Origin of the sequence: Marinobacter sp. S0848L, assembly GCF_023016065.1 — a bacterium.
GTDB lineage: Bacteria > Pseudomonadota > Gammaproteobacteria > Pseudomonadales > Oleiphilaceae > Marinobacter.
The window spans coordinates 56,061-113,731 of the sequence record NZ_JALKAQ010000004.1 but is presented as its reverse complement, the minus strand read 5'-3'; the positions used below and the strand labels follow the sequence as shown (position 1 = coordinate 113,731).

Genomic DNA, 57,671 nt, shown 5'->3' with positions numbered 1-57,671 from the left:
ATGAGCAATCTTTGTTGGCGGCCTCCTTGGCGGTCTACGGGGTGCCACTGCTGCTCATGGTTCTGACAAGCATCGGCGCGTTCCGGTTACTCGGCGAGACGGATCTGGTGGCAGTTGTCGGGGCGCTGGCGGGATTAGCTGCGGGGTTCGGGTTGGTGCGCCGCTGGCAATCAAAGGCGGGGGATCGGTTTCAGCCTCATATGGTTCGCGTAAACCGGATAGCGTCGGTGACCTGTCTATAAAACCTACCGATTTTTAAGTTGAAAAGTGGCCGCGCAGCCATAAATTGTTACGGCAGACCAACGGCTAAAATAAGGGGGTTCTCATGCACAAAATAACTACGCCGGTTGCTCGTTATCCTGATGTGTTTCAATCGGGTTTTATTCCGGGCGTATGGCTGGTGTTCGCTGTATTGGTATCGGCTCTGTGGAGCCAGCAAGTGGCGGCGCGGAGTTTGCCGGATTTCACCGAACTGGTTGAAGAAAACTCCAGTGCCGTCGTCAACATCAGTACCACCAGTGAACCCACGGGTCGCAGATCACGGTTTCAGGGGCTGCCCTTCGATGAGGAGCAACTGGATCAGTTGCCGCCATTCTTGCAGGATTTCTTTCGCGGCCCGAATTCCCCGTTTGGTGGTGCGCCGGGTGGTAAACCGCAAACTCGCTCAATGGGCTCCGGGTTCATCGTTTCCAAAGACGGTTATGTCCTGACCAATAACCATGTCGTTGAAGGTGCCGATGAAGTGATGGTTCGGCTGAACGATCGCCGGGAGTTTGTTGCGACCATTGTGGGTACCGATCCCCGTTCCGATATGGCCGTTCTGAAAATTGAGAATGCCGACGATCTGCCCGTGGTTCAGGTGGGCAGTTCCGAAGAGCTCAAAGTGGGCGAGTGGGTGTTTGCCATCGGCTCACCGTTCGGGTTCGATTACACGGTAACCGCAGGTATCGTCAGTGCGCTCGGACGTTCTTTGCCCTCAGAAAACTACGTGCCGTTCATTCAAACCGATGTTGCGATCAACCCCGGTAATTCCGGTGGCCCGCTGTTCAATCTGGACGGTGAAGTGATTGGCATCAACTCTCAGATTTATACCCGTTCCGGCGGATTCATGGGCGTATCGTTTGCGATTCCGATTGATGATGCGATGAGCGTGTTCCGTCAGCTTCGTGATGAAGGTTCTGTCGCCCGTGGCTGGTTGGGCGTGTTGATTCAGGAAGTTAACCGGGATCTTGCCGAAACATTCGGGCTGAAAAGACCGCGCGGTGCCTTGATTGCTGAAGTGATGGTGAATTCGCCAGCGCAGGCGGGAGGCTTGCAGCCCGGTGATATCGTGCTGGAATACAACGGCGAAGAAATCGAACTGTCGTCGGATTTGCCGCCGAAAGTGGGCCGCACGCCTGTGGGTGAATCAGCCCGGTTGACCGTGCTCCGGGGCGGAGACGAGATCGAGCTTGATGTGGAAATCGGAGAGTTGCCGGAAGACGGTCGCACCAGCCGTTCCAAGCCGCGGGGCCAGATGGACGGAAATGCTGGTGCACTTGGTTTGACCGTAGAGCCGCTTACTCCGGAAAATGCCCGTGCTGCGGGTGTTGAAAGTGGTGTGCTGGTGACCAGCGTCGAGCGTGGCCCGGCCCTGAAAGCGGGCATCCGAACCCGTGACATCATCACCGAAATCAACCGCAAACCGGTGGGATCACTGAAGGCATTTCGGGCGGTCGTGGAAAGTCTGTCCGACGGTCAGGCGGTGTCCGTTCGTGTGGTGCGTCAGGGGCGGCCGATCTATCTGGTGATGAGGCCGTAAGCTAACGCTGTTTTTGGAAGTTGTGCGCTGGCTCCCGGGCGTGTCACGACATGCCCGGGAGCTTTTGCTATACTCGCCGGATCTCTTCGAACCCAAGGTCATGGGATGGACCCGGTGACAATATGAAAAACAAGGAATTATCCCTCCGCCAACTGCTCAAACTGCGCAATTCCTGGTTGGCTTTGCTCGTTTTTATCGTCTCTGTTTGCGTCACTATCTTGCTTTGGCAGGTTTCCATCCGTTTGGTGGAAGATCGGGCCGAGGCTAAATTTCGCGCTCAGTCCCTGCAATTGAAAACGGCCATTGAAGAGCGCCTGCTGAACTACGAACAGGTATTGGCCGGCAGTGCAGGCCTGTTTGCGGTGAAAGGCGAGGTCAGCCGTGATGAATGGCGTGAGTACGTTGAGAAAGTGGATATCAACCGTTATTACCCTGGAATAGAAGGGATCGGTTACGTACAGAGGATTGGCGTGCGCCAAATGGCGGACCACATTGCCTTTGTGCGGTCAGAAGGTGTGTATAAGTATTTGGTGAAGCCGCTTGGTAAGGGGCCTTATTACTACCCCATGGTGTATCTTGAGCCTGGCACCGAGCGAAATCTGAGCGCTCTTGGTTATAACGCCTTTAGTGATCCTATTCACCGGATAACCATGGAGAGGGCTCGCGATGACGCCAAGCCGATGGTAACCGGCAAGGTTGTCTTGGTTCAGGAGGCCCTGGCCGAGGATCAGGCAGGCTTTCTTATGTATTACCCCGTGTATCAGGGCGGCGCCATTCCGGATGTCAGAGCTGAGCGCCGAATGATGCTGGCGGGCTTTGTCTTCAGTGCCTTCCGTATGAATAACCTGCTCGATGGCATCGTGGGTCTCATTTCCCCGTTCCTTGATGTCCGTATCTACGATGCCGCCGTTGTTTCCCGGAATACGCTGATGTATGGCTCCAACCTGGGGTCGCTGGATAATGACTTCAGTTTCGAGCTCAGCCAAACGATTTCTCATGGGGGGCGTGAATGGCTCCTGGAAACGCGGTCTACCCCCGCGTTTGACTATCTGGCTTCGGACCCTCGCCCCCCGATTGTGCTGGGAGCGGGGTTGGCCATCAGTGTTCTGATGTATCTGTTCGTGCTTTCGCTGATTCGGTCCCGGCTTGGGGTTCAGATCAGTGCAGGGCGATATCGCGCAATTACGGAAGGTGCTGCAAACGTAACAATGGTCATGAATCGGGCGGGCAACCCGATGTATGCGAGTCCGTCCGCCCGGGATATTCTGGGTTTTGATCCGGACCGGATAGCCGATCTGAACTTTAAGTCTTTGGTCAATCCCGACGACTGGCCGGGGTTGCGGCAGGCCTTCAAGGACGCGGTGTCCTCTCCGGGTAAGCAGATGCCGGTAGTGCGGGCTCGCATCAATGATGCCGACGGACATTGTCGTGATATGGAAGGTACCTTCACGTCTATGTTGAGCGTGCCGGGAGTCGGTGGGGTCGTGTTGAGCTTGCGTGACCTGACACAGTTAAAAGCGGCGCAATCGGAATTGCATCGACTGGCTTTCTTTGACCCCTTGACCGGGCTGGCCAACCGGCAGCTGTTTCGTGACCGCCTGAACAGTGTGGTGCAACGATCCCGCCGCAGCGGTGAACCGGCTGCGCTGATGTATCTGGATTTAGACGGCTTCAAACGTATCAACGATACCCTTGGGCATGATGCCGGCGATGAGTTGCTGCGGCAGGTAGCTGTGTGGCTCCGAGGCTGTGTGCGCGAAGAGGATTCTGTGGCCCGTCTGGGGGGCGACGAATTCGTGGTTCTGCTTTCCAGGGTTAGCAGTACCGACGCGGCAGGTAAGGTCGCGGAAACCATTTTGCGGAGATTGTGCCAAAGAATCCGGCTGAGCGATCACGAAGTGGGAGTGACGGTCAGTATTGGTATCACCATGGTTCCTCACGACAGTGAAGACGTGGGTACGCTCATGAAATTTGCAGACCTGGCCATGTATCGGGCCAAGGAAATGGGCCGCAATAACTACCAGTTCTTCACTCCGGCGATGAACATTAAAGCCGCACGTCGCATGTTGCAGCAGGAAGAGCTGGCGACCGCGCTGCAAGAGGATCGTTTCGTTCTTCATTATCAGCCAAAGGTGGATTTAAACACCCAGAAAGTGATTGGTGTCGAAGCCTTCTTGCGTTGGCATCATCCTGAAAAGGGGGTGGTGCCGGCTCAGCAGTTTATTAACCTGGCGGATGAAACCGGTTTGATCATCCGCTTGGGTGAGCAGGCGTTCCGGCAGGCCTGTATTCAGGTTCAGGCGTTGGAACGTGCGGGCTTTGAATCTCTGAAAATGGCGATTAATTTCTCGGTTCGCCAAATCACCGATACCGGCTTTTTGGATTTGATCCGGCGCGTTATTACGGAAACCGGTGTCGCTGCGGACCGCATTGAGCTGGAGCTTCCGGCGGAATTGCTCAACGAAGATCCGCGAATGCTTCGTGAATTGCTGGTTGCCCTGAACGATCTCGGAGTGTGCCTGATTCTGGATGATTTCGGCAAAGGCTCCTGCTCTTTAGTTGCGCTGCAGCAGTTACCTCTGGATGTCATCAAAATCGATCATGGCTTCATTCGTGATATCCCCTACAACGTCAGTGCCACCGATGTTGCTTCGGCGGTCATTGCGTTGGCGCATAAATTACACCTGACGGTCGTGGCCGAAGGCGTTGAAACCGTACAACAACTCGCCTTTTTGAAGTCTGCCGGTTGCGCCCAGAGCCAAGGCAATTTGTTCAGCTATCCGCTGGATGAAGATGCCCTCATCGGGTTCCTTATTCGCCAATATGAGAAGCCGCTTATTTCCTGAACATGGCAATAGCGGCCGGATACCGGTAAAATCACGCCGTTCCCGGACCCGTAGCGGCTATACCGGGCTCAATCCCATGTCTTATATGAGTAATCATTGTCTGTGACTGAACTGAGCCGAATCCGTAACTTTTCCATCATTGCCCACATCGACCACGGTAAATCCACGCTGGCGGATCGTTTCATTCAAAGCTGTGGCGGTTTGACCGAGCGTGAAATGGCCGCTCAGGTGCTTGACTCCATGGATCTCGAGCGAGAGCGGGGCATTACCATCAAAGCCCAGAGTGTAACGCTCAACTACACCGCTCGAGATGGCGAAACTTATAAATTGAACTTCATCGACACACCGGGGCACGTCGACTTCTCGTACGAAGTTTCTCGCTCTCTGTATGCCTGTGAAGGTGCGCTACTGGTTGTGGATGCTGGCCAAGGCGTAGAGGCGCAGTCGGTGGCTAACTGCTATACCGCGCTGGAGCAAGGGCTGGAGGTTGTACCGGTACTGAACAAAATGGATCTTCCGCAGGCCGAGCCAGAACGCGTGGCAGCCGAGATTGAAGATATCATTGGCATTGAGGCGCAGGATGCGGTGCGCTGCAGTGCCAAGAGCGGCCTGGGTGTCGAGGATGTTCTTGAGGACCTGATTCAGAAGATCCCGCCTCCGAAAGGGGATCGCAGTGCGCCGTTGCAGGCCCTGATTATCGACTCCTGGTTCGATAATTATCTGGGCGTAGTGTCGCTGGTGCGCGTTATCGAAGGGGTTCTGCGCAAAGGCGACAAGATTGTTATCAAATCCACGAATAAAGCCTGGAGTGCTGACAAAGTCGGGATTTTTAACCCCAAACCGACCGATACCAACATTCTCGAAGCGGGCGACGTAGGTTTTGTGGTTGCTGGCATCAAGGATATTCACGGCGCGCCAGTGGGCGACACCATTGTGCATCAGAAACATGCGGAAGAAACCCCGATGTTGCCGGGGTTCCAGAAGGTTAAGCCGCAGGTGTATGCGGGCTTGTTCCCGGTCAGCGCCGATGACTATGACGATTTCCGGGACGCGTTGGAAAAGCTGACCCTGAACGATGCCTCGTTGTTTTTCGAGCCTGAAAATTCGGATGCCCTGGGTTTTGGTTTCCGTTGTGGTTTCCTGGGCATGCTGCACATGGAAATCATTCAGGAGCGTCTGGAACGCGAATACGACATCGATCTGATTACCACAGCACCGACGGTTATCTATGAAGTGGTGACCAAACAGGGTGAGACGGTGTCGGTAGATAACCCGTCCCGGCTGCCGGATATCGGCTCTATCGAAGAAATGCGCGAGCCGATTGTCGAAGCCAATATTCTTGTGCCCCAAGAGCACTTGGGCAACGTGATTGCCCTGTGTGAAGAAAAGCGGGGCGTTCAGAAGAACATGCACTTCATGTCGTCTCAGGTGCAGCTCAGCTACGAGTTGCCAATGGCCGAAGTGGTGATGGACTTCTTTGACCGCATTAAATCGGCAAGTCGGGGGTTTGCCTCGCTGGATTATCATTTCGTGCGCTTCCAGGACGCGAACCTAGTGCGTTTGGATGTGTTGATTAACGGTGAGCGTGTGGATGCACTCGCCATCATCGTGCACCGTGATCTGGCGCACCGTAAGGGGCGTCAGCTGATCGAAAAGATGAAAGAGCTGATCCCGCGGCAGATGTTCGATATTGCGATTCAGGCCGCTATTGGTACTCAGGTGGTCTCGCGGGTGACCGTCAAAGCGTTACGCAAAAACGTAACGGCTAAGTGTTACGGTGGTGATGTCAGCCGTAAGAAGAAACTGCTTCAGAAGCAGAAGGAAGGCAAAAAGCGCATGAAGCAGCTGGGTAATGTCGAGGTGCCTCAAGAAGCGTTTCTTGCTGTATTAAAAGTTGATAATTAATAACACTAAGGCACCCGATGGATATTGATTTCCCACTGGTATTGGTTGTTCTTACCTTTGTGACCGGTGTGGTTTGGCTGGCGGACAAATTGTTTTTGCGCAAGCGCCGGCTCGCCAACACGACCGAGCAAACCGAAACGGACCGTTCGGAAGAGCCCAAAGAGCCTTGGCTGATCGACATCAGCCGCTCTTTTTTTCCGGTATTGGCCGTTGTGCTGGTATTGCGTTCGTTCCTGATTGAGCCGTTCCAGATTCCGTCGGGGTCTATGCTGCCAACATTGGAAGTGGGCGATTTCATTCTGGTCAACAAATACGCTTATGGCCTGAGGCTGCCAGTGGCCGGCACAAAGGTCGTTGAGATTGGCGACCCTGAGCGTGGCGATGTCATGGTGTTCCGCTTTCCGGAAGACGGCGTAACCAATTACATCAAGCGAGTAATCGGTTTGCCGGGCGATACCGTGCGCTACCGTAACAAGCAGCTTTTCATCAATGATGAACCTGTGTCCCGGGATTTTGTCGCACGTTTGCCGCCGATGGAGCGCTGGCGCGAAACCATGGGCAGCGTTGAACATGATATCTACCTCACCATGGGGCGCGTATCCGGCTCTGGAGAAGGTGAATGGACGGTTCCCGACGGGCATTACTTTGTAATGGGCGACAACCGGGACAACAGTAACGACAGTCGTTTCTGGGGCACGGTTCCGGATGAACTGGTGGTTGGTAAGGCCTTCGGTATCTGGATGCACTGGAAATCTTTCACAAGTCTGCCATCTTTTGACCGAGTGGGTGGCATCGAATGATTTTAAAGATTTCGGAGCGAACACGCATGAACAATGGATTTCCCAAGGGTATGAAGCATCAGCAGGGCAGCGGTTTGACGATGATGATCGTGGCCTTGTTTTTTGCCGGTTTGCTGACCTTTGCGCTTAAAGTTGGCCCAGCTTACCTTGATGACTTTACCATCCAGGAAGCCCTTGAAAACCTTGAAAACATCGAAGGTTTGTCCGATATGGGGCCGGCTCAGGTGCGAGGTGTGATAAACAAGCAGTTAAGTGTGAACAACGTGCGCGGTTTTGATGCCAAGAACATCACTGTTGATAAAGACGGAGATCGGGTGCTCATTAGCGTTGACTATGAGGTTCGCAACAACCTATTTGGCAGTGTCGATACCGTCGTTCACTTTCAACACGAGTATGAGTTTACAGGCAAGTGAGTTCAAAACCAGATCTTGATCAACTCCAGCGCCGCATCGGCTATCAGTTCAAAGACCCTGAACGGCTGTTGCTGGCGCTTACCCACCGAAGCTTCGGTAACCAGAACAATGAGCGTCTGGAATTCCTTGGCGATTCTATTGTCAATATGGTGATCGCTGAACACCTGTTCTTGAAGTTTGAAACCGCCCGGGAAGGACAGTTGAGCCGCCTCCGAGCCCGTATGGTCAAGGGCGTTACCCTTGCTGAAATCGGTCGCGAGTTCCAGTTGGGGCACTACTTGCGGTTGGGGTCGGGAGAACTGAAGAGTGGTGGTTTCCGCCGAGAGTCGATTCTGGCAGATGCCGTGGAATCCATCATTGGCGCTATCTACCTGGATAGTGACTTTTATACCTGCCGGGAGCAGGTGTTGCGCTGGTTTACCGAAAGGTTGGCCGGGCTGGACGTGCAGGATACCCAGAAAGATCCTAAAACCCGGCTGCAGGAGTACCTGCAATCGCGCCAGTTCCCGTTACCGCGATACGAAGTGATCTCGGTGGAAGGCGAGGCCCATAATCAGACGTTCCATGTTACGTGTGCGTTGTCGTCGCTGGACCGTAAAACCACTGGCACCGGCAGCAGTCGCCGAATTGCTGAGCAACAAGCCGCCCGCAGTGCCCTCAAGAAGCTGGGCGTGGAGAATTCCTGATGAACGATATAACCACCCCGGATAACCCGGACAGCCGCTGCGGATTTGTTGCAATCGTCGGGCGCCCCAACGTGGGCAAGTCGACACTTCTGAACCACATCCTGGGGCAAAAGCTCAGTATTACTTCTCGCAAACCCCAAACCACTCGCCATCAGGTGCTAGGGATCAAAACCGAGGGGGATGTGCAGGCGATTTACGTTGATACGCCGGGCATGCATGAAGAAGAGCCAAGGGCGATTAACCGTTACATGAACAAGGCCGCGACCTCTGCGTTGGTGGATGTCGATGTGGTGGTTTTTGTGGTGGACCAGATGAATTGGACCACTGCTGACGAGATGGTTTTAGAGAAGCTTGAGCGCTTGAAGTGCCCGGTCATTCTGGCCATCAACAAGGTTGATAAGCTGGAGAAGCGAGAGTTGATGCTGCCCCATCTCGAAACCTTGGCGGCAAAACGGGATTTCGCCGAGATTATTCCGCTGTCAGCGCTGCGCGAAACCAACCTGGAGCCGTTGGAAGAGGCCGTTGGTCGTTTCCTGCCACAGAGTGTGCATTTTTATCCGGATGATCAGATTACCGATCGCAGCCAACGCTTCATGGCATCAGAAATGGTGCGGGAGAAAATTACACGCCAGCTGGGTGCGGAGCTGCCCTATTCGGTTGCGGTGGAAATTGAAGAGTTCAAGCAGCAAGGTAAGACCCTTCACATTTCTGCGCTGATTCTGGTTGAGCGTGACGGCCAGCGAAAGATCATCATCGGCGACAAGGGCGCTCGGTTGCGTCAGATCGGGCAGGAAGCCCGTATTGATATGGAGCGAATGTTCGATACCAAAGTCATGCTCAAACTTTGGGTCAAGGTGAAGCGTGGCTGGGCCGACAGCGACCGGGCCCTGAAAAGTCTGGGCATGAACGACCTCTGAGGTTGCTATGAGAGGAGCGGTGCACCAAGAGCCCGCTTACGTCATCCATCGGCGGCCATGGCGGGAAACCGCATTACAGGTGGATATCTTCACCTTGAACCATGGCCGTATGAGCGTGATTGCCCGTGGCGGCAACAGTGCCAAAAGCCCCCTGAAGGCACAGCTTCAGCCGTTCCAGCCTCTGTTGGTGGACTGGGCCGGCAAAAGCGATCTCAAAACTCTGGTGCAACTGGAGTTGCGAGATGCGTCCCGCCTTAGCCAAACCCGTGCGTTGTACAGCGGGTTGTACATCAATGAACTTTTGCAGCGTGTTTTGCCGGCGGCAGACCCCCACCCGGAATTGTTTGCCAGCTACATCGAGAGTCTGCGGGCTTTAGCTGCCGTAAAAGTGAACGGCGATATCGAGCCGATATTACGGCGTTTCGAAAGAGCCTTCGCCGCTGCATTGGGCTACGATTTTTCATGGGATCAAACCACCGATACCGGAAGGCCGGTAGAGGTTGGCCAGTATTATGGTTATGATCCTACTCAAGGCATTGTTTTCGCCAGTGGTGCGAACGTTCGCCTTGGGCGATTGCCAGGCGAAGCCTTGATTGCGCTGGCTGGTGATAACTACAGCGATGAGTCGGCGCGCCGAACAGCTAAGCGCGTGATGCGTGTGCTTGTCGATTTCCTGCTGCAGGGCAAGCCGCTCCATAGCCGAAGTTTATTCAGCCATTCCGTTTCTTCATCAGAGAGAACCTTATGAACCCCAGAGTATTGCTTGGTGTAAACATTGATCATGTGGCCACTTTGCGAGAGGCGCGGGGTACCCGCTATCCCGATCCGGTACAAGCCGCGTTGGTTGCCGAGGAGTCCGGGGCGGATGGCATCACCGTACATCCACGGGAAGACCGCCGGCACATTCAGGATCGTGACGTATTGCTGCTGAAGGAAGTACTGCAGACCAAAATGAATCTTGAAATGGCGGTAACCGACGCCATGCTCACGTTTGCCGAACAGGTAAAACCCGAGTGTGTTTGCCTGGTGCCGGAAAAGCGCGAAGAGCTGACAACAGAAGGCGGGCTTGATGTTGTCGGGCAGGAAGAGCGAGTCGCAAACGCCTGTAAACGCTTGGCAGACATCGGGGCAGAAGTGTCCTTGTTTATTGATCCGGACCGGGCCCAGATCGATGCTGCGGTTCGCTGCGGTGCGCCAGTGATCGAACTGCATACCGGCGAGTATGCCGAAGCAACAACGCCGGCGCAGGCCGAAGCGACGGTGAAAGTGCTGGAAGATGCAGTGGCCTACGCCCGTGAACAGGGTTTGATTGTTAACGCCGGTCACGGATTGCATTATCACAACACGGAAAGAGTGGCCTCCATTCCGGGGATTAATGAGCTGAATATCGGGCACGCTATTGTTGCCAGAGCGGTGTTCACAGGATTGAGAGACGCGGTGAAAGAGATGCGCGCGATTTTGGATCGCGCGCGGGCCTGAACGGCTTAGCTGGTTTCCGGCTGATGTTGCTGTTCACGAAACAGCGATTGCCAGTCGGTTTGTTCGCTCCAGTTCTGCAAGCGTTCGATGGCAGAGTTAAGCTGGTCTTTAAGGATCTCGCGGTCGGCCGCTTTGCATTTAAGCGCGGTTTCAAATCGATTGGCGGCGGCCCTCAGTTCGGGTACGCCGCAGTATCGGGTTGCTCCGTGCAGCTTGTGGATGCACTCCAATAATTCCTCATGATGATTGTCATCCCACAACGTCTGAATTCTGGGCGCGTCCGAATGCAGCTGCTCCAGCAACATACTGAACAACTCTTCGGCCAGATCTGCCTTACCCGCGGCCAGCTGGATGCTTTCGTTAATGCTCATGCAGTCTTGTTGTATGCGCCGGTTTGATGGACGAAGGGTGCGCCCGGTGTCCCGAATTTCGGAAATCTTGAACGAGCTGCCAGAGGCCTTGCAGTCATAGCCGGTGTACTCAAGGATCAGTTCATTGAGTTGGCGGCTGCTGATCGGTTTCGGCATATAGCCATCGAACCCTTGCTGTGACAACCGTTCCTGCTCATCAGCCAAAGCGTGGGCGGTAAGCGCGATGATCGGGGTGTAATGGGTGTCGGAATCCAGATCCCGAATACGTGCGGTGGCTTCAACGCCATCCATGCCCGGCATTTGTAAGTCCATGAAGACCAGGTCGAACGGCTTTTTACGAGCTTTTGTCAGGGCCTCAAAGCCACTGGAGGCTCCTTCCGCATTGATCTTGCAGTCTTGAAGCAAGGTCATGACCAGTTTCAGGTTCGCGTCGTTATCATCGACCGCCAGAATGCGGGGCGCTTTCACCTGATTGCGTTCCGGTATCGCCACCGGAGCATCTTCGCGATGGCCCGAACGGATGCCGTGTATCAGCGCCAGTAGCTCGTCGTAGAGCGAGTCCCGGCAAATCGGTTTGGTCAGATGGCCGCTGGACAACCCGGCAAGCGGCGTATCGAGAGTTTCCAGAGTGGGGGTTAGCAGCAGAGTACGGCAGTCCCTTTCCACTTCCAGCGTGCGAAGCAAATTGCCGTATTGGTTCGAGTTCAGCAAGTGGCGCGTGATGCCAACGATCGCGGCGGCGTAACCTTCCTGGTGCAGCTGCGCTTCCTCAACGTGCTCCTGCAGGGCGGCTGGTGATGACACCCGATCTACGACCATGCCCCAGTCCCGCAGCAGGTGCTCAACCGCAAGGCCGGTGGTTTTCTGCTGCTCAAGGTAAATCACACGTTCACCGCGCAAGGCTTCCTTGGGCGGTCTGTTGTTCGCCGGCGATGAAAGCTCCGGCGTGAGAGTGAACCAGAAGGTCGAGCCTTTGCCCAGCTCGCTCTTGAGTCCGATTTCGCCGCCCATTTCTTCCACCAGACGCTTGGAAATCGCCAGCCCCAGACCGGTGCCGCCGTACTGTCGTGCGGTTGACGCATCTGCCTGGCTGAAAGCATTGAACAGCGACTGCTGCTGAGCTCGTGATAACCCCACTCCGGAGTCAGTGATGCTCAAGCGCAAAGTAACACGGTTGTTCTCGGCATCTTCTTCTTCGAGGCTGGCACGCAACACCACTTCACCGGTCTGGGTGAACTTGATGGCGTTGTTGACCAGATTGGTAATAACCTGCTTCACCCGCAAGGGATCACCGACAATGTGGTCGGGGACATCGTTGTAAACCAGTGGCACTAAATCGAGGTTCTTGGCGTGTGCAGCCGGTGCCAGCATGGTCATGACTTCTTCAACAATATCTCTCAGCGGGAAGGGTACTCTGTCGAGTAGCAACTTGCCGGCCTCGATTTTCGAGAAATCCAGAATATCGTTGATGATGGTAAGCAGAATTTCGGAGGATTTCCGAATGGTGTTGAGGTGGTCGCGCTGCTGGCGAGGCAGAGGGGTTTTCAGCAGCAGCTCGGTGAAGCCGATGATACCGTTTAGCGGTGTGCGAATTTCGTGGGACATATTGGCCAGAAACTCGGATTTGATCCGGCTGGCTTCCAGTGCTTCCTTGCGGGCAAAGTCCAATTCGATGTTCTGGATTTCAATGGTCTCCAGTGTTTCCCGCAGGTCTTCGGTAGCCTGATCAATGTTCTGCTGCATTTCGGCCTGGGCTTTGCCAAGTTCCGATGCCATGTCATTCAAGCCGGATTCCAGTTGTTCAAACTCCGGCCCTGCACCGGTATACACCCGGGTTTCCAGTTTGCCCTCTTTCAGCAAGGCCACCGCCTCGTTTAACTGGAACACCGGGTCGGTGAAGGCGCGGCTGAGGCGCATGGCGATGCCCATGCTCAGAAAAACACCGCCAATGATCATCAGTAACGAAATCAGCAGAGCTTTGTAGGTTTCTTTTTCAGTGCGGGTATGGGACATCTCGACCATCACCCAGCCCAGCGGATTTTGGGCTTGCGACGCGGTTAAACGAGCCTCCGGGGCGATCATGGTGTCGATGCTCAGATCCTGCAAATGCACAGGGTTGATGAATCGAGTGGTGTGGTTAAGGGTGAGTTTCACCTCTTGATCGGGCTTAAAGGCGCTTGTAGGTATCGCCTCGGAACTGCCGGGGCCAGTGTGTAGAAGCCGCTTGCCTTCGGGCGTGAAGAAAGAAATTGAGCGAACGTCTTGTTCTTCCAGTAACGCGTTGGAGAGACTGCTGAGCAGGCTGCGGTTGGCGGTAAACAGGCCGTATTCTGAGCCCGCGGCCAGCTGGCGGGAGAGCGACTCGCCCCGGTCATGAAGCAGGCTTTCAATATTGTTTATCCAACTGTGGGTAAAGAACAAACCCAGCAGCAGAGTTGTGACGAGGGTGGGAACAAGCGTTACCACCAAGACTTTTTTGCGAATGCCCCACCGCCGCATATCTTGTTCCTGTTATTCTGATGAGTCCCCGGCGATGCCGGAGAAGGCACGTTACTCATTTATAGCCAGTGGTCATGGATATAGCGACAAGCTGTATTGGGACATGGCGGCTATAGCGAGTATGATTCGAACCCGAAAGTGTATCACAGGGTTTCAATATGACTTTCCCCACTATTGAAGATTATGTCGGCCATACCCCATTAGTGCGTTTGCAGCGCTTGCCGGGTGATACCAGTAACGTTGTTCTGGCGAAACTGGAAGGCAACAATCCTGCGGGCTCGGTGAAAGACCGGCCGGCCATTAGCATGATTCAGGAAGCGGAACGCCGTGGCGACATCAGCCCCGGTGATACCTTGATCGAAGCAACCTCGGGCAACACCGGGATCGCCCTTGCGATGGCCGCCGCCATCAAAGGGTATCGCATGATTTTAATTATGCCGGATAACCTGAGTGAAGAGCGTCGGGCGTCTATGCGCGCTTACGGAGCCGAAGTGGTCAATGTTACCCGGGAAGAAGGCATGGAAGGTGCCCGGGATCTGGCGATCCGAATGGAAGCGGAAGGCAAAGGCAAGGTACTGGATCAATTCAGTAATCAGGACAACCCGTTGGCCCATTACCGCACCACCGGGCCGGAGATTTGGGAGCAGACCCAGGGCCGCGTCACGCACTTTGTCAGCTCTATGGGCACCACCGGCACCATTATGGGTGTGTCCCGTTACCTGAAAGAGCGTAATCCGGATGTGCAGATTGTTGGGTTGCAGCCGGAAGACGGCGCCTCAATTCCGGGCATTCGGCGCTGGCCCGAAGCCTATCTGCCAAAAATTTACGATGCTGCGAGAGTGGATTCCGTGCTGGACATTGGCCAGCAAGAGGCGGAAGACACCATGCGGGCTCTGGCTAAAGAAGAAGGGATTTTTTGCGGTGTTTCATCTGGTGGTGCCATTGCGGCTGCGCTCAAACTCTCCCGAGAGGTTGAAAACGCGGTAATCGTAGCCATTATTTGTGATCGCGGAGACCGATATTTATCCACCGGTGTGTTCCCGAGCGCCTAAGCCGGAAACTGACAAGAGACTGACTAATATGAGTAGACGCCGCCGTAAGGTTCTGCCGCAAGAACCCGTGCGTTGTGAGATTGAAAGCCTTGGCCACGATGGCCGGGGTATTGCCCGTGCCGACGGAAAGGTCCAGTTCGTTGACGGCGGCCTGCCGGGCGAAACGGTCATGGCAAAAGTGGTGGGAAGCCGTAGCAAATTTGATGAGCTGCGCACTTTGGAAGTGCTGGAGGCCGCTCCGGAGCGCCAGCAACCGCCGTGCAACTTTGCCGACTTGTGCGGCGGCTGTAGCTTGCAGCACATGAGTGCCGACGCCCAGATACGCTTCAAGGAAAACACCCTGCGCGAGCATTTCGCACATTTTGGTGGTATCGAGCCGGAAGAATGGGTTGAGCCAATGCGCTCACCGGAGTCGCTGGGTTACCGCCGTAAAGCGCGCCTGGGTGTGCGTTTCGTAAAAGCCCGCGAATCTGTGCTGGTTGGTTTCCGCGAGAAGCGAAACAGCTTCCTGACCGATATCGATGAGTGCGTCGTGCTGGACCCCCGTATTGGCGAGCGGATCATGCCGTTGCGTGAATTGTTGCACGGCATGGCAGCGTTTGATCGTATTGCACAAGTTGAGGTGGCGTGTGGCGATGATCATGCCGCCATGGTGTTCCGTAATATGGATGCGCTCGTGCCGGAAGATCAGGAGAAACTGATTGCCTTCGGTCAGGCCTATGACTTGCACATTTACCTACAGCCTAAAGGCCCGGAGACCGTTCACCGAATCTGGCCTGAGTCGTCCGGCCGTGATGATGAGCGTTTGAGTTACCGCATGGAAGAGTTCGACCTGACCATGCAGTTCCATCCGATGGACTTCACGCAAGTGAATGCCGGCATTAATGGCAAGATGGTGCACCGCGCCGTTGAGTGGTTGGATATTCAGCCCGGTGAGCGGGTGCTGGATCTGTTCTGCGGTCTGGGCAACTTCACCTTGCCGCTGGCTCGTAAGGGTGGCCAGGTGGTAGGCGTGGAAGGCGACGATGCCATGGTGGTTCGTGGCCGTGAAAACGCCAAGCTGAACGGTTTGGATAACGTGGAGTTTTTCGGGGCCGATTTGCACGGCGATTTCACCGATCAAAGCTGGGCCAAAGAGGGGTTTGATAAAATCCTGATTGATCCGCCCCGCTCCGGTGCCGAAGACATCTGCAAGTACCTGACGGCGTTCGGTGCCGATCAGATCGTGTATGTGTCGTGCAACCCGGCAACCTTGGCCAGAGATGCCGGTGTCATGGTGAACAATGGCTACCGCCTCGTGCGTGCGGGTGTGATGGACATGTTCCCGCACACGACTCACGTTGAGTCGATCGCCTTGTTCGAGCGCGACAAGCGTAAATAAGTTTGAAGTGTCCGGTTTTCCGAGATCAGGGTAGTTCCGGAAACACCGGGCCAGCATCAGGTAAGTCCTTGCTATGGTTAAAGTTAGGGAAGATTACGGAGTAACCGGCGACGGCCAGGTAGATATTGGCCGTTGGGTTCATCGCATTGCGGAACAGACCCATTTGGAGAATCCGGATCAGTTACGCTTGGCCTGTGAAAAGGCCGACCGGATCGCACTGGAAGCGTTCCGTGAAGACCGTTTGTGGGCGCCTGGTGCCAACAGTTTTCATACCGGCCTCGAGATGGCTCAGGTTCTGGCCGAGTTGCATCTTGATCAGGCCAGTCTGGTGGCTGCCGTTTTGTACCGCGCCGTTCGGGAAGAGCGGGTAGAGCTGGAAGAAATCCGCAAAGAATTCGGTGATGAAGTGGCCGGACTGATTAACGGTGTCCAGCAGATGGCCGCGATTTCCTCGATACACCATCCCCTCAAGGGGAACGTATTGGGGCAGAGCGAAGGGCAGCTGGATAACGTCCGCAAGATGCTGGTTACCATGATCGACGACGTTCGGGTCGCTCTGATCAAGCTGGCGGAGCGTACCTGTGCGATTCGGGCGATCAAGGACACCACCTCTGAAAAGCGCATGAAAGTGGCCCGGGAAGTGTTCGATATCTATGCGCCTCTGGCGCATCGGTTAGGCATCGGGCACATCAAATGGGAGCTGGAAGACCTGTCCTTCCGCTACCTGCATGCCACCGCTTACAAAAAGATAGCCCGGCTGCTGGACGAGAAGCGTCTGGATCGTGAGAGCTACATTCGCCGAGTACTCGAAACCCTGCAGACCGAACTGACAGCTTCTGGCATCAACGCCGAACTCAGTGGGCGTGCCAAACATATCTACAGTATTTGGCGAAAAATGCGCCGCAAGGGCATCGATTTCTCGCAGGTGTACGATGTTCGTGCGGTACGTATTCTGGTGCCGGAAGTGCGGGACTGCTACGCGGTGCTGGGTATTGTGCATTCGCTGTGGCGCCATATTCCGAACGAGTTTGACGACTACATCGCTAATCCCAAAGAGAACGGCTACCAATCTCTGCACACCGCGGTGGTGGGTGAAGAAGGGCGGGTGATGGAAGTTCAGATTCGCACCCATGCAATGCACGAAGAAGCCGAGCTGGGCGTTTGTGCCCATTGGTTGTACAAGGGTACGGATACCAACAACAAATCCAGCGGTTATGACGCCAAGATAAACTGGCTGCGTCAGGTTCTGGAATGGCAGGAAGAGCTGGGCGATTTGTCAGGTCTGGCTGACCATCTCAAGTCCGATTTCGTGCCCGACCGCATCTACGTGTTCACGCCGGAAGGCCATGTGGTGGACTTGCCGCAGGGCGCAACGGCGGTCGATTTCGCGTACCGCGTTCATACTGAAATCGGCCACTCCTGTCGTGGCGCGCGGGTTAACAGCCGGATAGTGCCACTGACCTATCCGCTGAAAACGGGTGATCAAGTCTTCATTCTGACCTCGAACAACCCCGCGCCCAGCCGCGACTGGTTGAACCCGAGTCTAGGATACATCCAAACCTCCCGTGCACGGGCGAAAGTCACGAGTTGGTTCAAGCAGCAAGACCGTGGCCGAAACATTGTCGATGGCCGAGCCATCCTTGAAGACGAATTCAAGCGATTATCGCTTTATGATCTGAATCTTACCGAGCTGGCCAAACGGGTTAATTATCATTCTTCGGATGATATGTTTGCTGCCATCGGTGCTGGTGATCTACGGCCGTCGCACGTTGCCAATGTCGCTCAGCAGATGTTGGAGCCGAAAACCGAACAGCTGGATCTGAAACTGAGCCCGGCCCGCAAAAGCGGTTACAGCGCAGACTCCGACATCCAGATCCGGGGCGTGGGCAATCTCAAAACACAAGTGGCCAATTGCTGCAAACCCTTGCCCGGCGATCCCATTGGCGGCTACATCACCGTTGGCCGCGGCGTAACCGTGCATCGGCAAGATTGCCTCACCTTCCTGAACCTTCAGGAAGTTGAGCCCAATCGCATCATCGAGGTTAACTGGGGCGGCGAGCCTGCGGCGGTGTATCCGGTTGAGATCGAGATCGAAGCCTACGACCGGTCGGGCTTGTTGCGCGACATCACTCAGGTGTTTTCGAACTCCAAGTGTGACGTGTTGTCGCTGCAAACGCAGACCAACCGCGACGAAAATACCGCCACCATGCGGGTGACCGTGGAGATTTCCAGCCTTGAACAGTTGGCTCGCTTGCTGGCGCAGGTTCGTAATTTGCCGAACATTATCGACGTAAGGCGCAAACGCTCATGAGCTATTCGATCGACGATTTGAAAACTCTCATGGCGCGCCTGCGGGAGCCGGAAACCGGATGCCCGTGGGATACCAAACAAACCTACAGCACGATCGTGCCCCATACCATCGAGGAAGCCTACGAGGTGGCCGATGCCATCGCGCGGGAGGATTTTCCGCATTTAAAAGATGAACTGGGTGATTTGCTGTTTCAGGTCATTTTCTACGGTCAGATTGGCAAAGAAGACGGCCATTTTGACTTCGATGCTATCGTCGATCACTTGGTCCGCAAGCTGATTCGACGCCACCCGCACGTGTTTCCGGAAGGTACTCTGGACAGCCGGATTGACCCGGACAATCGCCCGGACGAGGCCTGGATCAAAGCCAGTTGGGAGCGCATTAAAGCAGAAGAACGGGCGAGTATGCCGGCGACCGAAGAGCCGGTTAGCCGGCTTGATGGAATCGCCAGCACCTTGCCGGCCATTGCACGGGCCGAAAAACTGCAAAAGCGTGCGTCCAATCATGGCTTTGACTGGCCCGAGATAACGCCGGTGTTCGATAAACTGCACGAAGAAATTGACGAGTTGAAAGAAGCCTGGCGGGCGGCAGAAGCGGGCACGGGGGATCGCGATGCTGTCGAAGACGAACTCGGTGATCTGATGTTTGTGTGCGTAAATCTGGCCAGATTCATGAAAGTGAACCCCGAACAGGCGCTGGAGCGCACCAACCGGAAGTTTGATGCCCGGTTCCGGGCCATAGAGCGCATTCTGCACGAACAAGGGCGAGATCTGGACAGCGAAAGCCTGGAGGCGCTTGATGCCATTTGGCAACAGGTAAAAGGCGTTGAAAAAGGCTAACCCTAAGGCTTGATAGCGTTTTTGGCGAATCCTTAGTATCGTAAGTTCAGATTGTTTCTGCTTATTTAAAAGGAACTCCACGTGACTGAACTGCATCCTGACTTGCGAGAAAACGTACGTTTACTGGGTGAATTGTTGGGCCAAAGCATTCAACGATTTCCCGGGCAAGACTGTTACGATCGAATAGAGGAACTTCGGGCTGCAGCGAAAGCCGACCGGCTTCAAGAAAGCGGTTCTGGCCAGCGCCTGGTGACCTTGCTCGGTCAGTTGAGTGATGATGAGCTCCTTCCTGTTACCCGCGCTTTCAATCAGTTTCTGAACCTCGCCAACCTGGCAGAGCAGTACCACGGGATTCGTCGTAAACAGGGGCATGCATCGGATCTGACGGTGGAATCGCTGACCGAAGTGTTCGAGCGCCTGAAGGCCGGTGGTGTCGCACCCGAAGAGTTACACCAGAAGGTGGCGGATTTGCACATAGAATTTGTGCTGACCGCGCACCCAACCGAAGTGGCTCGCCGAACCTTGATCATGAAGTATGACGAGATGTCGGACTGTCTCGAGAAGCTGGATCACAGCGATCTGCGCCCCGATGAACGCGACGATATCGTTAGTCGTCTGTCGCAGTTGATCACCGAGGCGTGGCATACCGACGAAATTCGTTACGAACGGCCGACCGCCGTTGATGAGGCCAAGTGGGGCTTTGCGGTCATCGAGAACAGCCTGTGGGATGCGCTGCCGCGTTTCTTGCGAAACCTGGACACCTCACTGCTGGATGCGTCCGGCAAAGGCCTGCCGATTGCCGCTACGCCTGTTCAGATTGCCTCGTGGATGGGCGGGGACCGGGACGGTAACCCGAATGTCACCCATGAAGTGACGCAGGAAGTCTTTCTGCTCGGTCGTTGGATGGCAGCGGACCTTTATCTAAGAGACATCAAGGCGTTACGTGCAGAACTGTCTATGTGGCAGGCCAGTGACGAATTGAAAGCTCAGGCCGGAGACTCGCGGGAGCCGTACCGGGTCGTCCTCGGCCAGTTACGGGACCGTTTGGTCAAAACCCGCGATTGGGCCGCCGCGCGAGCCAAAGGCGAAGCCGCCGACGACACCCAAATTTTGTTTGAAAATGAAGATCTGACGGCACCGCTGGAGCTGTGCTATCGGTCTCTGGTGGACTGCGGTTTGGAGCACATTGCCAATGGCCCGCTGCTGGATACCATTCGCCGGGCCCATACGTTCGGGTTACCGCTTATTCGCCTAGATATCCGACAAGAAGCGGCGCGCCACGCGGAAGCGGTGGCCGAGATTGTCGACTATTTGAGAATGGGGGATTACGCCTCCTGGTCCGAGCCGGAGCGGCAGAAATTCCTATTGCGGGAGCTTCAGGGTCGCCGTCCTTTGGTGCCCCGTGGCTGGCAGCCGTCTGAATCGGTCAGAGAAGTGCTGGCTACCTGCGAGGTGGTTGCCCGGCAGACGCCAGAAGCCTTGGGCTCTTATGTGATTTCGATGGCTAGTCAGCCCTCGGATGTTCTGAGCGTCATTCTGTTGTTGCGCGAAGCGGGCATGACATTCCCCATGCGGGTAGTGCCCTTGTTCGAAACCCTGAGCGACCTGCAAGGCGCGCCGGATGCCATGGCGGCGTTGTATCAGGTGGATTGGTACCGGGAGTATTGCCGCGGCCGGCAGGAAGTGATGATCGGTTATTCAGATTCGTCTAAAGACGCGGGCCAAATGATGGCGGCTTGGGCTCAGTACCAAGCGCAGGAAAAGCTCACAGAGGTGGCCAGCCAGTACGGCGTGCATCTGACTTTGTTCCATGGCCGTGGTGGTACGGTTGGGCGGGGTGGTGGCCCCGCCAATCGGGCGATTCTGTCGCAACCTCCAGGTTCCGTGAACGGTAGTTTCAGGATTACCGAGCAAGGCGAGATGATTCGATTCAAGTTCGGCTTGCCCAAGCTGGCGGTGCAAAGTCTGACTCTCTATACCACCGCTGTGGTCGAGGCGACGTTGGCACCACCTCCGGTGCCGAAGGATAGCTGGCGAGAGGTAATGGACTGGCTGACCGACATCTCGCTCGAATCCTATCGCGATGTGGTGCGGGAGAATCCGAACTTTGTGCCTTATTTCCGTCAGGTAACCCCGGAAACAGCTCTAGGTAAGTTGGCCCTTGGCAGTCGGCCAGCCCGGCGCAAGCCTACCGGCGGTGTCGAGAGCTTGCGGGCAATTCCCTGGATTTTCGCCTGGACTCAGATGCGTTTGATGCTGCCGAGTTGGTTGGGCAGTGATGTCGCGCTCGAAGAAGCTGCTCGCCAAAATCGTTTGCCGGAGTTACGGGAGATGATGAAAGGCTGGCCGTTTTTTAAAACCTACGTGGATATGCTCGAAATGGTATTGGCCAAAGCGGACCTGCGAATTGCCACCTATTACGAGCAGACTCTTGTGCAGGACGACACTCTGAAAGCGCTTGGATCCGATTTGCGGGAGCGTTTGCAGGGGTGTGTTGAACGCTTGCTTGAGTTGAAAGAACAAGAAAGTCTGCTGGCAGATGAGCCGGTTTTTGCTCATTCAATGCGGGTGCGAAATCCCTATACCGATCCGTTGCATTACCTTCAGGCGGAATTGTTGCGCCGGGACCGGGAGAGTGAGGGCAAAACGAAGGTGCCCGAGCTTGTTGAGCGCGCTCTCAAAGTGACGATGGCTGGTATATCGGCCGGCATGCGTAATACGGGTTAACATGTAACGGGGTTTATGGTTATAGCCCTACATCAGTTGTAAGCAGTAAAGGAGTAAACACTGTTGGCAGTGGTAGAAAAGCTGGCGCATTTTTTGAGCCGTAAAGGGATTGTCTATCGGCTCGTTGAAACCGAACCCGCCAACAGCCTGGATGCCTTGGTGCTTGCATCAGGGCGTTCCCAGCACGACTTTGTTCAGGGCACCGTGCTGATCGACATGACCGGTGTAGTGATGGCCGTGCATCGGTATGACAGTACCCTCGACCTGGACGCCGTGCAGCAGCTAACCGGACGACGTCTGAAGCCCTTGACTGCCCGCCAGGTAAGCCGTTTGTTCAGTGACTGCGCGCCGGGGTTTGTGCCGCCTTTGGGGGCGGCATGGGGGCTTTCGGTGCTGGTGGACGAAGATGTGATCTCTGCCGAAACGGTTGTTTTTACCGGCGGGGCGAACCATTCATTGGTAGAAATGGATGGCCGCTCATTGAGGCTTGCGCTGGCAGGTGCTAGAGAGGGGCGGCTGGTGATTCACGGTCAGGGTGTGGGCGGGCGTGAAGCCTTAACGCTCGAACAAGTCGCTGACAAGCTGCAGAAGCTTTACCGGTTGCCGCCGATGCCCGCCCTGGCATTGCGCATTCTCCGGCTGACGGGCAATCCGGAGGCCTCGGCCAAGGAGTTGTCGGAGCTGATCGAGTTTGATCCCAGTATGACCGCGCAAATTATGCGGTATGCCCGTTCCGCTTTGTTTGCTTATCCCGGTCAGATTAATACGGTGCAAGAGGCGGTTACCCGAGTATTGGGGTTTGATCGTGTGGCCCACATTGCGCTCGGGATTGCCTCGGTTCAGGCTTTCGATGTACCGCGCAAGGGGCCCTTAGGAATGGACAATTTCTGGCGACATTCGCTGTATTGTGCCTTCTTGTGCCAAGGGTTTGCTGCCCGAGCCGGGCTTGATAAAGGTTTGGCTTATCTCTGTGGGTTGTTGCACAACTTCGGTTTATTGCTGATCGGGCATCTGTTTCCGACCGAGTTCGAGGAACTGAACGCGCTCAGAGAGATTAACCCCGAAGCCAGTTTGCAAACACTGGAACAGGAAGTTCTGGGGCACAGTGAGCAGGAAGACATTCTTTCCGTGGGTCACGGCGCTATCGGTGGTATCCTGCATCGGCTTTGGCAACTGCCAGAGCCTGTGATCAAAGCGGCCGGTATGCACCAATATATTGGGTACACCGGCGATCACGAGGAGTACGTTGTGATGGTCCAGCTCGCCAATGCGGTACTGAAAGAGCAGGGCATCGGGGATGAGTTCAACGCCGATGATGTGCAGGCTCTGGCTGAGGTGTTAGGGCTGGATTTAGCCGATTTGGAACGAGTGAGACAAGACGTAGAGCAAGTCTCTTCCGACTTGGACGTGCTCGCATCCTCCCTGTCGTCTTGAGCCAATCGATCTCGCTCAAAGCCGCTACATACACTTTGCACCCATTTAAAATACGCGATGATACAGAGGTCGACTTTCTCTGCGGGGGCTGAGTTCGTATAATGCTGCCTCGATTTTCGTCTGGGCCTGATTAAACCGCCTTTCGATTCCGGAGAAGTTGTCGCAAAAACGCGGGTTTTTGCAACAGCTTTTCGCACGACAATTTAAGACAACGGGAGTACAACGTTATGAAAATTATCATGCTAGGCGCGCCAGGTGCGGGCAAGGGCACTCAGGCCCAATTTATCACCAGCCAGTTCGATATCCCTCAAATCTCGACCGGTGACATGCTGCGCGCTGCCGTTAAAGTGGAGTCAGAGCTGGGCAAGCAAGTGAAAGAGGTGATGGCTTCCGGTGGACTGGTGTCAGATGACATCATTATCGCGCTTATTGAAGAGCGCATTCAGCAGCCGGATTGCAAAAACGGCTACCTGCTGGACGGCTTCCCACGCACGATTCCCCAAGCTGAAGCGCTGAAAGATCAGGGTATTGATATCGATTATGTTGTCGAGATTGCGGTAGAGGACGAAGAAATCGTCAGCCGTCTGTCCGGCCGCCGTGTTCACGAAGGCAGTGGTCGTATTTATCACGTCAAATACGATCCCCCCAAGGTTGCTGGTAAAGACGACGAAACCGGTGAAGATCTGGTTCAGCGTGAAGACGATAAAGAAGAAACCGTGCGTAAGCGTTTGGGCATCTATCACGACCAGACTGCACCGCTGATCGGTTTCTATCAGGGCTGGGCCAAGGAAGCTCCTGAAGACGCGCCCAAGTATGTTCGCGTTGAAGGCGTTGGCAGCTTGGATAGCATTCGTGATCAGATTCTGTCACAACTTAAGTAACTGAAACCGGGGTGGCCGCGGAGGCTTGATCTGTGAAGTTGTTAGCACTGGACACGTCTTCCGAAGGCTGCTCCGCCGCTCTGTGGCTGGATGGCCGGATTACCGAGCGGTTTGAATTGGCTCCCAGGGGCCATACCCGCCTGTTAATGCCCATGGTTCGCGAACTGCTCGCAGAACAGGGGCTGAAACCTTCCGATCTGGATGCTTTGGCTTTTGCTCGTGGGCCGGGTTCGTTTACCGGTTTGCGCATCGCCACCGGCGTTATTCAAGGTTTGGCGTGGGGCCTGGATTTGCCAGTTGTGCCGGTATCCTCGTTGGCCGCTGTTGCGCTCAACGCTATTGATGAGCACAAGTTGCCCGGCGGAAGCGGTGTCGCGGTCGCGTTCGATGCGCGTATGAGTGAACTGTATTGGGCGACCTTTGCCTGCCGTGATGGGTTGCCTGTTTTACTGGGTGACGAGCGCGTGTGTCATCCGGATAAAGTCAGCCTGCCGGATTCAGGCGAGATCAGCGATGGCTGGTTTGGTGCCGGGCAAGGGTGGAAGTTTCGGAGCGACATGCCCGAGGCTGTTGAAACCGGTATAAGTTCTGCAGACTCTTCTCTCGTGCCAAGAGCAGCTTATGTTGCTCGTCTGGCGATCCCCGGATTTCATGCGGGCCATACGGTTCCCGCCGAGCAGGCCCAGCCAGTGTATGTTCGTGATGAAGTCACCTGGAAGAAACTTCCCGGGCGGGAATAACCGCGGGAGTCCACTGCCATGGCTGATAGCTCACCCGCACTGCCCATTCCTCTCGAAGATACGGTTGCCGTTGGTTGCACCCCGTTAGGAGACAGCCACGGCGCCAAAGATCTTGCTGATCAACTAGGGCTGACCTGGCTGGGTGTGGTGAAGCCCAAACTGGTCAGAGACTTCCCTGCCTTGCTGATTATGGATGACCAGGGGTTGGCCCTTCAGTTAACCGGAAAGGCTGCTCCCGGGCCCGTCAGGGCCGAGTTTGTGACCGGCAAAATGGGTTATCGGCGCGAACATGGTGGAGGCACCGGTCAGTTGGTGGCCCGCGCGGTGGGTTTGCAAAAAACCAAAGCGGAGCTGCATGTGCTCGATGCCACCGCAGGTTTGGGGCAAGACGCGTTTGTATTGGCGGGGCTGGGCTGCACGGTAACGTTGTTTGAGCGCAATCCGGTTATTCATGCGTTGTTGGCAGATGGCCTCGCACGTGCTGCACTGAATACAGACTGTGCTGCTGTGGTTCAGCGTATGAATTTGCAGACCGGGAACTCCGTGGACTGGCTGCGAGAGGCCGGCAGCGACGTGGCGGACGTGGTGTATCTGGACCCTATGTTTCCGCACCGGGATAAATCGGCTCTGGTAAAGAAAGAAATGCAGGTGTTCCGGCAGGTGGTTGGCGATGACGACGATTCGGAACACTTGTTGGAAGCAGCGCTGGCGGCGGCTCGCTACCGGGTAGTCGTCAAACGGCCCCGTAAGGCACCGTCTGTAACCGGGCCGAAACCGGCAACGCAGGTGGAAGGGAAGAGCAGTCGTTACGATATTTATCCGCTAAAAGCCCTGCCGAGCTGATACGTGTTCAGCCCGGCCCGGGTTGACGGCTCAGGCATCCATCATGGTGATTTGCTGAATCGCCTGGCGTTTCTCAACACTCAGCACCAGACGCGCATCTTCTGCGACCTCATCCAGCCCCTCTCCGTAACACAGCCGGCCGTCTTCATCCGCAATGAGAACTTCGTTTTTCTGCATGTTGGCGATGAAGCTGCGGAACAGGGTTTTATCAAAAAATTCTGGCGCATTGAGGCCAAACAAGATCGACATTCGCTCAGCCAGCAGTGTGCTCTGTTCTTCCAGTTCGGCCGCAGTCAGTTTGCCTGAACCGTACTTGCGAAGGATGCCCAGAGCGATGTGGTAGCGCTCGAGGGTTTGTATGACAAAGCGCGACAGAATTCGCGCACGCAACATCGCCTCGGTGCCTTCTTCCGGACGGCTGAGCTTGTCGTCTTCAAGAGCCACAAGCAGCCCTTGCTGGATCAGCACATCTATCCACTCATGGATAATGTTTTCGATTTCGTCTTGTGAATACCGCAGGAAAAGCTCCGACTGCAGGTAAGGGTAGGCAACGCTTGCCAGGAAGACGATCTTCTCGCGACGCAGGCATGCCTTGTTCTCGAACAGGCTGACAATCAGCGCGGGAAGGGCAAACAGGTGCTGAATGTTGTTGCGGTAGTAGGTCATCAGGATGGCGTTGGAGCCTTCCAGCGAAATGATGTCACCGAGTTTCTGCGGTAAGCGGTTAATCAACCCCATACCCTCGCAGTAGGTCAGCCAGTCTCTGGCATCGCCTTCAGGTAAAGTTACGGTGTCGGCGTAAGGGAAAGCTTTGAGCATGCTGGCAAACTGATCCATCAGGCGCACCAGCTGACCTTCATCCATGGCCATGCGCTCGGTGCCCAGCAGAACAGTAGCAGTGATGCCTATCGGATTGACCGCCACCGCCGCATTGATGTTGCCCGCTACCCGCTGAGACAGCTCGGATACCGCGTCAGGGAGCCAGTCTGGCCGATACTCGGCATCGTAAGCTTCTTCGCGCCAGGTGCTGCGCACATCGTCCAGCACGTTAGCCAGCGGAATCGGGTCGCCGAAGTTCAAGGAAACCCGGCCAAACGAGTTGCTGAGCTTGCGGACGGTTTTGGCAAGGCCGAACACGCTTTCTTTTTGCTTCTTCTTGCCGCGCAACTCTCCGAGATAGGAGCGGCCTTCCATCACTTTCTCGTAGCCGATGTAGACGGGTACAAAAACAATGGGTTTGCGGTTGTCGCGCAGGAAACTGCGTACTGTCATCGACAGCATGCCGGGCCTTGGTGGCAACATGCGCCCGGTTCGGGAGCGCCCACCCTCCACAAAGTATTCAACCGAATACCCCCGGGTAAACATCACGTGCATGTACTCGTTGAACACCGTGGCGTACAACGGGTTGTCCTTGAAGCTTCGGCGCATGAAGAAGGCACCACCGCGGCGAAGGATCGGGCCGACGATGGGCATGTTTAAATTGATACCAGCGGCAATGTGGGGTGGCATCAATCCGTTTTTGTAGAGCGCATAGGACAACAGAAGATAATCGATGTGAGAGCGATGACAAGGCACATAAACAACCGAGCTGTCCTGTGCCACTTCTTTGGCTACCTGAATGTTGTTAACGGCAATGCCGTTGTAAATGCGGTTCCACAGCCATGCGAGCACCCGTTCCAGAAAGCGGATGGTCACAACGGACATGCTGGCGGCAATCTCATCGGCGTATTTGTAGGCTCGCGCACGAACTTTTTCAGGAGCCATGTCTTCTTTCGCGGCGGTTTCGCGTATGGCCTCTTTTACTGCGGGGGTGCGCAACAGGCCTTCCACAAGGGTACGGCGATGCGACAAATCAGGCCCCAGAACGGCTTGGCGTACCCGCCGGAAATGCGTGCGCAGAATGCGGCCCAGTTTGCGTCGGGCCTTTTCTTCGTTGTCGCGGTACTCATCGATTACTTTGTTGAGCGATAACGGCTGGTTGAATTGCACGTAAGTGTTGCGGCCATGAACCAGGATCAACAGCAGCTTTTGTAGGCGGCCGGCAACGGACCAGGTGTCAGAAAGCAGCAGCTTGACCAATGATTTCTCTTTGTCGGGAGATCGGCCCCAGAACAGGGATACAGGAACAATCTGTACGTCGTGTTCCGGATGTTTAACACCGAATTTGACCAGCTCACGGAATTCCTTGGTGGGTACAGGCTTTTGTCGGCCGCCCCGAAACAGGCCGCCCACGCGCTGATAAAGAAAAAAGAACGAATGGCTGGAGCTGTTTTTAACCGGCAGTTCAGGCGCAGGACCGGACAGTTTGGCCCGAATCACTTCTTGCTCCAGCACCAAACGACTTGATAGCGAGCTGTACTGCAGCACGTAGCACACCGGTTTTTCAGGATCGAGCCCGAGATCTTCCAGCGTGTTGCCGCTAACGTCTGTGCGAACCCATAAAAACAGGATTTTGCGGAAAAAACACAGGATCAGGCTGCGAACGCCCTGATAAAATCGCATAAGGTGTAACTCCGGACCTGGAAACAGTGGCCAAGTTTAACGGGTTGTCGCGAGGGCGAAAAGTCGTATAGACATTCTTGTCGGTGAATTCATTGTGTTACATTGCTGACCAGCGTTATATAAATAGGGGCTGACTATGGTGAATCACAGCGCGCAGTGGGTACCCGGTTGGAGTGATGATACGCCAAAGCAAGGTGATTTTTTGTTGGCGTTTTCCGGAAGCAGCATTTTAAAGCCGGGTAACGGATGGTTTTTGCGTTGGGGTGGCCCCGAAATGGGAGACAGCCGGCCTGAAGCATTGCCTCTAGGAACCTGGTGCGGACACCGGCTGTTTGTCAGCACCTTACCCGACACCGGGTTGCCAGGCTTAAGCACGGTAACGCTCAGAGACGCGATATTACAGACACCTGAGGCGCCGGTAGAGCTGCTTAGCACCGGGTTTCAGGTGTGGCAGTGGTTCCAGGACCATCGTTTTTGCGGGCGCTGCGGCGAAGCGACGCAAGCTCATCCACGTGAGCGTGCCCGTTGGTGTGGGCGATGCAACGTTCCTTGGTACCCCAGAATTTCACCGTGCGTGATCGTGGTTATCCGTCGCGATGACCGGTTTTTATTAGCTAAGTCGTCCCGGGTTACCCGTAACTTTTATAGCTTGATCGCGGGCTTTGTTGAGCCAGGTGAGAGCCTCGAGCAAGCGGTCGTTCGAGAAGTGAAAGAAGAAACTGGGCTGGATGTGGCGAACATTCGGTACCAGAACTCTCAGCCCTGGCCGTTTCCACACCAAATGATGATGGGCTTTTTTGCAGACTATCAAGGTGGAGATCTTGTGCTTCAGGAAGACGAGCTGGCGGATGCAGGCTGGTATACACCGGATGATCATCCACCGATCCCTCCCCTCACCACTATTTCAGGGCAGTTGATTCACGCCATGAAAGAGGAAATTGCCTCTGCCGGAGTGTCATCCTGACGATGAGCAAACGTAATCCCAGAGTGCTGGTGTTTGATTCGGGTGTCGGTGGTTTCAGTGTGGCTGCCTGTATTCATCGCACGTTGCCCGGCGCGGAACTACTGTACGTGGCCGACAACGCGGGGTTTCCCTATGGCGATCAGCCAGAGCAGGTAGTGATCGCCCGCTGCTGCTCCCTGATCGAGGCGTGCCTTCAAGAAAAACCGTGCGATGTCATCGTTATTGCCTGTAATACCGCTAGCACCGTTGTCTTGCCGCATCTAAGAGCGCGAACCGAGATCCCTGTGGTGGGCGTGGTCCCGGCAATCAAGCCGGCATCGCAGCGCACAGTGAACCGAAAAATCGGTGTTCTGGCCACCCCGGCTACCGTGAAGCGACCGTATCTGGACAAGCTTATCCGAGACTTTGCCAGTGACTGTGAGGTGGTCCGGTTGGGCGATCCCAACCTGGTGCGTTGGGCCGAAGAGTTGGTTTCCGGGCGGGAGCCGAATCAGCATCAGGTAAACGAGGCGATGCGTCCGTTACAACAAATCGGTGTGGACACCGTTGTCTTGGGCTGTACCCACTATCCTTTGTTGTTGCCTTGGTTGCGGGAAAGCATGCCGGATGTGGCGTCTTGGGTTGATTCGGGAGAGGCAATTGCTCGGCGGGTGGAGTATTTACTGAAACACGCTGACCGCATGCCGCTTTTAGACGGCCCCGGCGAGTTGTCCGGAGCAGCGGTGGGAACCGCTTGTTTTTCCGGCCCGGCCCCGGCTGGTATTGAGCGTTTCCTCGAGGGTATGGGAATGCCCGTTGCCGATGTGAAAAGTCACTGGCCCGGCTTAAAGTAACCGGGTCAGTTTGAACATCGCGAAGAATTCAAGCGCCGGAATGGCCCGTTTGTGACAGCAATAGGTCTTGAAGTTTTCGCCGCGAAAGCGGGACTTTGTAAACTCCAGGCCTTTGAAGTTGTATAAAAAGTTCCCTTTGTCGTAGATTCCGTGCATCAGCTTTTTCAACAGCCGGCTTTCCTGATGTTCGGTGGTTTTGTCCAGTGATAGAGGGATCAGACCCAAATCGATGAACGGAACCCCTTCTGCTTTAAAAACGTCCATGGCGTGGGCCATCAAGGTGTAGAAAATGCCTTGGCGGAAGTCTGCATTTGCCCGGGAGATGTTGGGCACGTAGCTGATGATTTCGTTGTTGCGGTAGATCGGATCAAAATAGATGAATCCGACCGCCTTGCCGTCTTGGTACGCGTAGAAGTGACGCTCGTTCTCACGGTAATCCATTTCCATCGGGCGAATCAGAAAACGGATTTCATTGCTTTTGCATTTGCGAGTGCGTATCCAGGCTTCGGATATTTCGCGGGTGTGGTCGTCGCTGTAGCGTTCTTTTACCGTGATTCCGTGCTTTTCTGCCTGATTCAGCGCGGTGCGCAATATTTGTTTTTTCTTGCCCGACAGGGACCATTTTTTGAGGTCGATCCGGGACTCGCTGCCAAACTGTGTGCCAAACATCCCGAAGCGCAAGTGAAGAAAATCCACGACGGCCTTGGATACCTGAACGTACGAGGCGTTTGGAAATTTCTGCTGGAACTGTTCAAGAATTACCGGGAAATCTTCCCGGGCCGCCACCGGGTCAGACAAAACGAAGGTGCCGCCCCATTTGCGCATGTAAGCAATGTACCCCACACCAGGTACATCGAAATATTGCATGCCGGGTTGTAGCGTGGAAAACGACTGAGAGTGCGCGCCGTGTTGCTTCAGGTAGCCCACGCGCTCTGAAAACGTGAATTGGCAACTTGCGTTCTCTTTGATGCCATCGAGTGCAAGAATTTGGTCTGACATAACACCACTCCCGTAACCTTTTTTTAACTTTGTTTGTAGGTTTAGGCTTTTTTCTGGCCCAGAATCGACCAGTAGCAATCCATGTTAAGAAGCTTGAAGTGCTTCTTTTCGTGCACCTGCAAGCCCAGACGCTGCATGTGTTCGGGATAGTTGTAAATCTTATGGAAAGCGTTGTTGGCGAATAGCCAGAACACGAACACGGCCATGTACCAATACAGTTTTTTGAAGGTGCGAGAGAAGATGTTTCCGGTGGGGTAGCAAAAATCGCCAACGACGATTTTGGCATCGGCTTTACCCAGGCTGATCAGATGTTCCAGAACTTTCACCATCATGTCTTCATCGAACACGTTCAGGAAAAAGTTGGCGACAACCATGTCGTATTGACCCAGCTCGTCCACTTTCATGATATCGCTGTGAATCCGGCGAATCGTCAGGTGAGGCGCTTCTGCGCTCAAGGCATCGCCAAATTTCCGAAGCATGGTCTCAGACAGGTCCACGACAGTTACATCGGCACCGAGTTCGGCAGCGCGAATGGCGTCACGACCATGGCCGACACCGGCAAATAAAACCCGGTCGCCTTTTTGAACGGTTTCAACATCCAGCATGGCGGTTTTGCAGTGATGAATGTTTTTGCCGCTGTAAAGATTGCTGAGAAAGTCGTAGACGGGACCAATATATTTGTATTTATCGCGCATGGTTACTGCCTTCTTTCTAGTCTCTGTTTGCCGCCACCTTTTTGTCGTTATTAACCGTTTAACGGTGATTCGGTGGCATGCGTGTATGAACAAGATTAGAGAAGGCGCTGAGCGAAATATGTGCAGTAGCGCGCATTTCTAGATACAAAAATTAACGAGCCGCAACGCTTTGCTAACCTCGTCAACCTTTATCATCCTAGTGTTTGACAATCCTAGTTATGAGGGCGGTGAACAAGACAGCGATCTTTGGCATTGAGTATTTTGCTGATTTCGGAAGCGGGTTGCGCGGGCCCGTAAAAGAACCCTTGTACTTGCTGACAGCCCAGTTTTTTTAGATAAGAAAGCTGTTCACCGGTTTCGACGCCTTCGGCGACGATCTCCAGTTTCAAACCATGCGCCATGGCAACGATTGCGTTCACAATGCACGCGCCTTCCTCTCCGCTGCGAATGGCTTTTACGAAGGACTGATCGACTTTCAGAGTATGAATGGGCAGTCGGTGTAAATAATTCAGGGACGAGTAACCGGTACCAAAATCGTCAATGGCGATGCGAATACCTGAACTGGCCAGGTCTTTGAACTTACTGCTGATTCGCTCCAGATCTTTCATGATCACATTTTCCGTGATTTCGATTTCCAGATTTTCTTTCGGAAATCCGTTGGCCTTGATGCGCTTCGTCAGCATCTCAACAAACCGTGGATGTTCCACCTGACTTGGTGAGAGATTGACCGCCAGCCGAAGGTCCGGATGCCCCGACGCTATCCAGTTACCCACCTCTTTGCAGGCATGGCTGAGGACCTTTTCGCTTAGCTTTGCGATCAAACCGGTTTCCTCCGCCAACGGCAAAAAATCGACCGGGTAAAGCAGACCGAGGGTAGGGTGCTGCCAGCGCACCAAGGCCTCCACGCCAACCATGCGGTGGGTTTTGGAGCACACCTGCGGCTGGTAATGAACCTGAAATTCCTCACGCTCCATGGCAAGCCTGAGATCACGCTCCATCCGCAACCGCTGGGTGGTTGTTGTACGCATGTTTTTAGAGTGGAACCGGTATCCGTCTTTGCCTCGAGCTTTGACGTAGTACATGGCGGCGTCTGCGCATTGCAGCAATTGTTCCATAGTTTGGCCGGCATCCGGGAACAGGGCGATACCGATGCTGGCACCCACGAACACCTCGTGATTTCCGAGCTGAAAAGGATTTTGGAGCGCAGCAATCAGCTTTTTGGCAACACTGCGTGCATCGTCTGTGCCGTGGATGACCGGAAGCAATATGGTGAACTCATCGCCGCCGAACCTAGACAGCGTATCGCCATGCCTCAGGCATTTTTCCATACGTTGGGTAACCGCTTGCAACAAGCGGTCGCCCATGGCGTGGCCCAAGGTGTTGTTGATGACTTTGAAACGATCAAGGTCCAGAAACATGACAGCCAGTTTGTGATGGTTGCGGCGAGCATGAGCCGCTGCCAACTCCAGCCGGTCTTTAAACAGGGCGCGGTTGGGCAGGCGGGTTAACGGGTCGTGATAGGTTTGAAAGTTTATAAACGCTTCGGCTTCTTTTCGGTCGGTGACATCTCGCGCTGTGCCGTAGTACCGGGCGAGTTGCGGGATGCAGCCGGATAAAGACTCATCGCTGTGGGGCCAGCTTTGGGGTTCAATGGGAAAGGCTGTGATCTCGAAGTGGCGTGTAGCCGTCTTCTGGCCTTTGACTTTCAGCAGAACTTCCAGTGAGCGAGGGTTATCGGCGCTGATGTTAGGTCCGCGAACCGCGTAGGCACCGCGTGCGACATCCTGCTCGTCGAGAATGTATCGGAAGTGTTGGCCGCAGAGTTCCGCCGGTGAGTAGCCCAACAGGCTTTCTACTTTGTTGTTGATAAAACAGAAGCGGCCGGCCTCGTCCAGCATAAAAACAATGTCGGGAGAGTTGTTGACGATGTATCGATGCAGCGCTTCCGATTTTTCGAGCCGGGACTGAATAGCAACGTGAGACTGGATCAGCGGGTGTTTTCGTATCGCTGTTTCGACCAGGGTTAAGAGTTCATCAGGTGCGCTTGGTGTCCGGATATGACCCAGAACTTCCTCAATCAAATTGGTTTTCATGTCCACGTTTCCGTTGTGTCGTCGCCAGTTTTATCGTTGTTTTGAGTAATGTGCAGAGCTGGCATGCCATCTGGAGCACCGCATCAAGAGATACGTGACGAGATGTTCATTTTTGTTTGAATTCGAGCTTAGACAATATCTTCGGATTATTAAATGCTTAGTGAGGTCTATTTAAGCGGTTTGTTAGCAGGAATGTGATGTGATTGGTTTTTCTACACATCGGCAGCCGTTTTTGAGAGGCGGAAAACAAAACAAGCGCAGGTTTGTATGTTAAGTATGCAGTGGGTCACCCGCTTGTCATACTGAATGTGCAAACATTGTACGAAAATAAAAAGCAAAGCATGGCCCGGTATCCGGGATGCTTGACCCGGTAACCGGTTGGAGACAAGGAGTGAAGAAAATGACGAACGAGCAGGCTGCGGCAGATATAGCGACGTCTAAGGTGTTGAGACAGCTGAAAGGGAAGCGGGTGCTGATTACAGGCACCTCGGGTTTTCTAGGCAAAGTGGTTCTGGAAAAGCTCATCCGGACTGTACCCGAGATTGGTGGCGTGTATCTGTTGATTCGAGCGAACCGGAAACACGCGGATGCTCGCAGCCGCTTTCTGGCAGAGATTGCGACTTCGTCGGTATTTGACCGTCTGCGCGAACAGGATGCGGAGGCTTTCGAGTCGTTCCTTTCCGATAAGGTTCATTGCATTACCGGGGAAGTCACCGAGTCTGCATTTGGAATCGGGCAGCAGGCATTTCAGAAGCTGGCAGACGATCTGGATGCGGTCATCAACTCTGCGGCCAGTGTGAATTTCCAGGAAGCGCTGGATCAGGCGCTGACGATCAACACGCTGTGTCTGGACAATATCGCCGAGTTGGCGCGATTGAATTCGCAGCTTGCGGTATTACAGGTGTCGACCTGTTATGTAAACGGTATGAATAGCGGGCAGGTTAGCGAATCCATCATCAAGCCGGCTAAAAAGCCGATACCTCGGTCTGAACATGGCTATTACGAAGTTGAGGATTTGATAGCGACCCTCCAAAGCAAAATTGCTGATGAGCGAAGCCGTTTCAAGGGTAAGGCGCTGGAGAAACGCCTGGTTGAGTTAGGGCTTCGGGAAGCGCGCCGCTATGGCTGGAGTGATACTTATACTTTTACCAAGTGGATGGGTGAGCAGCTGTTGCTTAAGGCTCTCAAGGGGCGAAGCCTGACCATTGTCCGGCCTTCTATTATCGAAAGCGCGCTTGAAGAGCCGGCTGCCGGCTGGATAGAAGGGGTGAAGGTTGCTGATGCAATTATTCTTGCGTATGCCCGCGAGAAAGTGTCGCTGTTCCCGGGCAACCGTTCAGGTGTCATTGATGTCATTCCCGTGGATCTGGTGGCTAACTCCATCATTCTTGCTCTGGCCGAAGCCCTGGCCGAGCCGGGCGCCCAAAGGATTTACCAATGCTGCAGCGGCAGCTCCAACCCGGTTACCATTGGCGAGTTCATTGACCATCTGCTTGCCGAGGCGAAAGCGAATTATGCCGCTTACGATCATCTCTTCTACCGAAAACCCTCCAAACCGTTTCTGGCAGTCAATCGAACTTTGTTCGGGCTGGTGGTGAGCGGTGTACGCTTGCCCCTGAGTTTGACCAACGGGGTGCTCAAACGTTTGGGCAGCCGGGCCGATCTGAAGTGGTTGAGAAATCTGGAGACTACCCAATCGCTGGCGACGATCTTCGGATTTTACACCGCACCAAACTATATTTTCTGCAATGATAAATTACTTGCGTTGGCTGAGCGTTCCGGTGCTGTGGACCAGGGCCTGTTCCCGGTCGACGCCCGTGCGGTGGACTGGCAAACCTACCTGCGGAAAATTCATTTGGCCGGGCTCAATCGATACGCACTGAAGCCGCGAAAGGCCCGGCGGGTGAAATCGAAACAGCAGACCAAACGCGCAGCGTGAGCGCCCTAGAACATTCGAGTGTTACTCGAATGTTGCTTCCCCCGCTATTCGTACGCAGGACGATCGTCTAATTTATTTTGGACGTTCGTCTAATTCAATGTGTGGTGATTCGCATGGTGAACTACGTGCATCTACATTTTTTGAATGCGGCACAGCGTTCCACCCGCCTTGAAACGACATTTGATAACGATAAAAACTCTCAGCAAGGGGAAGACGATGACAGATAAAAAGGTGTATCCGGTTCAACCCGATATCGCGAAAAACGCTTTGGTGACGGCCGAGCAATACGAGCAAATGTATCGCCAGTCTGTTGAAAACCCGGACGAATTCTGGGGCGAACACGGTAAGCGTATTGACTGGATCAAACCGTTCACCAAGGTGAAAAACAGCACCTACGATTACAATAACCTTTCTATAAAATGGTTCGAAGATGGCGTTTTGAACGCCTCGGCTAACTGTCTCGATCGCCACCTTGCCGACCGCGGCGACCAGACGGCAATTATTTTTGAAGGCGACGATCCTTCGGTTTCACGCAATGTGACCTACCGGGAGCTGCACGAAGAAGTATGTAAATTTGCCAACGTGCTGAAAGATCAGGGCGTTAAGAAAGGCGATGTTGTTACTATCTACATGCCAATGATCGTGGAAACGGCCGTTGCGATGCTGGCTTGTGCCCGTATTGGTGCGATCCATTCTGTGGTGTTTGGTGGTTTCTCCCCCGAGGCGGTTGCTGCCCGTGTGGTTAATGGTAAATCCCGTTTTGTTGTGACCGCCGATGAAGGTTTGCGTGGTGGTCGTGCCATTCCGCTGAAAAAGAACGTTGATGCGGCGCTGAATCACGAAAGCGAAGCCAAGGTAGAGCGAGTTATCGTGGTGACTCGCACAGGTAACGACCAGGTGCCCTGGACCGAAGGGCGAGATGTTCGTTACGAAGACTTGATGGCCAAAGCGTCGAGCGAGTGCGAGCCTGAACCCATGAATGCGGAAGATCCGTTGTTCATGCTGTATACCTCCGGCTCTACCGGTGCCCCGAAAGGCGTGCTGCACACCACTGGTGGGTACATGGTGTATGCCTCCATGACCCATCAGTATGTATTTGATTATCATGATGGCGATGTTTATTGGTGTACGGCGGACTTTGGTTGGGTTACCGGCCACAGCTATATCCTGTACGGCCCCCTGGCAAACGGTGCGATTACCCTGCTGTTTGAAGGTGTGCCTAACTATCCAGACAGTTCACGGATGGGGCAGGTCGTCGATAAGCATAAAGTTAATATTCTATATACGGCACCTACCGCGATTCGTGCACTGATGGCCGAAGGCGCATCGTGCATGGATGGTACAACCCGCGACAGCTTACGTGTGCTGGGCTCGGTAGGTGAGCCAATTAACCCTGAGGCGTGGGAGTGGTACCACCGGGTTATTGGCAACAGTAAGTGCCCGATTGTGGACACCTGGTGGCAAACGGAAACCGGCGGCATTCTCATCGCGCCACTGCCGGGCGCGGTTGACTTGAAACCGGGTTCAGCCACGCGGCCTTTCTTCGGTGTTCAGCCTGCTTTGGTCGATAATGACGGTAATCTGTTGGAAGGGGCCGCCGAGGGTAACCTGGTGATTCTGGATAGCTGGCCCGGACAGATGCGCACCATTTTTGGTGACCATGAGCGATTCATCCAGACCTATTTCAGCACCTATAAAGGGATGTACTTCACCGGTGACGGTGCGCGCCGGGACGAGGATGGCGATTACTGGATCACGGGTCGGGTTGATGACGTTCTGAACGTCTCCGGCCACCGCCTGGGTACCGCCGAGGTTGAAAGTGCGCTGGTCGCCCATGATAAAGTGGCCGAAGCTGCAGTCGTGGGCTACCCCCATGAAATTAAAGGACAGGGCATCTACGTGTACGTTACCCTGATACAGGGTGAAGAGCCGTCGGATGAGCTGAAGAAAGAACTGGTTCAGTGGGTGCGTAAGGAAATCGGGCCGATTGCGTCCCCGGATGTGATCCAGTGGGCCCCCGGGCTTCCGAAAACGCGATCCGGCAAGATTATGCGCCGAATATTGCGTAAGATTGCAGCCAATGAACATGACCAGCTGGGGGACACCTCCACGCTGGCCGATCCAAGCGTAGTGGATGAACTGATTGGCAGCCGGGCGTCGAATTAATCGGCCGTATCTGCCAGCCTATAACCTGTGAGGAATGTGTGGAATGACACAAACAATTATCGTCGCTGATGACCACCCTTTGTTTCGAGCAGCCTTGAAACAAGCGGTCAACCAAGCGGTGCCAGATGCAAACACAGTCGAAGTGGACAGCATCAAGGCATTACAGGCGGCGGTAGAGGCCAACCCCGATGCTGACCTGATCTTGCTGGACCTGAATATGCCGGGCGCTCATGGCTATTCGGGGCTGGTGTTCATGCGTGGTCAGTATCCGGGATTGCCCGTGGTGGTTGTGTCTGGCTCTGAAGACTTGCAGGTTATGCGCCGTTCAGTGGACTACGGAGCATCTGGTTTTATCCCGAAAAGCGCGCCTCTGCCGACCATCACCGAAGGTATCCAGGCGGTTCTTGAAGGTGACGTATGGTTGCCGGAGGGCGTGGCCGATAAGATTGAACGCATGCAATCCGAGCCTACGGATTTTTCGGAGCGTTTGGCGTCCCTGACACCCCAGCAGTTCCGGGTGTTGGGTATGTTGGCGGAAGGGCTGCTGAACAAGCAGATTGCCTACGATCTGGATGTGTCAGAAGCCACCATTAAAGCTCACATTACAGCCGTATTTCGTAAACTGGGTGTGCGTAACCGCACCCAAGCGGTTATTGCCATCCAGCAAATGGAAATTGATCCTTCGGAGCAGTCGCTCTCTGGCGGTTGATAGCGGGTTGTTGAAAAATGGATAAGAAACGGGAGCCCGCGGGCTCCCGTTTTGTTTAGCCTGCGTAACCCAGTTTTTTGTTCACCAGATTGAATAGTTCCCCGCCCTGTGACCATCGCTTGAAATTGTCGAGAAACTGCTCGGTCAGCGCCTGATTCCAGCCAATGAAATCGCCCGCCATATGCGCGGTCATAATGACATTTTCCCGAGCCCAGAGCGGATGATCTTCCGGTAGTGGCTCTTCTTCGAAAACATCCAGTGCCGCTCCGGCAATTTCTCCATTATCCAATGCTTTGATCAGGGCCTTGGTATTCACGATCGGCCCACGACCGATATTGATCAGACGAGCTGATGGTTTCATGGAGGCAAACGCTTTGGCGTCAAACAGCCCTTCGGTCTGCGGAGTCAGCGGGGCGGCAATCACCACAAAGTCTGCCTGTTCAAGTTGTTCATAAAGCGCATCGTTGCTGTGTACCGCATCGAAATCCGGGTCGGATTCCCGAGCCGTTCTGGCAATTCCGTGGGGGTGCATGCCAATCGCTCTGACCAAACGGCCGATTTGACGGCCGATGGAGCCGGCACCCACCACCAATACTTGTTTGCCTTCGGCGCGCTCGGTATCGCGGTGTTTCCATTGGCGCTTAGCTTGAAGCCTGAGCGATTCGGGAAAGTCTTTGGCAAACATTAAAATGGTGCACAGCACGTACTCGGCGATGGTGCGGTCGAAAATGCCGCGAGCGTTGGTCACCGTAACCTCACTGTCGATAAGGGCAGGGAACATGAGCGCATCGACACCGGCGCTGGTAGCGTGAATCCACTGCAGACGATCGGCCGAAGGCCAGGCGGCTTCCAGTGCTTCGGTACGGAAGTCTGTCACCATCATCACGTCGGTGCCGGGCAGGGTTTCTCTCAGAGATTGTTCATCGCAGGCGAAACGTACTTCGGCCTGATCTTTAAGAGGCTCAATGCCCGGCGGCGTGGGATCATCCGGGGCGGTGAGCACGGTCACAACCGGTTTTCGGGACTTTGTCATATCAGCTCCAAAAGGGGTTGGCAGTCTGTTCATTTATGATTACACAGTCTGGTTGCCAGCAAGGACTTGGTCAAATCCATCGCTGTACTTGTAGACCCGGGGCTTCGTGCTACGCTCGAGGTAAGCCTTTATTCCCCGACGTGCAAGGAGGTGGACATGACGGAACCGTTGAACAAGGGTGTAGGCCCAGCTGCGTCTCGCAAGATGAAGTACCGGAAAGCGAAGGCCAGCTGGAATCCCGCAATGCAGGCCATTCCTGTATCCGGTATTCGTAAACTGGTGAATATGGCCTCCACCATGAAAGATGTCATCCATCTTTCCATTGGGCAGCCGGACCAACCCACACCGCCGCACATTATAGAGGCATATGTAGATGCGCTAAACGCCGGGCAAACCGGCTACACCATGGATGCCGGGCTGCCTGAACTTCTGGTTGCGCTGCGCGATTATTACGGTAAGCGGTATAACCGCAAGCTCACCCGGGACAACATCCTGATTACCAGCGGTGCGACCGAGGCTTTGTATTTGGCCATCTCGGCAACGTCAGCACCGGGCCGGCAGTTCCTGGTGACAGATCCTTCGTTCCTGCTATATGCGCCGCTGATTCGGATGACGGGCGGTGAAGTGAAGTACATCCCCACATACGCAGAAAACAATCACCAGCTTGATCCCGATGATGTCATCAAGGCCATGGGTTCCCGCACCTTTGCGCTGGTGCTGAATAACCCGAACAACCCCACCGGGGCGGTTTATCCGCGCAGTACGGTAGAGACCATTCTGGAGGAGTGTGCGTACCGGGGCATTCAGGTTTACGCCGATGAAGTCTATGACCATATGCTGTTTGATGACGACGATTTTGCCAGCGTGCTCAGTTGCGCGGTCGATCTCGACAACATCATGTGCATCAGCAGCTTCTCGAAAACCTACAGTATGGCGGGTTTGCGAGTGGGTTGGGTTATCTCAAGTCAGGCGGCCATAAAATCGTTACGGCGTTACCATATGTTTACGACGTCGGTCGCCAACACTCCGGCTCAGTTTGCTGGAGTTGCAGCGCTGACAGCGGAGCAGCATTGCGTTCAGGATATGGTGAGCATTTATCGCGAGCGCCGGGATAATATCGTTAAATTGATCGATCGCACGCCGCACCTGACCGGATACAAGCCGGGGGGTGCCTTCTATGCCTTCCCCAATTTGCCGCCCCATGTGGACGGCTCCGATGTGGCGTTGCGGATGCTGAAAGAAACCGGCGTCTGCGTGGTGCCGGGGGATGCCTTCGGTGACCATTGCACCAATGCGCTGAGGTTCAGTTTCTCGCTCACGTGCGAGCGGATGAATGAAGCCTTCGACCGCATTATTCCCTGGATGGCGAAACAGAAATTCTGATACAGGACTGTAAGTTGTCAGCTCCCGGGAGATCCCGCACTATAGGAGTCTTCCGAGGAGACTGACTAATGAAAGACATGCTGAAACCGATTGTGCGTTTAACGCTGATGTTTGCCGTCGTTCTGGCAAGCGGATGTGCCAGTTTTTCCCCGTACTCCATTACCGAAGGTGAAGTGGAACAGCACTTGAAGAATGCGGTGGCTAAATACGATCGCGAACAGCTTCAAAGCGGCTCTCCGCTTAGTCTTAGTTTGACGGATGCGGACATTACTCTGGGCCCCGATGGCCGCGATGTCGCGATTATTGATTTGAAGGGGCAGGTTGCCCTGAATGCACTTTTGGCCAAGCTGCCGGTAGATCTTGCCCTTAAAGTAGAGGGCGCACCGGTTTATGACAGCCAAGAGAAAGCGGTGTACATACGCCGCTTGCAGCTTTTGGAAAGCTCCATTGACTCGCCGTTCTTCAAAGGGGACCTGGGGCCAGTGACAGACTCTGTCATGAGGGTGGTGGCCCAGATGCTGGAAACCATGCCAGTGTACCGGTTGGATGAGACAAGCACCGCCCAGCGCTTGTTAGGTGTGGTGCCAATGGATATTCGGGTTGCCCGCGGTCGATTGGAACTGGTTATGGCGGAGTAAAACTCCGCGTTGACAACAACACCATAAGAAAAAGGTCCGGATGAACGAGTGTCATCCGGACCTTTTCTGTTTGGACAGCCTGATCACGCCGTTGCTTTCAACGCCTCTTCAAAGATACGAGTGGCTTCGTCGATCTGCTCCTGATTGACGATTAGTGGTGGGAGCCAGCGCACGATTTCCTGATAGGGACCGCAGCGTAACATCAGCAAACCGCGTTTCTCGCACTCTTTGAGAAGGTTGCCGGCACGCTCACCGTCCGGGGCATCGCCGCGGCGCATTTCCACACCCAGCATCAGGCCCATGCCTCGAATGTCCGCCATGTCCGGGTAATCTTTCTTTAGCGATTCCAGATTGCTGCGCAGGCGCTTACCCATGCGCTCCGCGTTATCGACAAGGCCTTCCTCTTTGATCACATCAATGGTGGCGATGGCGGCTGCCGCTGAAACCGTGTTGCCGCCGTAGGTGCCGCCTTGAGAGCCAGGCCAGCCTTTGGCCATGGTTTCTTCTGATGCGGCCAGCGCGGAGATAGGGAAGCCGCTGGCTAGGCCTTTGGCGATCAGGATGGCATCGGGCGTGACCCCGAAGTGATCGTGAGCCCAGAACTTGCCGCTGCGGCCGAAGCCGGCCTGCACTTCATCAAACACCAGCAAAATGCCGTGTTTGTCGCAGCGTTCTCTCAGTCCTTGCATGAACCGGGTGTTCGCCGGAACGTAACCGCCTTCGCCCTGAACGGGTTCAATGAACATGGCGGCCGTTTCTTTGGGCGCTGAATAAGTAACAAAAATTCGGTCCAGCTCACGCAAACAAAAATCAGTGGCTTCCTCTTCGCTCCAGCCGTAGTGGAACGCGTGCGGGAAGGGAGCAACAACAACGCCGCTCATCATCGGGCTGACACCGGCTCGCAAGCCGACGCTCGATGTGGTGAGTGAAAGCGAGCCCATGGTGCGGCCATGAAAACCACCGTGGAATACGATGATGTTTGGCCGTTCTGTAGCCTGGCGCACCAAGCGAATAGCCCCCTCGACAGCCTCGGTACCGGCATTGGAAAAGAAAAAAGCATTCAAAGGGTCGGGTGTCAGTTCGCCCAGTTTTTCGGCAAGCTCTGGTAATCGAGGATTCATGACCGTTGTTGCCTGGGCGTGAACCATAGTGGCCACTTGTTTCTGGGCAGCCTCCACCACTTTCGGGTGGCAATGCCCGGTACTGGTTACCCCGATACCGGATGTGAAATCCAGATAGCGTCGGCCTTCCGGGTCAATAATATAAGCACCTTCGCCTTTGGCGGCAGTGACACCTGTGGCTTGTTTCAGCAAAGGGGACAGCTTGCCCTTATGGTCGGTCATTGATTACCTCCCGGAATGAATTTGGAAACTCACTAGCAGCCTAGTCACGAGGTTAGACGTTTACAAATGGCGTCTTTGATTTCCTGAGTGTCGCGTTGTTCGGAGCCTTTTTCGGCAAGGTCGGCCGCTACGGCGTCGAACAGTTCCTTACCTGCGACGGCGAGTGCCGAGTCTTTTTGCCCCAGCCATTCCAGCATGCGCGCTGTGGTGAACAGCATCGCGGTGGGGTCGGCAATGCCCTTGCCGGCAATGTCGGGGGCGCTGCCGTGAGTCGGTTCGAACATGGATGGCAGGTGTGTGTCTGTCGGGTTCAGGTTGCAGGACGGCGCAACGCCCATGCCCCCCGACAGCACGGCGGCCAGGTCAGTCAGAATGTCGCCCTGCAAGTTGCTGGCAACCACCACGTCGAATGCCCAAGGGCACTGAACGAATTTCATGCAGGCTGCGTCCACCAGTTCGTGATGGGTTGCGACATCCGGGTAATCTTTGCTGACGGCCTCGAAGACTTCGGTATACAAATCCCCCCAGTGTCTCAGGGCATTGCGTTTGGTGATTACGCACACCTGACTTTCGCAGGTGTTGCCGTCCAGCGTTCTGAACGTTCGGGCGCGCCCTTGTTGAGAGCGTTCGGCAGCGCGCTTGCGGGCTTGCTCAAAACCGTAACGGATAATGCGTTCGGTGGCACGGTGCGTGAACACTTCCATCTGAGTGGCGACTTCGTCGGGTGTTCCTTTGCGTAGCCGACCGCCCTGGCCAACGTATTCGCCTTCGCTGTTTTCCCGAATCACCAGCATGTCGATGTCTTTGGCACGGTCGTCTTTCAGATACTGGCGTGCGCCGGGTAAGAGCCGGGCTGGTCGTTCGCAAACCCATTGGTCAAAACCTTTGCGCATCTCGAGAAGTGGCGAAAGGGAGACGCTGTCAGATAATAAATAGCGGTCAGGATCGTTAATCGGGCCGGGGTCGCCTAATGCGCCTAACAGAATGGCGTCGTAGGCCTTGAGTTGCGCCAGCGCATCGGCGGGCCAGCTTTCTCCGTGTTCTTCGTGCCAGGCATGAGACGGCCATGGGAAACGTGTCCATTCCAGTGCCAGTTGGTGTTTGGCGCGCAACGCTTCCAGACAATGTATAGCAGCTGCGACAACCTCGGGGCCAATGCCGTCTCCGGGGGTAACTGCGATGCGGGTGGTTTGGGTCATTCCCGAACCTCCTGAACGGTGTGGGGTAAGCGGATTCAACAACCCCAGTGTAGCCCTGAAGCGGCTATATGCCAGTTATGGGAAGCCAGGAAATCAACGCTCTGTTGTGCCGTGTGACAGATGCTGGTTATAGTGGCCTCAAGATTGGCTTAGGCTTCTATTCACCTATCGAAAACAGGAACTTCAAGTGCTCTATCGGATTGTCACGCTTATTGGTGCGCTCGTCTTTGTGGCGGCCTTGTTCGGTTTGATCTGGTTCTTCTGCAAGAGGTTCCTTGAGCATCACGGTGTGCAAGACCAGATATCAGAGCGGGCCACAGCACTGGCCACCTGGACCTTCGCCGGCATTGCTATCGGCCTTGTGTTTGCTGTGGTTGGCGCTTTTGTTCTGGGGCCTTGGGCGTTCTATCGCACGCTGCTAGGCCATAATGTGAACGTGTCCAGTGGTGCCGCGATCTGGTGGGGCTTTGGCATAGTCACGGTATCGTTAGCCATCACCGCAGCCAGCTTTATGGGCTTTTTGATGCTGGTGGGAGCCTACTAGCTTTCCTGTAGATCCCGCAGTAGCTCCCGGAACCACACCAGCGCAGGCTCCCGTTCGTAAGCTTTGTGCCAGTACAAGTGCACATCAATCGAGGGCATTTCACCGGGCGGAATCATCACCTCCACCTCTGCGCGTTCGGCAATGATCTTGGCGTACGTCTCGGGCATGGTGAGCAGCAAATCCGAGGTTTCGACGACACGACACGCCGCATAATAGTGCTGGCAACGCAAGCGGATTTCTCGCTGCGCGCCCTGCCGAGACAGCGCAAAATCTTCCAGCCCGGGACCTTCGCTCCGGGACGACACCAATACGTGTTTTGCCTCCAAATAAGAGGCCATGCTCAGCCCATTTTGCAGGGCGGGATGGTTATTGCGGGCCAACACCACAAGCTGGTCTTGCCGAAGCAGTTCGTGACTGGTCTGGTTGCTGACCGGCAGCAACACATCAATCGCAAAATCCAGCTTGCCCGCCGCCAATTGAGTTTCCATGTCACGCCTTGCCACCCGCTGGCTGGAGATTTCCATGTCGGGGTAAGGCGCCAGTCGATTCATCAGTTCCGGCAGAAATGTCGATTCCAAAACGTCTCTCAATCCCAGTGCGTAAGTTTTGCGCTGGCTGGCGGGATCAAAGGCGTGAAACTGATTGACCGCACTTTGCACCTGGTTCAGGCCTGGCCGCATCGATTCGAGGAAACGCCGTGCCAAAGGCGTGGGCACCATTTGATTGCCCTGACGGGTAAACAACGGATCATCAAAGTGGTCCCGAAGCCGGGCCAGAGAATGGCTTACGGCCGGCTGCGTCAGGTGCAGTGCCTTGGCTGCGCGGGTCAGGCTGCCTTCTCTGTAAATCGTGTCGAACACGTGTAGCAAATTAAGATCGAGTCGATTCAGGGCCATCATGAATATCCGTTTTCAGAATAAGTGACGATAATGATAAACGATAAGAACAATTCAGTCGCGTAATAGCGCTTTGCCTTCTAGACTGACTGCCATCTGATCGAAAGTGCGCCCCGGAACCTGGGGCTGGTAAGCGCGAGGAGCTGCACCATGGATTTCAATATTTCCGAGAAAGGCCAAGATTACCTGACGCGCGTGAAAGCGTTCATGCGTGATGAGATCTACCCGATTGAAGAGCAATACCATAAAGAGCTGGCTGCCCAGGAAAACCGCTGGGTGGTTCTGCCGATCATCAAGGAACTGAAAGAAAAGGCCAAAGCTCAAGGCCTGTGGAACATGTTCTTCCCGGATGAAAAACACGGCTGTGGCCTGCTGAACTCGGACTATGCGCTGATTGCCGAAGAAACCGGCCGCAGCTTTATTGCGCCGGAGATTTTCAACTGCAACGCACCCGACACTGGCAACATGGAAGTGCTGATCCACTACGGCTCAGAAGAGCAAAAGGCGGAATGGCTGCCTCAATTGATGAGCGGTGAAGCCCGCTCAGCGTTCTTTATGACCGAACCGGCGGTTGCATCTTCTGACGCCACGAATATGGAAGCGACCGCAGTAGTTGAGGGCGACGAAGTGGTTCTCAATGGGCGCAAGTGGTGGAGCACGGGCGTTGGGCATCCCGACTGCAAAGTCGGCATTTTCATGGCGATCACCGATCCTGATGCTCACAAACATCGCCGCCATTCTATGGTGTTGGTACCAATGGACACCCCGGGCATCACCATTGAGCGCATGCTGCCGGTTTTCGGTGCCTACGATGAGCCTTATGGTCATGGTCAGGTATTGTTCGAAAACGTCCGTTTGCCGAAGAGTGCGATTATTGCGGGCCCGGGCCGTGGATTCGAAATTGCCCAAGGCCGCTTGGGGCCGGGCCGGGTACACCACTGCATGCGCGCAATCGGTGCTGCTGAGCGTACTCTGGAACTGATGGTTAAGCGTTCTATGAGCCGTGAAGCATTCGGTCGCCCACTGGCGAAACTCGGTGGCAACCCGGATGTGATCGCTAATGCCCGCATGAACATCGAGCAGGCGCGGTTGCTTACGTTGAAGTGTGCCTGGGCGTTGGATACCAAGGGCATCATGGGGGCGTTGCAGGAGGTTTCCATGATCAAGGCGGTGGTGCCTGCGATGCTGCAGCAGATTGTGGATGATGCGATTCAGATGCACGGTGGCGGTGGTGTCAGCGATGAGGACTTCCCGCTGACTGCGCTCTTTGCCTATGCTCGGGTTTTGCGATTGGCCGATGGCCCTGATGAAGTTCATCGGGCGATGGTGGCTCGCCTTGAGCTTCGGAAGTATAAGTAAGTTCTAACTTGGGTGAGTGTGGCACCTTAGCCTGAGGGTTAGGTGCTGGGTGCCGGCGGGGTGATGCTTCTGAAAACCGCTCCTTCGGCACGTCCATGTGACGCTTCTGCTTCGCCATCCATGGCTACGCACATTTTCAGAAGCATCACCCCGCCGTCTCCTGTCGGACTTATGTAAGATGCTAAGAAACCGCTTGATGGTTCAGAGGAAGAAAGGTGCTGCAATAGCAACCAAAAATTCGATCAACAGTCGTTTTTGAGCAGCTTACTGATAAGTTTGGGAGCTGGTGCCGGATAGAGCTTTCCAAAAATGTCGTAGGCCATGGATGGCCGGAGAGAAGCGCACATGGATGTGCTCGTAGCGGTTTTTGGGAAGCGGTATCTGGCAGCAGTTCATACTCCAAAGCCGCGAATAACTCAGCAACAAGAACACGAACTCCAAACTAAACGGAGAAAAACACGAATGACACAACGGGTATTCATAACCGGCGGAGCCAGTGGCTTGGGCCGGGCGATTGCATTGCGGTACGCGAAAGAAGGTGCCAAGGTCTGCATTGGGGACATTAACCCGGAGCAGGGCATCGCGGTTGAGAAAGAACTGAACAGCGCCGGTGGCGAAGGCTACTTCGTTGAGTGTGATGTACGCCGCCTGAGCGATTTCGAGAAAGTACGGGACGACCTCGTGGAAAAATGGGGTGGCGTTGATGTTGTGGTCAACAATGCTGGCGTAGCCTCCGCAGGGGCGATTGAAGACACCACCATTGGCGACTGGGAATGGATACTCGACATCAACGTACTGGGTGTTGTGCGGGGCTGTAAGGCGTTCACGCCGCTGTTCAAAGAACAGAAGTCTGGCACGTTTGTGAACATCGCCTCTATGGCCGGGCTGATGCTGGCGCCATTAATGAACAGTTACAACGTTTCCAAAGCGGGCGTGATTGCGCTGTCCGAAACCCTGAGCCAGGAACTACGGGATTCCGGAATACACGTAAGCTGCGTATGCCCGGCGTTTTTCCAGACCAACCTCACAAACGGAATGCGCTCGGATATTCCGGGTATCCAGCAGAACGTTAACAAACTGATGAAGCGTTCCAGCATTACCGCAGAAGACGTTGCAGACGATATCTACCGCAGCGTGAAGGGCAAAGATTTCTGGGTGCTGCCCCACGTCAAAGAGCGCCGTATGTGGATGCTCAAACGCCACGCGCCGAAAGCGTTTGACTGGTTGATGCACCAGGAAACCAAACGTTGGATGGGCAAGATGGGTAGTAAAAGCAACGCCTGAGTGGCCAAGCTTGCTCGAGGATCACAGGAGAGAATGAATGACACAGATTGATCAGGCCGTAGACATCCGGGAAGGCGAAGAGCTGGATGTGCAGGTGGTTGACCAGTTCATGAAACAGGCCATTCCCGGTTTGGAAGGCCTGCCCACCATCAAACAGTACCCCGGTGGTGCGTCGAACCTGACCTACCAGGTGGACTACGGCGACCAGTCCTACGTACTTCGTCGCCCGCCGTTGGGCAAAATTGCCAAATCCGCCCACGACATGTTGCGCGAAGCGCGGGTGATGGAGGCGCTGAAGCCGGTTTATCCGTACGTGCCGAACATCGTCGCTATTTGCGATGACCACAGTGTACTGGGTTGCGACTTCTACGTGATGGAGCGACTGAAAGGCATCATTCTGCGTCAGGATTTTCCCAGTGATCTTGAGCTGAGCGAAGCGGATACCCGTAAGCTGTGTCTGAACGTGATCGACAAGCTGGTTGACCTTCACACCGTTGATGCGAAAGTCGCAGGCTTGGATACGCTGGGCAAAGGTACGGGGTATGTTCAGCGCCAGATTGGTGGTTGGAGCGACCGTTTCCGAAAGGCGCGTACCGAAGACGTGGGTGACTTCGAAGCCGTCATGAGCTGGCTGAACGACAAAATGCCAGACGATATTGCGCAAGTGGTGATCCACAACGATTACCGCTTTGATAACGTGGTGCTCAACCCCGACAACCCGTTCGAAGTGATCGGTGTGCTGGATTGGGAGATGGCCACTATCGGCGACCCACTAATGGATTTGGGCAATACATTGGCCTACTGGATTGAGGCCGACGATGAAGGCCCGTTCCAGATGTTGCGCCGCCAGCCCACCCACCAGCCGGGCATGCTGACTCGTAAGGAAGTGGTGGAGTACTACATGGAAAAATCCGGGTTCCGGGCCGATAACTTTGATTTCTATGAAATCTATGGCTTGTTCCGGTTGGCGGTGATTGTTCAGCAGATTTATTACCGCTTCTACAACGGCCAAACCAAAGACAAGCGTTTTGCTGCCTTTGGCCATGCCGCTAATTATCTCGAAAAGCGGTGTTTGCGCCTGATCAGCGAGAGTCGTCTGTAATGGCAACGATTTATCTGGTGCGACACGGCCAGGCGAGCTTCGGCAAAGAAAACTACGATCAGCTTTCCAAACGAGGCTGGGAGCAGGGCAAGATGCTGGGCCGTTGGCTGGCGGACAAGGTGGAGCCGGGCGCCATTTTCGGTGGCAATCTCAAGCGTCACCGGGAAACCGTAGAAGCACTGGCGACCGGTTATGGCGCAACTCTTCCAGACATGCAGGTACTCGAAGGCTTGAACGAGTTTGATCATGTCGAGGTTGTAGAGCGCCTGCGCCCGGAATGGGCTGACAAGCAGGCAATGGCGCGGGATTTGGCGAGTTTCCCCAAGCCGGCCCGGGCGTTTCAGATGGCTTTTGAAAAGGCCGTCGAACGCTGGGTGAGCGGCGAGTTCGATAACGAGTACGCCGAAACCTGGCAAAACTTTAAGCAGCGGGTAAACCAAGCGCTGGATCAGCTGATCGAGGTAGCCGATGGCGCGGATGTGGTGGTTTCCACCTCGGGTGGGCCGATTGCCGTGATCGCTCAAAATTTGCTGGAGCTGTCCGACCGAAAAACGCTGGAAGTAAACAGCGTGATTGCCAACACCAGCGTATCCCGAATTCTGTATTCCGGTGCCCGGCGCAGCCTGGCCGTATTTAACAACTATAGCCACCTCGAAGCGGAAAACCCCGCTTTGGTGACCTTCCGATAACACTGAGGAACAACTATGAGCAACGCGAACCTGTTTGATCTGACTGGCAAAGTCGCTTTGGTAACCGGCGCCAGCCGCGGCATCGGCGAAAGCATTGCCCGTACTCTGGCGACCTACGGTGCTCACGTGATTGTCAGTAGCCGGAAAGTGGATGACTGCGAAAAGGTTGCCAGCAGCATTCGCGACGCTGGCGGCAGTGCCGAAGCTGTGGCTTGTCATATTGGTGAAATGGACCAGATCGAATCCACTTGGGAACACATCGCCAAGACCCACGGCAAGCTGGATATTCTGGTGAACAACGCGGCGGCCAACCCCTACTTTGGCCCGGTTGAAGACACTGACCTTGGTGCCTTCCAGAAAACTGTGGACGTGAACATTCGCGGTTACTTCTTCATGTGCGCCCGTGGTGCTCAGTTGATGAAGAAAAATGGCGGCGGCTCCATCGTGAACGTGGCGTCTGTGAACGGCGTGAATCCAGGGCATTTCCAGGGCATTTACTCAGTAACCAAGGCTGCCGTCATCTCTATGACCAAGTCTTTCGCCATGGAGCTGGGGCAGCAGAATGTGCGGGTTAACGCCTTGCTGCCTGGCCTGACGGACACCAAGTTTGCCAGCGCCCTGACCACCAACGAAGCCATCAAGAAACAAGCCATGGCCCACATCCCCATGAAGCGCGTGGCTGATCCGGACGAGATGGCCGGTACAGTGCTGTATCTGGTATCGAACGCCTCTAGCTACACCACAGGTGCGTGCATCAATGCGGACGGTGGTTACCTGACCATCTAAATACGGCCGGTGATGACAAGAAGGGGCGGTTGACGAGAGTCATCCGCCCCTTCTTGGTAAAAAGCCGTATGGCAAAACATTTTCCGCCTACTATCATGTTGCAGCTTCTCATCGGTCAACGTAGCCGCCGTCTTGTGCATCGGTCATTTGAGCGGATGGTTTGTTGTTTATAACGCCAGAACCGGGAAGGAAAGCATGTCCAGTTACAAGCAAACGCGTGTGCGCCAATTTGTTTTTGCCTTTTACATGTCCGGCACGATGTCATTGCTGATGTCCGGAATTATTACCCTGATCAATACCGGTTTGGCTGATGGTTTTTTTCATCGCTGGGGCGCGGCTTTTGTTGTTGCGTGGGCCGTTGCGTTTCCGCTGGTTAGCTTTATCGCACCCATGGCAGGAAAGCTTGCAGACTGGACGATGGCCAGGCTGTTTGCCAAAGATCGTCAGTCAGGCTGAAGAATTGAGCTTGGGGTAGTGCACGCAGCGCAGCGCCCAGCGTTGGTTCGGGGCTTATTGAACAGACGATTTAGCGTTGTCGTCGGCCGATTGAGATAAAGCCAGTCCCACCGGCGGACGGTAATGCAGTGAATGCAGTACCCGGTCAAGAACCGCCCCGCCATTCCAGGCCGGATCGTTGTTGACCATGCCAACCACCGCCCAGGTGGTATCGTTATTGTCCCGGGCAAAGCCGGCAATGGAGCGGACATCCTGCAAATAGCCGGTTTTGATTCGGCCTTCACCTTGCAAACCCGTGTTGCGTAATCTTCGCGCCATGGTGCCGTCCATTGCGATGATGGGCATTGATGTCATTAAGTCCGACGCGTAGGGGCTGTTCCACGCCTGAAGCAGAATCTGCGCCCCTTGCCGGGCAGAAATACGACCGTGGCGGGTAAGGCCGGCGCCATTGTCGATGACCATGCCGTTGGTGTTAACGCCTTTTTCTTCGAGCCATTCGTAGATGGCGCGGATGCCCGCGACCCGGTCGTCGCGCTCATCGTCTTTACGGAGTTCAGCGCCGATGGTAAGCAATAATTGCCGTGCCATCACGTTGCTGCTCCATTTATTAATGTCGCGCACCATGGTGACCAAATCCGGTGACGTGGCCCGCATCACCAGGTGAGCGTTGTCGGGAGTTTTTTCAAACCGGTCACCACCGTGGATAACGACGCCCAGCTCGGAAAATAAAGAGCGAAGGGTAGAGGCGGAGTAGCGGTCATGAGGAAGCAAAGACATATAGCTTGTGGCTCGGCAGCCCTGTGGTAATTCGCCGGTGACTCTAACCGTTACTTTCTGGTCGTTGTGAAACACCGGTTGCCACTTGAAATTGCGCCGGGAAGGGCAGGGCCCCTCGGCCACCGCAGTTATCCGGTTATCAATCGTCACTTCGTTTAAATTGGGAGTGGCCCAAGCTTGAGTGCCACGCTCGTCGGCCCTTACCTGCAGGTGAACCAAGTTGAAATTGGTCAGGTAGCCGGACGGCTCCACCAAAAAAGGCGCATGCGGGTTGTTGCCATTATCGTGAAAGAACGGCAGCCCACCATCGATTTCGAAATAGCTGCCATCCAGTATCAGGTCCCCGGTGACTTGGCGAATGCCCATGCCCTTGAGTTCGCGGAGCGTGCTCCAAAGCCGCTCCAGATTGAGCTTTGGGTCTCCTCCAAACCGTACGTACAAATCGCCTTCCAGGGTGTCTCCCACCATTACACCATCCGTAAGGAAGTCGGTTTTCCAGTGGTGCGTGGGCCCCAAGAGTTCCAGCGCGGCGTAGGTGGTTACCAGCTTCATGATGGAGCCCGGGCTCATGAGTTGGTCAGCGTTTACATACTGTTCAATGCCCGGGCCGTTGAGCGGTATGGCGGCGACACTGAGCGCTTCGTCGCTATTCAGGGATTTCTCGGCGTAGGCACGAATCTCTGACGCCCAAAGTCGCGAGTTAGTAGTAGGCTCGGTGGAGTGATTACTTTGGGCAACGGCAGGCGAAGCGAAAGTGCTGAGCACGGCCACTGCCGTCAGCAGACTTTTCGGTGTGAATAGTCGTCTTTTCAGGCGAGTTCTAGCCTGTGAATGCCGCCGCTGCATACCCTGAACCCGTGGTTAGTATTTTTTGTAACCATAGCTTATCCCGGCTATTTCTACTATGCAGAAACATTACACATGACGTTAAAAAATGAGGTTATGTGTATTGTTTCTGAAGGTTTTTGTTCGATGGTAGCGCAAGGTTTTGCGAATCAGTAGGTTACAGTGGGCTGCCGCACCGGCGGCTGGGCCAATGGTTGGCGAACCTATTGTGTGACAATGGCGGAAATTTTCATTAATCAGGGATGCATCATGCTTCGCGCTCTAAAACATTCGGTCAATGTTCTGGAATCTTTGGCAACCTCTTCATTCTCGGCCTGGCGTGGCTGTTTAGTTGTAAAGCCGGCGGTTCAGCCGGAAAAACCGTTGGTGCTGTACGACATTGAAGCCTGCCCATACTGCCGAAAGGTGCGGGAAGTGTTCACAGCGCTCCACTTGGATGTGGATATACGACCTTGCCCCAAAGGCGGGACGGTATTCCGGGCGGAAGCCGAAACCTTGGGCGGAAAACAGCAGTTTCCTCTATTGGTAGACCCCAACACCGATGAAGTCATGTACGAATCGGCACAGATTATTGAGTACCTGTTCCGCCAATACGCTGGCCGTCCCGTACCGGGCTATTACGAGGAGAAAACAGGGCAGTTTTTGTGGGGAGCCGCCGGGTCTGCGAGCAGTGAGCTTCGGGGCATGCGCGCAGAGCGAGCCAAGCGACCAGAGCAGAGTTTGCATCTGTGGAGTTTTGAGGGCAGCCCGTTTTCGCGGCTGGTTCGTGAAAAACTGTGCGAGTTCGAGTTGCCGTACACCCTGCACAATCTCGGTAAAGAGCACTGGACCGAGTTTGGCCCGGCATTTCAGCGCATCAAACCGGGCCCGTATAAGCCTCAGCGCGGCGGCAAACGCGACGCTTTTTTCCAGGAGCACGGACGGGTTCAGGTACCTTATCTGGAAGATCCGAACACCGGCGTGAAGCTGTTTGAATCCCGGCAAATTGTGGAGTATCTGGAAAAAGAATACGCTTTGTAATCTCATGGATTGAGCGGGTTTCGGGGTAGTAATTCCGCCCCGAGCCGGTATGATCTGCGCGGTTATTTCAGCTGCTTCGGGAGAATGTGATGTATACAGGTCGGTGCTTATGTGGCGATGTTCGTTTCGAGTATGAAGGCGCCCTTGGCCCGATTTCTCTGTGCCATTGCAGTCAGTGTCGCCGCGCCCATGGCAGTGCGTTTTCAGCCAGTGCGCCGGTACAGAAAGTGCGCTTTCGGTATGTGGCTGGTGAGGGCCAGGTTACAGAATACGAATCTCGACCGGGCAAATACCGCGCCTTCTGTAGCCGTTGTGGCAGCCACCTGTATAGCCGGCTGGATGCCATTTCAGGCATTCTTCGTCTGCGCATTGGCGTGATCAATGAAGCTATTGCGGCCAAACCCGCCCGGCATATCTATGTCGGCTCAAAAGCGGAGTGGTTCGATATTACCGATGAGCTTCCGCAATTTGAAAAAACAGAGCGAACCAACGATCCGTTCTGATGAATCATTCGAACCCTAGCGTGCAGTTTCAGGGAATGTGAAACTCGACGAACAATCTCAAGTTGCAAATAAGAATCATTATTATATGATTGATTGTACAGCTTGGGAGAATCTCGATGAATCATGAAGCGTTGGAAGGAATCAAACTGGCAGGTTTTGCGGTCACTTTCGCCCTGGCACTCGTGGTGATCTGGGCATTGAACGTGTGAGCGGCCATTTACTGATTGACCCTCTATCCTAATATACAAACTGCTCGGGCCCTCATGTTGAAGGCCCGAGTTTTTAGAGTGGTAACTAACTTAAAACTTGTACGAGACCGAAGCTGTTACATCACGCTCCGCGCCGTAGTAGCAGTAATTCAGGCTATTGTAGCAAGAAGCTACATACTCTTTGTCCAGTAGATTGTTCACGTTGAGTTGGGCGGTAACACCGGGAGCCCCTAAGCGCGCAAAATTATATGACAACGCCATGTCTACCAAGGTGTAATTTGGAATCTCTTTCGTATTGGCATCATCGGCCTGAATATCTCGGAGATGTCGAATCCCCAGTCCCGCACGGGCACCACGCAGTATTCCTTGGTTGAAGCGATAGCCAGTCCAAAGAGTTAGATGATGTTTCGGCGACTGGCTGGCTTGGTTACCTTCCCGATAAGGCTCCGATTTTTCGAAAGTCACCTCTGTGTACGCATACCCGGCTTGAATATCCAGGTTTTCTGTCAGCTGTGCTTTTGCCTCCAATTCCACGCCTTGGGACTGAAGCTCACCGATGGCACGGCTGAAACTCTCATTCGGAAGTTTGGTTGCCAGATCGTCCTGGTTGATCTTGAACAGGGACAGGGTGTACAGGTCGTTCGTTCCGACCGGCTGGTATTTCAGGCCGGTTTCGATTTGCTTGCCCGTGCTTGGGTCAAGCAGGTTTCCATCTTCTCCAACAACGGCGTTCGGAGAGAACGAAGTCGAATACGAAAGGTAAGGTGCTAAACCCGATTCAAATTGATACAGCAATCCTGCGCGGCCGGTAAAATGGGTTTCGTCAAGCTCGCTTGTTCCACCGTTATCAAGGTCAGTATTCTCAATGTCCAGCCGGTCATATCGGCCGCCCAGGCTAAGGTGCCAGCCATCCAGATTAATTTGATCTTGCAGGTATAGTCCTGCCTGCTTCACTTCACGACGATTTCGTACGGCAGGATACGTTGCCGTGGGCTCAGCACCATACACAGGGTTAAACGCGTCGATTGCAGGGAACGCTGCAGAAAGCCATTCCACATCATTTTCTCTTTGCTGGTAATCCACGCCCACCAGCACACGGTGTTCGGCGTTGGCAGTAAAAAAGGACCCTTCCACTTGATTGTCGATCGTTATCGCTTCAAGATCTTCCTCGGCGCCGGAGTAGTAACGGGCTAGTTCCGTGTCACTGGCCCAACCCGCAGCGTAGACCTGGTCAAGAGATATATCAGACTCCAAAAAGCGAAGTCTCTGCCGAACAGTCCAACTAGGGCTGAGCTCATGTTCCAGATCATATCCGACCATCGTCATATCACGTGAGAATTTCTCATATCCCGGCTCGCCGTCAAAGAAGGTGTTGCTGATTTTCTGACCGTTACGGGATTCGACGGTGCCCTCATAGGGGAGCGCGTTGTGGTAGCCTCCTTCAGGGTCTCGTTGCAGATAGGCGAGCAGTGTCAGAGAGGTATAGTCGGTTATATCCCAAGTCAGTGATGGGGCAATAACCCGTCGCTCTTCTTCGACATGGTCCTGTTGGGCATCGGCGGCCGATATTTTTCCTGCTAGGCGATACGCCACTCGACGGTCGTCATCCATCGGGCCGGTAACATCAAAGGCCAAAGCACGCTGCGCATTGCTGCCGAGCGTTGCACGTATTTCCCCGCCGAATTCGAACTCAGGTTTTTTGCTTGTGAGGGCAACAATACCCCCAGGCGAGCTCTGCCCGTAGAGTACTGAAGTAGGTCCCTTAACAATCTCTATTCGTTCCAACAGCCACGGATCAATGGCGAAAGAACTGAACGAACCACCATCGTTCATAACCTTAAGGCCATCTAAGTATGTGTTGTTGATGCTGCCACTGGAGAAACCTCGCAGCACCAAGTAATCGTAGCGATTTGATGAGCCGACTTGGCTGGTACTGGCTCCTGGTGTGTAGCTCGCCGCTCGCTGGACCGATTTGGCGCCCCTTTTTTGCCACTCCTCACGACTAATGACATTGACGGTTTGCGGCGTTTCCATGACCGGTGTCTCAGTCTTGGTTGCACCTCGGGTTGCAGTAACGGACAGCGCCTCAAGTTGCTGGACAGGCTGTTCTTCTAAAGCCTGAGCGAATGCTGGTGTCGCCCCAGCGAGGCTTGAAAGGCATACTGCAATAGATAACGACAATCGTGAGCGGGCAAGCATGATGTACCTCTAACGAGTATTTTTGGTAATGATAATTATTATCGTTCGAGTTGGTTCTTTGGTATGACAAACGACAAAAAACCTATGGCTAAGCACAATTTTCGGAGTCACTGGCTATCTTTCGGTGAAACCCCGAATTCATGGCGAAATGCGGTGGCAAAGTTGGTGGCGTGGCGGTAGCCCACTTTGTGTGCGGTTTGTTGAACGCTGAAGCCTTGGCTGAGGTATTGTCGGGCCAGTTCCAGTCGGTGACGGCGAAGATAGTCGAAAGGGGATAGCCCGTACGTAGCGCGAAATTTGCTTCTCAGACTGCTGGGACTCATCGCCGCTATCCGTGCCAGTTCTGAAAACGAGTAGTTTTGATGCGGGGCGAATTCCAGTTTTTGACGTACCAATTCGAGGCGCTCGCGCTGAGGGTTGGAAACGACGTCCGTTGCGTGGGTTCGGGTGTTGCTTTTCGGTAGCCCTAAGCCTGTCAATTGGAGGGCCAAGCCTTCCAGTAGTAAAGACTGCTGTAGGTCTGGCAGATCTGGCGGATAGTTGTTTGTCAGTTGCGTTATGAGAAAATCCGGCAGAGACCAAA

47 protein-coding genes (2 of these 47 cut by a window edge) are annotated in these 57,671 nt (G+C 54.6%); 35 read left to right on the top strand and 12 right to left on the bottom strand.

The window, feature by feature from the left end:
• From MWU64_RS06975 to pdxJ, 10 genes are all read left to right on the top strand, one after another.
• Positions 1–242, top strand: the 3' portion of a protein-coding gene (locus MWU64_RS06975; protein WP_247062888.1) for a SoxR reducing system RseC family protein. 208 nt of this gene lie to the left of the window's left edge; only the last 242 of its 450 coding nucleotides appear in the window; the start codon falls outside the window, past its left edge; the stop codon is at positions 240–242.
• Between the two features lie 83 nt (positions 243–325).
• Positions 326–1,801: a DegQ family serine endoprotease gene (locus MWU64_RS06970; RefSeq protein ID WP_247062887.1), complete on the top strand. Its 1,476-nt coding sequence runs from the start codon at positions 326–328 to the stop codon at positions 1,799–1,801.
• Between the two features lie 122 nt (positions 1,802–1,923).
• Positions 1,924–4,647, top strand: a complete 2,724-nt coding sequence (locus tag MWU64_RS06965) for an EAL domain-containing protein (protein ID WP_247062886.1) — start codon at positions 1,924–1,926, stop codon at positions 4,645–4,647.
• Between the two features lie 102 nt (positions 4,648–4,749).
• Complete coding sequence (gene lepA / locus MWU64_RS06960) at positions 4,750–6,552, top strand: translation elongation factor 4 (RefSeq protein ID WP_247062884.1); 1,803 nt, start codon at positions 4,750–4,752, stop codon at positions 6,550–6,552.
• 17 nt (positions 6,553–6,569) lie between these two features.
• Entirely contained in the window at positions 6,570–7,352 is a 783-nt protein-coding gene (gene lepB, locus MWU64_RS06955; protein ID WP_247062878.1) for a signal peptidase I, read from the top strand.
• 26 nt (positions 7,353–7,378) lie between these two features.
• On the top strand, positions 7,379–7,765 hold the full coding sequence (locus tag MWU64_RS06950; protein WP_247062875.1) for a DUF4845 domain-containing protein: 387 nt from the start codon (positions 7,379–7,381) through the stop codon (positions 7,763–7,765).
• On the top strand, positions 7,762–8,451 hold the full coding sequence (gene rnc, locus MWU64_RS06945; RefSeq protein WP_247062873.1) for a ribonuclease III: 690 nt from the start codon (positions 7,762–7,764) through the stop codon (positions 8,449–8,451). Before MWU64_RS06950 ends, rnc begins: the two co-directional genes overlap by 4 nt.
• A complete protein-coding gene (gene era / locus MWU64_RS06940) occupies positions 8,451–9,368 on the top strand; it encodes a GTPase Era (RefSeq protein ID WP_247062871.1) in 918 nt (305 codons plus the stop codon). Before rnc ends, era begins: the two co-directional genes overlap by 1 nt.
• A 7-nt stretch (positions 9,369–9,375) precedes the next feature.
• The gene (gene recO / locus MWU64_RS06935) at positions 9,376–10,116 is read left to right on the top strand and encodes a DNA repair protein RecO (protein WP_247062869.1); all 741 of its coding nucleotides are present in this window, start codon (positions 9,376–9,378) and stop codon (positions 10,114–10,116) included.
• Complete coding sequence (pdxJ, locus tag MWU64_RS06930; protein ID WP_247062867.1) at positions 10,113–10,847, top strand: pyridoxine 5'-phosphate synthase; 735 nt, start codon at positions 10,113–10,115, stop codon at positions 10,845–10,847. Before recO ends, pdxJ begins: the two co-directional genes overlap by 4 nt.
• 5 nt (positions 10,848–10,852) lie before the next feature.
• Here the strand turns inward: pdxJ and MWU64_RS06925 are convergent, their stop codons facing one another.
• Complete coding sequence (locus tag MWU64_RS06925; protein WP_247062865.1) at positions 10,853–13,717, bottom strand: ATP-binding protein; 2,865 nt, start codon at positions 13,715–13,717, stop codon at positions 10,853–10,855.
• 158 nt (positions 13,718–13,875) lie between these two features.
• Between MWU64_RS06925 and cysM the strand changes: the two genes are divergently transcribed.
• The 9 genes from cysM (at position 13,876) to MWU64_RS06880 (ending at position 25,922) form a co-directional block, all read left to right on the top strand.
• On the top strand, positions 13,876–14,769 hold the full coding sequence (gene cysM, locus MWU64_RS06920; protein ID WP_247062862.1) for a cysteine synthase CysM: 894 nt from the start codon (positions 13,876–13,878) through the stop codon (positions 14,767–14,769).
• Positions 14,770–14,797: 28 nt separating this feature from the next.
• On the top strand, positions 14,798–16,150 hold the full coding sequence (rlmD, locus tag MWU64_RS06915; RefSeq protein WP_247062860.1) for a 23S rRNA (uracil(1939)-C(5))-methyltransferase RlmD: 1,353 nt from the start codon (positions 14,798–14,800) through the stop codon (positions 16,148–16,150).
• A gap of 73 nt (positions 16,151–16,223) precedes the next feature.
• A complete protein-coding gene (relA, locus tag MWU64_RS06910; RefSeq protein WP_247062853.1) occupies positions 16,224–18,461 on the top strand; it encodes a GTP diphosphokinase in 2,238 nt (745 codons plus the stop codon).
• Positions 18,458–19,297: a nucleoside triphosphate pyrophosphohydrolase gene (mazG, locus tag MWU64_RS06905; RefSeq protein ID WP_247062852.1), complete on the top strand. Its 840-nt coding sequence runs from the start codon at positions 18,458–18,460 to the stop codon at positions 19,295–19,297. Before relA ends, mazG begins: the two co-directional genes overlap by 4 nt.
• A gap of 81 nt (positions 19,298–19,378) precedes the next feature.
• Positions 19,379–22,024: a phosphoenolpyruvate carboxylase gene (ppc, locus tag MWU64_RS06900; RefSeq protein ID WP_247062851.1), complete on the top strand. Its 2,646-nt coding sequence runs from the start codon at positions 19,379–19,381 to the stop codon at positions 22,022–22,024.
• 63 nt (positions 22,025–22,087) lie between these two features.
• The gene (locus MWU64_RS06895; RefSeq protein ID WP_247062850.1) at positions 22,088–23,458 is read left to right on the top strand and encodes an HDOD domain-containing protein; all 1,371 of its coding nucleotides are present in this window, start codon (positions 22,088–22,090) and stop codon (positions 23,456–23,458) included.
• A 227-nt stretch (positions 23,459–23,685) separates the two neighbouring features.
• On the top strand, positions 23,686–24,339 hold the full coding sequence (gene adk, locus MWU64_RS06890; protein ID WP_247062849.1) for an adenylate kinase: 654 nt from the start codon (positions 23,686–23,688) through the stop codon (positions 24,337–24,339).
• Between the two features lie 32 nt (positions 24,340–24,371).
• Positions 24,372–25,079 carry a tRNA (adenosine(37)-N6)-threonylcarbamoyltransferase complex dimerization subunit type 1 TsaB gene (tsaB, locus tag MWU64_RS06885; RefSeq protein WP_247062848.1) on the top strand — a complete coding sequence of 236 codons (708 nt, stop codon included), beginning with the start codon at positions 24,372–24,374 and terminating at the stop codon, positions 25,077–25,079.
• Between the two features lie 18 nt (positions 25,080–25,097).
• The gene (locus MWU64_RS06880; RefSeq protein ID WP_247062847.1) at positions 25,098–25,922 is read left to right on the top strand and encodes a class I SAM-dependent methyltransferase; all 825 of its coding nucleotides are present in this window, start codon (positions 25,098–25,100) and stop codon (positions 25,920–25,922) included.
• A gap of 30 nt (positions 25,923–25,952) precedes the next feature.
• Here the strand turns inward: MWU64_RS06880 and plsB are convergent, their stop codons facing one another.
• Positions 25,953–28,424 carry a glycerol-3-phosphate 1-O-acyltransferase PlsB gene (plsB, locus tag MWU64_RS06875; RefSeq protein ID WP_247062845.1) on the bottom strand — a complete coding sequence of 824 codons (2,472 nt, stop codon included), beginning with the start codon at positions 28,422–28,424 and terminating at the stop codon, positions 25,953–25,955.
• Positions 28,425–28,560: 136 nt separating this feature from the next.
• Here plsB and nudC point away from each other — a divergent pair, with 136 nt between their 5' ends.
• Both nudC and murI read left to right on the top strand, forming a co-directional pair.
• Entirely contained in the window at positions 28,561–29,388 is an 828-nt protein-coding gene (gene nudC, locus MWU64_RS06870; protein ID WP_247062836.1) for an NAD(+) diphosphatase, read from the top strand.
• A gap of 2 nt (positions 29,389–29,390) precedes the next feature.
• Positions 29,391–30,221: a glutamate racemase gene (murI, locus tag MWU64_RS06865; protein WP_247062834.1), complete on the top strand. Its 831-nt coding sequence runs from the start codon at positions 29,391–29,393 to the stop codon at positions 30,219–30,221.
• Here the strand turns inward: murI and MWU64_RS06860 are convergent.
• From MWU64_RS06860 to MWU64_RS06850, 3 genes are all read right to left on the bottom strand, one after another.
• Complete coding sequence (locus MWU64_RS06860) at positions 30,213–31,220, bottom strand: DUF2156 domain-containing protein (RefSeq protein ID WP_247062832.1); 1,008 nt, start codon at positions 31,218–31,220, stop codon at positions 30,213–30,215. The two genes, murI and MWU64_RS06860, sit on opposite strands and share 9 nt — an antisense overlap.
• 41 nt (positions 31,221–31,261) lie before the next feature.
• On the bottom strand, positions 31,262–31,915 hold the full coding sequence (locus MWU64_RS06855; protein WP_247062830.1) for a class I SAM-dependent methyltransferase: 654 nt from the start codon (positions 31,913–31,915) through the stop codon (positions 31,262–31,264).
• Between the two features lie 212 nt (positions 31,916–32,127).
• Positions 32,128–34,008 carry a bifunctional diguanylate cyclase/phosphodiesterase gene (locus tag MWU64_RS06850; protein ID WP_247062828.1) on the bottom strand — a complete coding sequence of 627 codons (1,881 nt, stop codon included), beginning with the start codon at positions 34,006–34,008 and terminating at the stop codon, positions 32,128–32,130.
• A gap of 400 nt (positions 34,009–34,408) precedes the next feature.
• Between MWU64_RS06850 and MWU64_RS06845 the strand changes: the two genes are divergently transcribed.
• The 3 genes from MWU64_RS06845 to MWU64_RS06835 all read left to right on the top strand — a co-directional run bounded on the left by MWU64_RS06845 (position 34,409) and on the right by MWU64_RS06835 (position 38,822).
• Positions 34,409–35,947, top strand: coding sequence for a fatty acyl-CoA reductase (locus MWU64_RS06845; protein WP_247062826.1), 1,539 nt, complete (start codon positions 34,409–34,411; stop codon positions 35,945–35,947).
• Positions 35,948–36,163: 216 nt separating this feature from the next.
• A complete protein-coding gene (gene acs / locus MWU64_RS06840; RefSeq protein ID WP_247062824.1) occupies positions 36,164–38,113 on the top strand; it encodes an acetate--CoA ligase in 1,950 nt (649 codons plus the stop codon).
• A 43-nt stretch (positions 38,114–38,156) separates the two neighbouring features.
• Positions 38,157–38,822: a response regulator transcription factor gene (locus MWU64_RS06835; RefSeq protein WP_247062822.1), complete on the top strand. Its 666-nt coding sequence runs from the start codon at positions 38,157–38,159 to the stop codon at positions 38,820–38,822.
• 55 nt (positions 38,823–38,877) lie between these two features.
• On the opposite strand, the gene MWU64_RS06830 is transcribed toward MWU64_RS06835, so the two are convergent.
• On the bottom strand, positions 38,878–39,855 hold the full coding sequence (locus MWU64_RS06830; protein ID WP_247062820.1) for a D-2-hydroxyacid dehydrogenase: 978 nt from the start codon (positions 39,853–39,855) through the stop codon (positions 38,878–38,880).
• Positions 39,856–40,011: 156 nt separating this feature from the next.
• Here MWU64_RS06830 and MWU64_RS06825 point away from each other — a divergent pair, with 156 nt between their 5' ends.
• Together MWU64_RS06825 and MWU64_RS06820 are read left to right on the top strand one after the other, a co-directional pair.
• Positions 40,012–41,238: a pyridoxal phosphate-dependent aminotransferase gene (locus tag MWU64_RS06825; RefSeq protein WP_247062819.1), complete on the top strand. Its 1,227-nt coding sequence runs from the start codon at positions 40,012–40,014 to the stop codon at positions 41,236–41,238.
• A gap of 77 nt (positions 41,239–41,315) precedes the next feature.
• Positions 41,316–41,876 carry a DUF1439 domain-containing protein gene (locus MWU64_RS06820; RefSeq protein WP_247063224.1) on the top strand — a complete coding sequence of 187 codons (561 nt, stop codon included), beginning with the start codon at positions 41,316–41,318 and terminating at the stop codon, positions 41,874–41,876.
• A gap of 83 nt (positions 41,877–41,959) precedes the next feature.
• Here the strand turns inward: MWU64_RS06820 and MWU64_RS06815 are convergent, their stop codons facing one another.
• On the bottom strand, positions 41,960–43,219 hold the full coding sequence (locus MWU64_RS06815; protein ID WP_247062818.1) for an aminotransferase class III-fold pyridoxal phosphate-dependent enzyme: 1,260 nt from the start codon (positions 43,217–43,219) through the stop codon (positions 41,960–41,962).
• Positions 43,220–43,263: 44 nt separating this feature from the next.
• The gene (locus MWU64_RS06810; RefSeq protein ID WP_247062817.1) at positions 43,264–44,418 is read right to left on the bottom strand and encodes an isocitrate/isopropylmalate dehydrogenase family protein; all 1,155 of its coding nucleotides are present in this window, start codon (positions 44,416–44,418) and stop codon (positions 43,264–43,266) included.
• A gap of 187 nt (positions 44,419–44,605) precedes the next feature.
• Here MWU64_RS06810 and MWU64_RS06805 point away from each other — a divergent pair, with 187 nt between their 5' ends.
• Positions 44,606–44,962, top strand: coding sequence for a hypothetical protein (locus MWU64_RS06805; protein WP_247062816.1), 357 nt, complete (start codon positions 44,606–44,608; stop codon positions 44,960–44,962).
• Here MWU64_RS06805 and MWU64_RS06800 read toward each other — a convergent pair.
• Positions 44,959–45,858 (bottom strand): LysR family transcriptional regulator, encoded by a 900-nt coding sequence (locus MWU64_RS06800; protein WP_247062815.1) that lies wholly within the window; start codon positions 45,856–45,858, stop codon positions 44,959–44,961. The two genes, MWU64_RS06805 and MWU64_RS06800, sit on opposite strands and share 4 nt — an antisense overlap.
• Positions 45,859–46,008: 150 nt before the next feature.
• On the opposite strand from MWU64_RS06800, the gene MWU64_RS06795 reads away from it, so the two are divergent.
• The 6 genes from MWU64_RS06795 to MWU64_RS06770 all read left to right on the top strand — a co-directional run bounded on the left by MWU64_RS06795 (position 46,009) and on the right by MWU64_RS06770 (position 51,534).
• The gene (locus MWU64_RS06795) at positions 46,009–47,217 is read left to right on the top strand and encodes an acyl-CoA dehydrogenase family protein (RefSeq protein ID WP_247062814.1); all 1,209 of its coding nucleotides are present in this window, start codon (positions 46,009–46,011) and stop codon (positions 47,215–47,217) included.
• Positions 47,218–47,679: 462 nt separating this feature from the next.
• Positions 47,680–48,501 carry an SDR family oxidoreductase gene (locus tag MWU64_RS06790; protein ID WP_247062811.1) on the top strand — a complete coding sequence of 274 codons (822 nt, stop codon included), beginning with the start codon at positions 47,680–47,682 and terminating at the stop codon, positions 48,499–48,501.
• Positions 48,502–48,538: 37 nt separating this feature from the next.
• Positions 48,539–49,603 (top strand): phosphotransferase family protein, encoded by a 1,065-nt coding sequence (locus MWU64_RS06785; protein ID WP_247062809.1) that lies wholly within the window; start codon positions 48,539–48,541, stop codon positions 49,601–49,603.
• Positions 49,603–50,292, top strand: a complete 690-nt coding sequence (locus MWU64_RS06780) for a histidine phosphatase family protein (RefSeq protein ID WP_247062807.1) — start codon at positions 49,603–49,605, stop codon at positions 50,290–50,292. Before MWU64_RS06785 ends, MWU64_RS06780 begins: the two co-directional genes overlap by 1 nt.
• A 15-nt stretch (positions 50,293–50,307) precedes the next feature.
• The gene (locus tag MWU64_RS06775) at positions 50,308–51,078 is read left to right on the top strand and encodes an SDR family oxidoreductase (protein ID WP_247062805.1); all 771 of its coding nucleotides are present in this window, start codon (positions 50,308–50,310) and stop codon (positions 51,076–51,078) included.
• 195 nt (positions 51,079–51,273) lie between these two features.
• The gene (locus tag MWU64_RS06770) at positions 51,274–51,534 is read left to right on the top strand and encodes a DUF2798 domain-containing protein (protein ID WP_247062803.1); all 261 of its coding nucleotides are present in this window, start codon (positions 51,274–51,276) and stop codon (positions 51,532–51,534) included.
• A 54-nt stretch (positions 51,535–51,588) separates the two neighbouring features.
• Here MWU64_RS06770 and dacB read toward each other — a convergent pair whose 3' ends face one another.
• Positions 51,589–53,157, bottom strand: a complete 1,569-nt coding sequence (gene dacB / locus MWU64_RS06765) for a D-alanyl-D-alanine carboxypeptidase/D-alanyl-D-alanine-endopeptidase (protein ID WP_247062801.1) — start codon at positions 53,155–53,157, stop codon at positions 51,589–51,591.
• 249 nt (positions 53,158–53,406) lie between these two features.
• Here dacB and MWU64_RS06760 point away from each other — a divergent pair, with 249 nt between their 5' ends.
• Entirely contained in the window at positions 53,407–54,177 is a 771-nt protein-coding gene (locus tag MWU64_RS06760; protein WP_199008204.1) for a glutathione S-transferase N-terminal domain-containing protein, read from the top strand.
• Positions 54,178–54,266: 89 nt separating this feature from the next.
• On the top strand, positions 54,267–54,680 hold the full coding sequence (locus MWU64_RS06755) for a GFA family protein (RefSeq protein WP_247062800.1): 414 nt from the start codon (positions 54,267–54,269) through the stop codon (positions 54,678–54,680).
• 299 nt (positions 54,681–54,979) lie between these two features.
• On the opposite strand, the gene MWU64_RS06750 is transcribed toward MWU64_RS06755, so the two are convergent.
• Positions 54,980–57,088, bottom strand: a complete 2,109-nt coding sequence (locus MWU64_RS06750; protein ID WP_247062798.1) for a TonB-dependent siderophore receptor — start codon at positions 57,086–57,088, stop codon at positions 54,980–54,982.
• A gap of 107 nt (positions 57,089–57,195) precedes the next feature.
• A protein-coding gene (locus tag MWU64_RS06745) for a helix-turn-helix transcriptional regulator (protein ID WP_247062796.1) crosses the window boundary here: on the bottom strand, positions 57,196–57,671 show its 3' portion. Its footprint extends 484 nt past the window's final position; the window shows 476 of its 960 coding nt (coding positions 485–960); the start codon falls outside the window, past its right edge; it ends in the stop codon at positions 57,196–57,198.

Excerpts from the sequence above, each read along its gene's own strand:
- MWU64_RS06970 (WP_247062887.1), top strand. The coding sequence starts at position 326 with ATGCACAAAATAACTACGCCGGTTGCTCGTTATCCTGATGTGTTTCAA.
- MWU64_RS06965 (WP_247062886.1), top strand. The coding sequence starts at position 1,924 with ATGAAAAACAAGGAATTATCCCTCCGCCAACTGCTCAAACTGCGCAAT.
- lepB (WP_247062878.1), top strand. The coding sequence starts at position 6,570 with ATGGATATTGATTTCCCACTGGTATTGGTTGTTCTTACCTTTGTGACC.
- MWU64_RS06950 (WP_247062875.1), top strand. The coding sequence starts at position 7,379 with ATGAACAATGGATTTCCCAAGGGTATGAAGCATCAGCAGGGCAGCGGT.
- era (WP_247062871.1), top strand. The coding sequence starts at position 8,451 with ATGAACGATATAACCACCCCGGATAACCCGGACAGCCGCTGCGGATTT.
- recO (WP_247062869.1), top strand. The coding sequence starts at position 9,376 with ATGAGAGGAGCGGTGCACCAAGAGCCCGCTTACGTCATCCATCGGCGG.
- pdxJ (WP_247062867.1), top strand. The coding sequence starts at position 10,113 with ATGAACCCCAGAGTATTGCTTGGTGTAAACATTGATCATGTGGCCACT.
- MWU64_RS06925 (WP_247062865.1), bottom strand. The coding sequence starts at position 13,717 with ATGCGGCGGTGGGGCATTCGCAAAAAAGTCTTGGTGGTAACGCTTGTT.
- cysM (WP_247062862.1), top strand. The coding sequence starts at position 13,876 with ATGACTTTCCCCACTATTGAAGATTATGTCGGCCATACCCCATTAGTG.
- rlmD (WP_247062860.1), top strand. The coding sequence starts at position 14,798 with ATGAGTAGACGCCGCCGTAAGGTTCTGCCGCAAGAACCCGTGCGTTGT.
- relA (WP_247062853.1), top strand. The coding sequence starts at position 16,224 with ATGGTTAAAGTTAGGGAAGATTACGGAGTAACCGGCGACGGCCAGGTA.
- mazG (WP_247062852.1), top strand. The coding sequence starts at position 18,458 with ATGAGCTATTCGATCGACGATTTGAAAACTCTCATGGCGCGCCTGCGG.
- adk (WP_247062849.1), top strand. The coding sequence starts at position 23,686 with ATGAAAATTATCATGCTAGGCGCGCCAGGTGCGGGCAAGGGCACTCAG.
- MWU64_RS06880 (WP_247062847.1), top strand. The coding sequence starts at position 25,098 with ATGGCTGATAGCTCACCCGCACTGCCCATTCCTCTCGAAGATACGGTT.
- plsB (WP_247062845.1), bottom strand. The coding sequence starts at position 28,424 with ATGCGATTTTATCAGGGCGTTCGCAGCCTGATCCTGTGTTTTTTCCGC.
- nudC (WP_247062836.1), top strand. The coding sequence starts at position 28,561 with ATGGTGAATCACAGCGCGCAGTGGGTACCCGGTTGGAGTGATGATACG.
- murI (WP_247062834.1), top strand. The coding sequence starts at position 29,391 with ATGAGCAAACGTAATCCCAGAGTGCTGGTGTTTGATTCGGGTGTCGGT.
- MWU64_RS06860 (WP_247062832.1), bottom strand. The coding sequence starts at position 31,220 with ATGTCAGACCAAATTCTTGCACTCGATGGCATCAAAGAGAACGCAAGT.
- MWU64_RS06855 (WP_247062830.1), bottom strand. The coding sequence starts at position 31,915 with ATGCGCGATAAATACAAATATATTGGTCCCGTCTACGACTTTCTCAGC.
- MWU64_RS06850 (WP_247062828.1), bottom strand. The coding sequence starts at position 34,008 with ATGAAAACCAATTTGATTGAGGAAGTTCTGGGTCATATCCGGACACCA.
- MWU64_RS06845 (WP_247062826.1), top strand. The coding sequence starts at position 34,409 with ATGACGAACGAGCAGGCTGCGGCAGATATAGCGACGTCTAAGGTGTTG.
- acs (WP_247062824.1), top strand. The coding sequence starts at position 36,164 with ATGACAGATAAAAAGGTGTATCCGGTTCAACCCGATATCGCGAAAAAC.
- MWU64_RS06835 (WP_247062822.1), top strand. The coding sequence starts at position 38,157 with ATGACACAAACAATTATCGTCGCTGATGACCACCCTTTGTTTCGAGCA.
- MWU64_RS06830 (WP_247062820.1), bottom strand. The coding sequence starts at position 39,855 with ATGACAAAGTCCCGAAAACCGGTTGTGACCGTGCTCACCGCCCCGGAT.
- MWU64_RS06825 (WP_247062819.1), top strand. The coding sequence starts at position 40,012 with ATGACGGAACCGTTGAACAAGGGTGTAGGCCCAGCTGCGTCTCGCAAG.
- MWU64_RS06820 (WP_247063224.1), top strand. The coding sequence starts at position 41,316 with ATGCTGAAACCGATTGTGCGTTTAACGCTGATGTTTGCCGTCGTTCTG.
- MWU64_RS06815 (WP_247062818.1), bottom strand. The coding sequence starts at position 43,219 with ATGACCGACCATAAGGGCAAGCTGTCCCCTTTGCTGAAACAAGCCACA.
- MWU64_RS06810 (WP_247062817.1), bottom strand. The coding sequence starts at position 44,418 with ATGACCCAAACCACCCGCATCGCAGTTACCCCCGGAGACGGCATTGGC.
- MWU64_RS06800 (WP_247062815.1), bottom strand. The coding sequence starts at position 45,858 with ATGGCCCTGAATCGACTCGATCTTAATTTGCTACACGTGTTCGACACG.
- MWU64_RS06795 (WP_247062814.1), top strand. The coding sequence starts at position 46,009 with ATGGATTTCAATATTTCCGAGAAAGGCCAAGATTACCTGACGCGCGTG.
- MWU64_RS06790 (WP_247062811.1), top strand. The coding sequence starts at position 47,680 with ATGACACAACGGGTATTCATAACCGGCGGAGCCAGTGGCTTGGGCCGG.
- MWU64_RS06785 (WP_247062809.1), top strand. The coding sequence starts at position 48,539 with ATGACACAGATTGATCAGGCCGTAGACATCCGGGAAGGCGAAGAGCTG.
- MWU64_RS06780 (WP_247062807.1), top strand. The coding sequence starts at position 49,603 with ATGGCAACGATTTATCTGGTGCGACACGGCCAGGCGAGCTTCGGCAAA.
- MWU64_RS06775 (WP_247062805.1), top strand. The coding sequence starts at position 50,308 with ATGAGCAACGCGAACCTGTTTGATCTGACTGGCAAAGTCGCTTTGGTA.
- MWU64_RS06770 (WP_247062803.1), top strand. The coding sequence starts at position 51,274 with ATGTCCAGTTACAAGCAAACGCGTGTGCGCCAATTTGTTTTTGCCTTT.
- dacB (WP_247062801.1), bottom strand. The coding sequence starts at position 53,157 with ATGCAGCGGCGGCATTCACAGGCTAGAACTCGCCTGAAAAGACGACTA.
- MWU64_RS06760 (WP_199008204.1), top strand. The coding sequence starts at position 53,407 with ATGCTTCGCGCTCTAAAACATTCGGTCAATGTTCTGGAATCTTTGGCA.
- MWU64_RS06755 (WP_247062800.1), top strand. The coding sequence starts at position 54,267 with ATGTATACAGGTCGGTGCTTATGTGGCGATGTTCGTTTCGAGTATGAA.
- MWU64_RS06750 (WP_247062798.1), bottom strand. The coding sequence starts at position 57,088 with ATGCTTGCCCGCTCACGATTGTCGTTATCTATTGCAGTATGCCTTTCA.